This window comes from Cryomorpha ignava, assembly GCF_010686655.1.
In the GTDB taxonomy this organism is placed as follows: Bacteria; Bacteroidota; Bacteroidia; order Flavobacteriales_D; family Cryomorphaceae; genus Cryomorpha; species Cryomorpha ignava.
On sequence record NZ_JAAGVY010000007.1, the window covers coordinates 115,343 to 157,704 of the forward strand.

Sequence of the window (42,362 nt, forward strand, 5' to 3'; positions counted from 1 at the left end):
ATGGAATGAGTTATTTTTATAAATCATCCAAAAGCACAAGACCTGAAGCCCAAGAAAAAACAGGAAAATGTGGTATTTAACCAGGAATTGGATAAAATTCCGCATTGGGCTTTAATGATTAAAAGGTTAGTCGCGCATAAGAAATTGGAAGCGATCAATATTTTTAAGGGCTATTCCCGTACCTCTCGCAACAGCCCTAAGGGGGTCTTCAGCAATATGTACAGGTAATTTAGTTTTCAATGAAATCCTTTTGTCCAAACCGCGCAGCATAGACCCTCCGCCGGCAAGGTATATTCCTGTGCGGTAAATATCTGCCGATAGCTCGGGTGGTGTTTGTTCCAATGCGCTCAAAATTGCTTCTTCTATTTTTGAAATGGACTTGTCAAGAGCGTGCGCTATTTCGGTATATGAAACATGGATTTCTTTTGGAATACCAGTCATAAGGTCTCTACCGCGTACGGCAAAATCTTCCGGTGGATCTTCCAAATCGGTTATTGCAGCACCCACCTCGATTTTAATCTGCTCGGCTGTGCGTTCTCCAACCAAAATATTGTGCTGGCGACGCATATATTCTTCAATATCGCTTGTAAACTCATCACCGGCGACGCGTATATTTTTATCGCAAACTATACCGCCAAGGGCAATTACAGCTATCTCGCTAGTACCACCACCTATGTCAATAATCATATTTCCCATAGGCTCTTCCACATCTATGCCAATACCAATTGCGGCAGCCATAGGTTCGTGAATAAGGTACACGTCTTTTGCACCAGCGTGCTCTGCCGAGTCGCGAACGGCTCGTTTTTCTACTTCAGTGATACCAGATGGAATACAAATGACCATCCGCAAAGAAGGGGTGAAGAAAGATTTTCCGGGTTTAATCATTTTGATCATTCCGCGTATCATGGCTTCAGCAGCCTGAAAGTCGGCAATGACACCATCTTTCAATGGCCTCACTGTCTTGATGTTTTCGTGGGTTTTGCCGTGCATTTGTTGCGCCATACGGCCAATGGCAATAATTTTACCAGTGGTTCTGTCTATGGCTACAATAGAAGGTTCGTCAACTACAACCTTGTCGTTGTAAATTATTAAGGTATTCGCCGTTCCAAGGTCAATGGCGATTTCCTGGGTAAAAAAGTTAAAGAGGCCCATGTGTGAATTTCGTTGCTAAAATTAGTGCTTAAAATGTCTTGTACCAGTAAATACCATTGCAATTCCATTTTCGTTACAATAATCAATAGAAAGTTTATCTTTTATTGATCCACCGGGTTGAATTACCGCATTTACTCCTTCTTTACCGGCTATTTCTACACAATCGGGGAAGGGAAAAAACGCATCTGATGCCATAACGGAATCTTTCAGGTCAAAGCCAAAATGTTTTGCTTTGATAATGGCTTGCATAAGCGCGTCTACACGCGATGTTTGACCGGTTCCGCTAGCGAGTAACTGGTTGTTTTTGGCAAGCACAATTGTATTCGATTTAGTGTGTTTGCAGATTTTGGAAGCAAATTCCAAATCAAGCAATTGCGCATCGGTCGGCTTTTTGTTCGTTACAAATTCAAAACCAGCTTTCTGATCTGTCTCACCATCTTTTTCTTGCCAAAGTACGCCGTTCAATGCTGTACGCAAGGTGATGGAAGGAAACTCACTTTCTATTTGAACCAGGATAATTCGATTCTTTTTTGATTTTAGTAGCTCCAGAGCTTCCTCATCATATCCCGGGGCAATGACCACTTCGCAAAAAAGCTTGTTGATTGCTGAGGCTGTTTCGGCATCAATTTTCCTATTGGAAATAAGTACTCCTCCAAAAGCAGATGTAGGATCGCCGGCTAAGGCATCTCTATAAGCATCTGCAAGTTTTTTTCGAGTTGCAACGCCGCAGGCATTGTTGTGCTTCATTACTACAAAAGTGGGGTCACTTTCGTGAAATTCGCCCATAAGCTGCACAGCTGCATCTACATCAAGCAAGTTATTGTAAGACAACTCTTTGCCGTGAAGTTGATCAAAAACTTCTTCCAAGTCACCATAAAAACGGCCTTGTTGATGCGGGTTTTCACCGTATCGAAGCGACGTGAACTCTGACTCACTCACTTTAAGGGAAGCAGATTCTTCACCTTCCATAAAGTAGCCGTAAATCGCTGCATCGTAATGCGAACTAATATCGAAAGCCTCGGCGGCCATCTGCTTTCGGTCTGAAAGGCTCGTGGATCCGTCATTTCCATCCAGCAAATCAAGTAAAATGTCATAATATTCCATTCCGGGAATAATCATTACATCTTTAAAATTTTTGGCGGCAGCCCTGATTAAAGAAATACCACCAATATCAATTTTCTCAATGATTTCCTGTTCGGAAGCTCCCGAAGCAAGGGTTTCTTCAAAAGGATAAAGATCTACAATCACTAAATCTATTTGCGGAATAGCGTACTCTTCTAATTGAGCAATATCGCTATCCTCTTCCCGGCGACCGAGAATGCCACCAAAGATTTTTGGATGGAGGGTTTTAACCCGTCCACCCAATATGCTGGGGTAATCTGTTAAGTCTTCAACGGCATTTACCGGAATATTCAATCCTCTGATAAAGTCTTCGGTTCCGCCGGTGGAGTATAGTACCACACCGAGATCATGTAATTTTTTTATAATGGGTTCAAGGTTGTCCTTGTGGTAAACAGAGATTAATGCAGATTTTATTGGTGTCAAGTTGCTTTTTGTTAAGGGAATATCGCATACAATGTTAACAAGAATAATTGGTTCAAAGGTGCAATTTACTTGGCTATTCCGAAAGTTGTTGATAATTTTAACATACTGTTAATAACGGCGGTTTTTGTATTATTACACGAACGGTAGCTAAGGGTTCGATGAATGGACTTAATTTTGGGATAAGCCTCCGAAGAAGATCAATAAAATGAAGAAATTTTTAATCTATATTAGATTGCTGCGCGAAGGTGCAACCTTTGCCATTAGCGCACTTGTGGTCAATCGCCTGCGCACTTCGCTCTCACTTTTGGGAATTACAATAGGTATTTTTTTAATAATTTCGGTTTTCACCCTAGTTTCGAGTCTTGAAAAAAGTATCCGTAGCTCTTTTGAGACCCTTGGAGATGACTCTATTTTTATTGAAAAAATGCCTTGGGGGCCCGAAAAGGATGGGGAGTACGCCTGGTGGGAATATATGCAGCGGCCTAATGTGACTTTTAGGGAAGCACGCCAGCTCAAGGAGCGCATGAATTCGGCAAAAGCTGTTACTTTTCTAGCTTCTACATCCAGAAATCTGGAGCGGAATAAAAATAGTTCAGAAAACACCGTGATCGTCGCAGCAACTGTGGGTTTCGAAAATTTTATTTCGGTCGAAGTTGAGACCGGGCGTCTGTTTACCCCTATGGAGCTGGAGTCAACGCGGCGGGTTTGCATTTTGGGAAGTGATGTATCGAGCCGCCTTTTTGGCGAAAGCGAAGCACTGGGGCAATCGGTCAAAATTTCCGGTTTTAGCGCAACTGTTATTGGTGTGCTTCAAAAAGCAGGGTCGGGCGTAATAGGCGGAGGTACAGATGAATGGTGTATTGTACCGGTTGAGTTTGGCAGAATGATTATGCAGCTTGATAAGGTAAAAACTCAAATTGCACTCAAGCCAAAAGATTTGGTGAGTTTTGAGGCTCTTGAGAATGAAGTTATGCAAAATATGCGCAGCATCAGAATGTTACGCCCTACAGAAGAGCGAAACTTTGCGATCAATAAATCGAGTATGCTCAGCAATGGCCTCGACGAGCTTTTTGCGATTCTCAATATCGCCGGATTAATCATAGGCGGATTTTCTATCCTGGTAGGTGGATTTAGTATTGCCAACATCATGTTTGTATCGGTTAGAGAGCGAACAAATATTATAGGTATTCAAAAAGCTTTGGGAGCAAAGCAATGTTTTATTCTGTTTCAGTTTTTATTTGAATCTGTTGCGCTTTGTGTCTTGGGAGGCGTAATTGGTATGCTACTAATTTTTCTCGGCTCCATTCTCGCTACGGCCATCACTGGTTTTGAGGTAGTGTTAACTTTAAATAATATCTTAATCGGACTTGCTTTTTCTGTAGGAATAGGGCTTGTATCGGGAGTAGTACCCGCTTATATGGCCGCACGCCTTGAGCCTGTGGAAGCTATGCGGTCGTCGGGGTAGCTATCTATCGTTCTACTTGAGTGGTTTTTGATGCTATTGGGTCGATTTAGTTCCGGTGGCGAATACTTCGTTATTGGCGATTATGAATATGTTTTTTTTACCGATCACGGCGATATATCTGTTCTCAATCATGTACTCACCTATATTCGTGAAAACGAGCACGCCCGAAAACTCAAAATAGTATGGATTATTGAAAACGCTGAAAACTTATCTGCCAAAGCTTTGCGCGATATTGATGATTTAGACCGTGCCTATCCCGACATTAAAATTGAAGTAGTTGAAGAAAAAGGCACATTTGGCCCATCAAAAATTAAAGAACTGTCAAATAGGTGGAAATTCCGATCAATTTTATGTTTATCGGTTCTCCAGGCGATAAGTTTCCGCATCGTGTAGAAGATTTGGGTGGGGTGAGGTTGATTATTTGATGTTGAGTGTGAAGTATTGCGTATAAAGTTGTGAGTACTGAGTATAATGGATAGATGATAAATTATGAGCAATTTTTATAAATATGCGCTAACTTATATCCGAAAATGCTAATTTGCCTATTGCCTATTGCCTATTGCCTATTGCCTATTGAGAAATAATTCTTCCGTCTTCCATTGTGATTATTCGGTCGGTTTTGGCTGCAAAATCATGGTCGTGAGTTACAACGAGCAAAGATAGATTTCTGGAATGGCTCAATTCTTTAAAAATATTAAAAACGTTGTCAGAGTTCTTGCTGTCAAGGTTGCCGGTAGGCTCATCGCCCATAATTATAAGCGGATCGTTAATCAAAGCCCGCGCAATAGCCACTCTTTGCTTTTGTCCGCCTGATATCATTGAAGCTTTTTTGTTCGCTTGATTTTCTATTCCTAAAAGTTCCAGCTTATCCATGGCCAACTTACGAATTTCGGCTGGAGATTTTATCCCCAGTTTTCGGGCTGGCAGCATTACATTGTCAAGCACCGAAAACTCAGTTAATGGGTTAACCAACGAAAAGAGCGCAGTTTTAGGATTACAAAACAATGTATGCATCGGTGTTTGATAAAATATTTTTCTACCAGTGAAATGAAACTTGGATGATGCCTTTTTTTGAAAATGCGAATTGAGGGAAAAAATGAATTCTTCAGCTATTTAAAACACTTATATTCTTAGAAATTTAGAATTCTTTAAAATTTGTTAACTTTGGAATTCACCTAAAAAAACAAAATATGATGAGAAATTTACTTTACACATTCGGCTTTGTTGCATGTTCATTGATATCAAGCGCCCAAACAATCAATATCGGAGATATGACCCCGCAAATAGGTCATGTTTATACCCAGGAAAACAGTGATTATGTTTCTCCTGGAACAAGTGGTGCGAACCAAACTTGGGATCTTTCAGGAATGACTACTAATCAGACGTTTACTACAACAATCTCTAGCCCCGTAGGACTTCCCGGCGCGGAGGATTTTCCAAGTGCCACTTTTGCATCAGTAATACAAGGGCAAGAGTCCATTGGTTATTCAGCTGTTATAAATAACAGAATTGAAATAGTTGGATTGTACACTCCCACTGCCTCTATGACTTATCCCAATCCTCAAACACAGTTACAATTTCCCCTATCATTTCAATCCACCTATTCTGACACTTACGAGCGTAATGTTGATTTTGGCGGTGGTATTGGCAATCAGGAAATAGGCGAGGCTTCTACTATAGTAGATGGGTATGGCACATTGATTACACCTACCGGAACATATACTGATGTACTGCGATTGAAACAAGATGTCGAGGCCGACCTTAACACGACTTCGAATGGTCAAGTTATCTCTACAATTCCATTTACCTCAGTAACATATGTCTTCATTAAGGTTGGATTTATTGTTCCTTTAGCGAGTATTGTTACTAGTGAATTTTCCGGACAAACTACAGAGTTTGCTACCTATTACATTAGCTCAACGGTTGGTCTGGATAAAGTGAGTCCCGTAAATAATATAACTATTTTCCCTGTGCCAATCGTGAATGATTTTACCGTAAACCTCAATCTTGAAGGTGCTGATAACGTTACTTTCGAACTATTTTCTATAGATGGAAGAATGGTTGCCCAGCTCGGTAAAGAATTTCTTCCCAAGGGAGAAAATACCCGATCATTTACTTTACCTCAAAGTACAGCAAGTGGCGTTTATTTATTGCAAATAAAAACTCCAGATTCTGCATTGATGAAGAAAATTCTGGTTCAGTAACCAGCTTTAAACGCTGATGAAAGAGCCGTCATTAAATGATGGCTCTTTTTTTTACAAATCCAGCCCCTGTTTTCGCATTACTCATCTTTGTACATTTGCCGCCTTTATAATTCATTCTTACACAAACCATCTCTATGAAATATTTTTTCCTGCTGTTTTCTTTTTCGATTTTCACTTTCGTGAATGCTCAATCAATTGATGATCTAAATTTCGGTACAGACTCTACTTTTGATGTAGCCACCTGGAATATTGAGCATTTCCCCAAAAACGGGCAGACTACCATTAATTATGTGACAGATATGATTTATGCGCTCGATCTTGATTATATCGCCATGCAGGAAGTAGATAATCCGGCGCAGTTTGAGAGTTTTATAGCACAACTTGAAGGGTACGAAGGTTTTTATCAGGAAAACGAATACGCGCGGCTGGGTGTAATCTATAAATCTGACTTAGTAGTCAATGATCTCTACCAGATTTTTACATCAAATCAATACGATATTGCGTTTTCGAGACCGCCAATCGTCATGGAAGTGGAATTTATGGGAGCCGATTTTGTTTTAATCAACAACCATTTTAAATGTTGTGGTGACGGATATTTAGATACCAGTGATCCTTATGATGAAGAAAACAGACGTCGTGCAGCAAGCATTTATCTGAAAGATTATATCGATACTAATTTTCCCGCTGATAATGTGATGGTTTTTGGTGACTTGAATGATATTCTCACCGACAATGTGGCTAATAATGTTTTTCAAAATTTTCTTGATGACTCTGAAAATTTTGTTTTTGCCGATATGGATATTGCTACTTCTGCTTCCGCGAATTGGTCATACCCTAGTTGGCCCTCACACCTAGATCATATTTTGGTAACCAACGAACTCTTCGATGAGCTCGAAAATGCGGATACCGAAGTGGCGTGCTTAAAAATTGAGCAGGCTTTACCGGGTGGATGGAGTAGCTATGATTCAAATATTTCAGATCACCGGCCTGTTGCAATGCGGTTTACACCCAATGTTTTTGTCGGGGTGGAAAATGCTGTTTCACGTTCAAATTATTTTAGGAATTATCCAAATCCAATGGTGAATTCTACAAATTTCCAATTTGATGCTTTAGATACCAAAGGTCAAATTAGGATTTTCAATGCTTTAGGGCAGGAAGTTGCATTGATTTCTGTAAATGCCGGACAGAAGAGTTTAAACTGGCGGACGCGTATTTTGTCTTCGGGAATTTATATCGCGCAATTGATTGATGAGCGTGGTGTTCGAGCTATTTCTAAATTGGTTGTGGAATAATTTGAAGTCTGACCTCAAAGGTCTGTGATGACTTGGCGCCTTTTGAGTTGAAAATCTGCGCTTTCCGCTCAATACTATTTTGACAACAGTTAACTTGAGCCTTATATAAGAGAGTCTTCTGATTACTTCGTGATCCAGTAAATCGTTGCCCTTGTACCCAAGCAAAAACCCACATCCCTTGCTACGCCGGGATGTAGTTTTTTTATGCCCAAAATTTTTGGATTACTTCGTGATCCAGTAAATCATTGCCTTTGTACCCAAGCAAAAAGCCACATCCCTTGCTACGCCCTAATCTCTATACACATCTTTTTTCTGCCTTTGAATCCTTTGACTTATAAATCAATTTAATTGTCTGTGAATCAATGCCTGCACACACCCCAGCCCCTAAAGGGGAGCTGCCTCCGCACGGTCTATGGTTCCATTTGAAACCTTGAATTTCATGACACGAGGACTTCGTAGATAGGTTGATTTAAATGATAAAAATGGTCTCGTGGGTGAAATGAGCGTTGGCGCCCTTCCTGCATCCGACGAGGCTTTTTGCCGAGAGGAATGCAAGGGCGCGGTAAAGCTTTGATGAACAGCGATTTATAAGGTCTGAACACCTAAAGACAATTTCGAGTACGATGTGTATAGAGATTAGTTGCTACGCCGGGATGTAGTTTTTTTATGCCCAAAATTTTGCTCAAGCAAGCTTGGCAAAAAATGCGGGCATAAAAAAACCTCATGCGAAAGCATGAGGTTTTTGCTTGTGGGCGATACTGGATTCGAACCAGTGACCCCCTGCTTGTAAGGCAGGTGCTCTGAACCAACTGAGCTAATCGCCCAAATTCCTTGTTTTGGGACTGCAAATATAGCCGAAATTTCAAAGTTGCAAACCCTATCAGGAAAATTTTTGAAAATTTTTTGGCTCAAGAGGATTTTTAGGTTGATTTATAGAATCATAGCTTTAGAGTTTTCCGTTCAATTCCCGTCAGCTACCGCTAGTAAGGCTTATTTGCCGAATTAGGAAAAGGGTGCAAATATGTGAGAATAAGAACTTATTTTCGCCACATGTCTATTGCCAAACGATACATAGCATACCGTCGCCGAGCCATTAACCGCCACGGTGTGCACTCGCCGTTTGTGTATGACCTTATTGAAAACGTATTCCGAAAGAAACATTGGGAAAACAAAGTGGCGATTAAATGCTTGCGCAAAGAACTTCGAAAAGATTATACAGGAATTGAGGTTGATGATTTGGGCGCTGGTTCACGCGTTAACAATAATCGCCAAATAAAGGTGAGCAAGATTCTCAAAGTGAGCACCACACCACTGCACAAATCGGCAATGCTGCAACGTCTGGTTGATTTCATGAACTATAAATCAATTCTTGAACTGGGCACAAATCTGGGCGTTACCACTTCTGTGCTCGCTTCCGCGAAAGCGAAACCAAAACTTGTCTCAATTGAAGGAGCACCCGAACTAGCGGATCTTGCTGTTAAAAATCTGGAAAAACTCAACCTCAAAGCCGAAATTATGGTTGGATCTTTTGAAGATACCTTAGATTTAGCTCTCGGCCAGTTTGAGAAATTAGATATGGCGTATATTGATGGAAATCACCGTAGAGATGCTACTCTGGCTTATTTTGATGCTATAAAAGAAAAAATGCATAACGATTCAGTTCTAATCATCGGTGATATTCACTGGAGCGACGGTATGGAAGAAGCCTGGGAATTGGTGAAAGCAAAGCCTGAAGTGCGCGTTACCATTGATCTTTTTGATATGGGGCTGGTTTTTTTCAGAAAGGAAATGACCCCTGAACATTATACAATTTACTACTCATGAGCGATTCATTAATTAAAGTACGCGATTTAGCCAAGATTTATCAAATTGGAAACCAGGAAGTTCAAGCCTTGCGGAGCATAGATCTGGATATTCAAAAAAACGAATACGTGGCGCTAATGGGGCCTTCGGGAAGCGGAAAGTCAACCCTGATGAATATCCTGGGCTGCCTGGACACACCAACCCGCGGAACCTACTTTTTGAATGGTCAGGATGTAAGCAAAAAAGAAGACGATGAGCTCGCCGAAGTGCGAAACCGTGAAATTGGATTCGTATTTCAAACGTTTAACCTTTTGCCGCGCTATTCAGCTCTCGAGAATGTGGCTCTTCCACTCATCTACAAAGGCGTTGGAAAAACAGAACGACTGGAGCGTGCTCGCGAGGTACTGACGCAGGTAGGGCTGGGAGATAGAATGGATCACAAACCAAATGAACTTTCAGGAGGGCAGCGTCAGCGTGTGGCCGTTGCTCGTGCATTGGTAAACAAGCCCTCTATCATACTGGCCGATGAGCCCACCGGAAACCTGGATTCCAAAACTTCTTATGAAATTATGGCGCTTCTTGACGATATTCACCACCTGGGAAATACGATTATTCTGGTAACGCACGAAGAGGATATTGCGCTAAGGGCGAAGCGGATAGTGAGGTTGAGAGATGGGGTGGTAGAAAGCGATAATCCGGTAGAATCGGTGGCAACGACCGACTCGTAAATCTATCCTTATTGCATTTCTTACCGAACCAAATCAACGAAGCCTTTCAGGATCGTGGGTTCTCCATAAATATAATTTTTAACCACTACGATATAAGCATAAGAATCAGGACTTTGTAGTTCGCCTTTGTAAGTACCGTCCCAACCCTCATCTATACTATTGGTTTGAAATATCTGCTCTCCCCACCTGTTGTAAATGCTAAACGACTGTAAGGACTCTATTCCCCATCCTTTTACAAAAACTTTGTCGTTAATGCCATCGCCATTAGGTGTAAACGCATCTGGCAAACCAGCCGTCGCCACTTCCAATATTTCGAAATAGAAATAGGAATCGGTAGAGAAACACCCCAATGTATCAGTAATTGTAAGGGTATAGATTCTATCTTCGAGCGGGGTGAAAATAGTGCCGGGGCAGGTACTGCATTCCAATTCGATATTTGGAGTCCATTCATAGGTGTAGCCCGCGCCCAGATTAAATCCGGCAAATGCGGAGTCGCCAATGCGCAAAATGGTGTCTTTCTCTATACTCGGTGCCGGTTGATACACCACAACATCTGATTGTGCCGCTGAAGTACAATCATTGGTATCAGTTACAAGAACAGTGTACAATGTAGAAGTTTCGGGACTTGCAAACACCACAGCTGAAGTAGGGTCATCAATAGTTCCTGCCGGTTGCCAATTGTAGATTATTCCTCCTGTAGCGGTAAGCAATATATCCTCGCCGCGACATATCTCGCCACTATTCACGTCGGCTATAGGAAGTGGGTAAATGAGCATATATTTCTCAACTGTGTCGCGGCATCCCAGCAGGCTCTCCACTTGAAGATTAATGGTGTATTCTCCGGGTGGTAAATTTTGATTTGGCGGTTCTGCCGAAGTATAGGTCTGACCGTTGCTGTATGTCCACAAAAACGAAGTGGCGTTGGGCGTAGATGTATTTGTAAATAAATCTGGAATACCAAAACAGTGAATAGAATCGGTGACTGAAGTTTCATTATTCCGGTCAAAACCGGCAATTACTTCTTCAATAATCAATTGGGTAGTACGTGCAGAAGAGCATACACTATCTGGGCTATACATAACAAGAGTAATAAGCGTTTGGCCTGTGGTGGGAATAAAACTTACCTCATACTCATGAAAAGCCGGCCATTCATTTGTTGCTTCATTACCGTCACCAAAATCAAATTGCCAAGTTGCCAAATCGGCCGTGTCGGTGAGATTTAATTCAATGCTTCCTCCGGGACAAATTGCCATAGGGTTTAAGACGATTTCGGCAACCGGCCCTTGCACTTGTACCACAAGAGTGGTATCGCTGATACAGCCGTAAGTGGTTTCTACTTCCAGATCGATATTGTAAAATCCGGGAGCTTGAAAAGTGGTTTGAACGGTTTGCGCGCTAAGCGTACCACCGCCCATATTGAGATTCCATGAACGCGAGTCAAAAACATCTGCAATGGATGCGTCTGTAAAAGAGGCGATTACCGGGTAGCATAGCACCTCATCATCCTCATAGCTCGGATCGATTATAGCCACGGGATAGGCCTGTACATCAACAAGCGATTGGGTAAGGGTTCGTGCACAACCAAACAGGTCGGTTACAGTTAGCGTAATGTCGTAGCTGCCGGCATCGGTAAAAATACTGCTACCACCAGCACCTATTGATGTTGAGTCATTGCCGTATTCCCAATCATAAGTATGTGAATTTATATCAGATGCGGTTGGCTGAAAATTCACCACATCGCCTACGCAGATGTTGGATTGTCCAATAACTTGAAAATCCGGATTGGGACCCAAAGGTGTAATTACCAGATTTTGGATATTTGAGGTGCATCCCAAAGCATCTGTTACCACAAGACTTACTGTGAAAGGTAGCGGATTGTTGTTGATATCGTAATCAATATCTTCAAAAATATTTGTCGGGTTTTGATCTGAGCTGGTATTGCCATCGTCAAAATTCCAATTCCACGACACAATGGTCGTATCTGCTTGGGTCAAATCAGAAAAATTCACTTCTAAGGGCGGACAACCAAAGAGCATGTCGGCCTCGTAAGCGGCAGTAATATCAAATACCCTAATTAATGCCGAAGTGGAATCGACACAACCATTTACATCTTCAACAAAAAGTTGTGTCGTAAAGTCGCCTCCCTGAGGGAATACGTGGTTTGTGGTTGGTAATGAGGTTTTAATAGGACGCGAACCATCGTTAAAGTACCATAAGTAACTGCGATTGCATTCAGTATTGCTCACATCTACTGAGTTAGTAGCACTCATAGGTACAGATTCACCCGTGCACGCCAAACTCTGAAAATTTATGTTAGCAGAGACTTGTCTCACTTTTACTATTGTGGAATCAATGTAGGGTTCACATCCGGTTGCATCTGAGTAACTTGTGAGTTTTACAATGTAATCGCTACTTTGAAGATAAGTGTGATTCGCAAAGTCATCTGTCGAATTTTCTATTACAGTACCATCGCCAAAATCCCAGGTCCAATAATCGGCTTCGGAAGTGGTAGCAGTAAAAGTGTAATCTAATGGTGTATCGCAATTACATTCGTAATTTAATTTGCCAATAGGGCCAAGCACTGTAATATTTTGAGTGTAACTATCAATACAGCCGTTGTACTCAACGTGTTGGGTTACAGTTTGGACGCCTGTTACGTCGTCAAAAATAAGTTCGGGTTCAGCCTCATCGGTACAGTTATCAAGGGTAAAGCCGTCACCGGAATATGAGTATGCATCTATTAAATCGGAATTTACGGAAGTATTGGTAACCTGCACCGGCTCACCTTGGCAAACGGTGGTAGGCTCAATTGTAAAAGTAGGAGAAACGGGTTCGCCCACTTCAATAATATGTGTGAAAGATGTGTCAATACAACCTTCGGTGGTGGTAATAATCAGATATGCTTCATACTCTCCGGAGTTATTGTACGAATGCCCGGGATTGGTCGTTTCTGTTTCGTTTAAAATTTGTCCGTCTCCAAAATGCCATTCCCATTCTGCGATGTTTCCCGGTATATAATAAGAGCTTTCATCGTTAAATACGGTTTGAAGAGGCGCGCAGCCCTGTGTTTTTGTTGGATAGAAGAGGGCATTCGGCAAGGCAATTGAATCAATAATTTGTGCAGTGCCTGTGCAACCATTTATTGTAGTGAAGGTGACTAAAGTTCCAAAAATCTCCAACCCATTCCTATCATATTCACCCGGGCCGATGTAATCAAGCGGATGTGTAGGATTAGCCTCTGTTGAGGTTTCCCCACCATAAAAATTCCATGAGTATTCGTCAATAATGTAATCTGAAGAAACGGAATAGGTGAAGTCGGCCGGTTTAAAACAGGCGTACCCCGGATTTGAAACAATCTGGGCGGTAGGAATTTCAGTTTCCACTGTGGTGGATGCCTGAGCAGAACAACCTGATACATTAATTGAATATGTAACGGTAAAAATTCCTTCAGAATTATACGTGTGGAAAAGCGAATAGCCTGAAGTGCCATCACCATAATTAAACAACCCACCTTGTGTACCGTCTATTTCAAATTGCACATCGCCGCATGAAACCCCATTTGTAAGGCCCAAAACATTAATCTCGGCAGTGGGTTGCTGCACCGATACCGGAATTGATAAGGTGGCCGTACATCCCACATTATCTGTCGCCGTATATACAATGGTATAAGTACCTTCGGATGTATAGGTTATTGAGCCGGGTATTTGCTGGTCAGATGTTTCGCCGTTGCCAAAATCCCAACTATGGGTCAGTGCAGATCCGGTGGGGCTATTTGAAGTTGTAGCATTGGTAAAAGAAACATTTAGCGGAGCCTCACAAGCCACTACCGGATTTGGATTGGTTGTAATATTAATTGTCGGCGGTTGAGAAACGGCTACTGCATTACTTTCGTTAACAGAGGCCGTGCATCCATTTCCATCTGTTACAATAAGTGTTACCGTATAAGTTCCGGGATTGGCGTAAGTATGATTTACGCTTGGACCCGTGCCGCCAGATCCATCACCGTAATCCCACTGCACATTTGTGATGGCCGATCCACTTCCTCCTGTTGAGGCATCTGTGAATTGAATCGATTCACCAAGGCAAATACCATCAGCCGGCAATAAGTTAAAATCTACCACCGGATTAGCATAAACTGTAATTGTGAGGTTAGCACTCACCGAGGAGCCTCCGCTGGTAGCCGTGTAGGTAACGTTATAAACTCCGGGATTGGCAAAACTGTGGGTCGGACTCGGTAAGTTTGAAGTAGCTCCGTCATCAAAATTCCATAATATATTGGTGGGATTTACAAAACTGCTGTTAAAAATTACACTTGCCAAAGGCGCGCAGCCTTCGGTTTCACTTGCGTTAATCTGGGCATTTAAAGCTATAGTGCTTAATGTTAGGACGGTAGTCGCAATCAGGAAAAAAATATATTTCATCGCTCTTGTTAAGAGTTGCTAAACTAAAAAAAAATCTCGTCCTTTAGGCGATTAAAATGAAATTAGTGAGACAAGTTTTATTGATTGCCACATTTTTGAGCATCCTTTTTTTGTGTTCTACGCATACATTTGCTCAAACCGATTTTCGCTGTGGTACCGTTATTCCTCATGATTATCTCGAATCCCAAAAGAGAGCTATGCCAGGTTATTTTGGCTGTGAGCAAATTAATCGTGTTAACAGAAAAATATCTGTTCTTTTTCAAGTGATAAGAGACAGTGTTGGCGGTACTGGTGTTACCGATGCAAATCTAGAACAATCGATAAACCGATTGAATGAAATCTGGGCACCAACCGGTATTTCTTTCGAATTTTGTGAAAGACGAAATTTGGATAACCATCAGTTTAACGAGTTTGTACAATTAACAGACGGCGAAGACATGGAGGCAATGTATTATGAGCCGAACGTTATAAACGTTTTTATTTCAGCAACTGTTAATACCATCTCTCAGGGCGATGTTGCGGGATACGCATACCCACCGGGTGGCAAGGATATTGTTCACGTTAAGAAGAGCAGTATGCAAGATCCCGAGTTTCCCGTTTTAATTCACGAAATGGGTCATTTTCTTGGGTTATTACATACCTTTGAAACTTCTACGGGGGCTGAACTTGCAGATGGTTCAAATTGCACTTCTGCCGGAGATCTAATTTGCGATACCGAAGCAAGCCCAACGAATAATCCCGCCGATTTTAGCGGAACTAATTGTAACTATATCGGAATGCCGGCTGCTGATGCAATGGGAAATTTTTATGTGCCACCATCAAAAAATTTCATGTCGTATTCAGGTTGTGGATGTGAATTTACAAAACAGCAGTACAACCGTATGGTGGAGCAGTATTTACAAATACGAAACTACTTGTGGTAATGCGTTATATTTTTAGTTTTGCATTTGTACTGTGTGCCTTTTTGGCAAAAAGTCAAGACCTCCATTTTTCGCTAGCAGATTATTCTCCGCTTACGCTAAATGCCGGAGAAACAGGTCTGTTTGACGGCGATTGGCGTGTTACAGGTAACTACCGCCAGCAGTGGAAAAGTATTGGACAGCCCTTTCAAACTATCGCAGCAGCTTATGATCAGCAGATATATGCGCTGCCAGGCCAATTCAGTGCAGGTTTGGTAGTCGTAAACGATCAAAGTGGTGCTATCGACCTCATAAACAATCGGGTATATCTAAGTATGGCTTATGCCCACAATACTCCGCTTTGGACTTTCAGCGCAGGGATTCAACCCGGGTTTGTCATCAAGAGCTACAATCTGAATGGTACCAGCTTTCCAGAACAATACAACGATAATATTGGGATCTATGATCCTTCGCTTCCTTTATCGGAATCAAATTTAAGTAATCAAACAAATTATTTTGATCTGAATGCCGGGCTTGCCGCCGAAAGAAAATTAAAATCGGGATCGATCAAAGCAGGTTTTTCCGTTCAGCATCTCAATGCGCCAAATGTATCGTTTTTTGATAATAAAGACCAATTGGCACAGCGCTTTAATAGCTATGTAAAGTGGAATCACGATTTTAAATCAGATGTTTTCATAAGGACTATGGTGCTGGTTTCTACTCTCCAAAAGGCACAGGAATTAGTTTTTGGCGGCGATGTGGGTCTCTATGTTTCGGATTCTCCAAACGGCGTGAAAGAAATTTCTCTCGGCATGGATCTGCGAAATGGGTTCAACAGAAATGCAGACGCTTATATTTTAAGTCTCGGCGTGGTAATTAGCGATTTTAGGGCTGCTCTAGCCTACGATGTTAATTATTCAAATCTAAATCAGGCTACAAACAACCGCGGAGCTATTGAATTCTCGCTAATTTACATTAGTCCCAGTACAGCAATTAAACACATTACTATTCCTTGTGATCGGTATTAAAAACATTTTCTTTTGTCTATTTATCTGTTTGCTATCTCTTCAGAGCTTTGGCCAATTAAGAGATACTGCAGGCTTGAGTGCCGGAAAGCTCAAGAAAATTTCTATAAATGCCGAGCGCTATGGCGATTATTATACTGCCTTAAATTATTATTCGGCTTATGCTGCCAAAAAGCAAAATACTGCTGAGGTGCAGTACAAACTTGGCTCGCTTTACGAGAAAAACCGCGATTATAAAAATGCTGCTGAAACCTATATGAAGGCTTATGGGCTTGATGAAAAAAATCCACAAGCCCTCTACGACCATATTCGAATGGTAAAAATGACCGGCGATATTGAAAAAGCACGGGTAGAATACAAATCCTTTGAGGACAATATTCGCAAAATGGGTTACCACAATAATTGGAAGCGAATTTTGCGCACCGAAATTGCCAGCTGCGATACGGCTCTTGCGCTTATTGCTGACAGCCTTCCGGTGAAAATAACCAATTTGGGACCGGAGATTAATGGCCCGCATCAAGATTTTGCTCCTATTCCAATAAGCGATTCAGAGTTCGTTTTTGGATCGTTGCGCGAGAATGAAATTAAGTATTTCTCGGTTGATAGTACTACAACTCGCCGCCATCTCTATATATCTAACCGCGATGAACAGGGTTGGAGCCCTGCGCAACATTGGGATGTGCCGTTTAATAATACAGACTATCAAGTAGTAAACGGCAGCTTCAATAGAGATGGAGATTTATTCATTTGCACCCGTTGCCAGGAAAATTGGAAGCGCGAGATGACGTGCAAACTATGGTCTGTCAAAAAAGAAAATGGCGACTGGCAATCTGCCCAACTATTGCCTGAAGAGATTAACGGAGAAGGACTTATCGTAACTCAGCCAGCTATGGCGTACGATCAAAGAAAAGAGCGTGATGTGCTTTATTTTTCCAGCAATAGCCCAGATGGAAAAGGTGGGATGGATATTTTCTATACCTACTTCGATACGCGTAAAAACGCATGGAGCAGACCTAGAAATCTGGGAAGACGCATAAATGGCGAGGGAGACGAAATAACCCCGTTTTTTAACCAAAAAGAGAAAAAACTCTATTTCAGTTCATCTAGTTATTCAGGCATGGGAGGTATTGATATCTACTCATCGCGCGGTGAGCTAAGCAGGTTTGGAAAACCTATAAATATGGGCTATCCCATCAATTCTACTGTTGATGATTTTTATTTTGTACTCAACGACGATCGCGAAAGTGGTTTTTTGGTTTCCAACCGCGCCGGGGGTTATCAAATGATGAACGAGACCTGCTGCGATGACATATACGAATTCAAAATAGACGACGTAGTTCATATTGATATGGAAGGATTCGTAATGCGGGTAGACGAAGAAGACTATGCAAAAGGCGAAGGCGACAAACTTTCATCAAAAGCATTTAATACAAATTTTCTCGACGATGTACAGGTTGATCTTTACCTAATTGAAGAGGATCAGGAAGTACTCATGGAGCGTTTTAAAACCAGTGGTGATGGTACTTTTAAAGTCAACTTTGAGTCTGAAAAGCAATACAAGGTGGTGCTTTCAAAAGAAGGTTTCTTTTCGAATAATATCGATGTAGATACACGGGGAATCTCCGAGTCTGAAACAATACATCAAAATATTGGCTTGAGTGAAATTAGCGGACGCAGCATTGTAATGGGCAATATAAATTATGAATTTGATTCAGCCGAACTCACTTCTGAATCGCGTTATGAAATTGACAAAGGAATTCTCAATATCTTGCGTGAAAACCCCGGAATAGTTGTCGAAATAAGTTCGCATACAGATAACCGCGGTGAACTCAAATACAATACTGATTTATCTCAGCGCCGAGCCGAAAATGTTATAAAATATCTAACCGAACGGGGTATCGCATCAGACAGACTTCAGGCCAAAGGCTATGGTGAGTCAAATCCAATTGCGCCCAACACCAACTCCGATGGTTCTGACAATCCCGAAGGACGCGCGGAAAACCGCCGCACAGAGTTTAAAATTCTCGAAAACCGGAAAACACTCAGCGATGAAGACGATGAAAACGAAGAGTAAAGTCGGTATCAGAGGCTGATATATCCTGAGCTATCGCCATTTTCCGGAAGGCAAAATAAGTGTTGTTTTTTTCAAAACAAGTTCGTACTTTATTGGTTAAGCCTTTAGAATTAAATTAAATCATGAAAATTTACACGAAAACAGGCGACAAGGGAAAGACAAGCTTGCTTGGTGGTTCAAGAGTTGCAAAATACAATCTGCGTATTGAAGCGTATGGAACGGTAGATGAACTTAACGCTCATATTGGCGTTCTTCGCTCTGGCGAAATAGATGCCGATACCCAGGAAGTTCTTATTTCTATCCAGTCTATGCTTTTTACTTCTGGTTCTCAACTGGCTTCAGAGCCCGGTAAACACAAGATTAAAATTCCTACTCTCAAAGATGAGTCGGTTACTTTTCTTGAGACTCAAATTGATAAAATGGAAGAAGATCTTCCGCCGATGCGAAACTTTGTACTTCCGGGCGGACATCCTTCTGTAGCTGCGGCGCACGTGGCAAGAACAGTTTGTAGAAGAGCAGAACGAATTGTACTTCATTTAAAGGATGAAAGCGATGTTCCTGATCCGGTTCCCGTTTTTTTAAACAGGCTGTCTGACTTTTTATTCGTGCTAAGCCGAAAATTAAGCAAAGACCTCGGTGCAAAAGAGATGCCGTGGATTTCTGAAAAGGATTAAAAAACATTAAATCAATTACTTAGCTCACTTTAAAATAAAGTTGGCTGTTACAACAAAAATTTTACTTTTGCGTATTCTTAAAATACCCAATAAAAACGCCTACAAATTATGTATTGGACACTTGAATTAGCTTCATATCTTGAAGACGCCCCATGGCCTGCAACGAAGGACGAACTTATCGACTATGCAATGCGTGCAGGAGCTCCGCTAGAAGTAGTAGAGAATCTACAGGAAATTGAAGAGGTGGGCGAGGTCTATGAAACTATAGAAGATATTTGGCCCGATTATCCCACAAAAGAAGATTTCTTCTTTAATGAAGATGAATATTAGCTTCTTTTTCAAATAAGATTATTCGAGCCGCTGCAATTTTGTAGCGGCTTTTTATTTAGATAAATAGATTCGAATTTGGCTTTTTAGCCAATGAGTAAAAACTGGAGCAAGAAATCTCGTACTTTCAAATTACGATTACGGAGATAATGGACGCGATGAAAAATGTATGCTTTACAATAATAGATACCATTGGGGAATCACATCTTGTTGAAGTAAAACCGTACGCCTACAATTCTCTTATGGAATTTATCGTCGATGAACTTTACGAAGAGATTGGCGACTGCATGGGGCGCGCATGGTGTGGCACGTGCATTTTGAGGCAAATAAACGGTAGGCAAATTACTCAGCTTGAACCAGATGAGAAAATCATGCTTGAAAAATATCCCAATCCAGATAAGGATTGGATAAGGCTGTCATGTCAAATAGAAATTACCCCTGATCTTGAAAATACCTGCTGGGAAATTGTAGACAGTAGGTTGATTATGTGATTTTTTATCAATTCCAAAAACCAAAAACCAAAAACCAAAAACTAAAAGCTAAAAGCCAATCCCAGCGAAAAGGTAAGTTGATCTGTTCTTGACTGTTGGTTTTCATAGTTGTAAGCACCTTCACGAGAAATATTGATAGATTCAGGATTGATGTATTGCGCACGATCGCCTTTTAATTTCTCAAATCGAGCTTCCAAAAATACGCCACTTATTAATCGGTATTGTAAGCCGACTGCCCAGCCGGTTACCCATACAAAATCGCGGTCTGTAACTTCGGTAAGCGGATCTGTATCAGTGCCATGAGGAGTAACCATCAGCAATTTTGATTTCACGCTATAGGTGCGCATTCCGGCAATAACTTCGCCATAAGGTCTGAAATCTCCATTGAAAGGTCTAAGCCTTCCGTGAACGTAATAGGTATAGGCGTTGCCGTTGAGTTTTAATTCTGCTTCCTGCTCGTTTCCCATTTCATCGGCAATATAAACATCGCGCCCTTCTCCGCCGATTTTATTCCAAGCAAATCCACCTCCGGTTTCAATAGGCAATTTAAAGATTGGCATAGAAAGAGCAGCGTTTAAGCCAAACGGCGTGCCTTTGTAAAGCTCTGCGTACTCACCGCGCGGAACAGCTAATTGTGCACCACCCGATATGGTTGCCCCACGTCCTGGCAATTGGGCGAAAGCCGATACTGACATGAAGCCTAAAAGAATAGAGAAGAGTAAAACCTTTTTCATAACCGATGAATTTGGCTATGGATTCCAAAGATTGCGCCAAAAATTTAAATAATTGATTACCATTTAATTAGAGTTATTTTCGTTGGTTGATTTTCCGTTTCCGTAATTGGATAATCTATTGGCACTATTAACCGCAAAGACGCAAAGGTTGCGCAAAGGCGCGGATGACGCTCGTGTAGCCTACGCACTCCGCCAAGGCTCGCGTCTCGCGAGGCTTTTTTTATCTGGCGTCCCGCCAGGTTCGCTTTGAATAAAATGAATACTATTAGATATTAACTGATCACAACATAAATGTTATTGGAAATATTAGTCGATTTTCCTTCGAGAAACCCGGCGAGACGCCGGACAAAGCGTTGCCAAGCAAAGAGCTTAGCGACAGCGCGCTTTCAGGCTTGTTGCTAACCGTACGTCTCTGCGCAAATAGCGAATAGAGAGTTTTAAATACCAATTAATCCATCAAGTTTCAGTGAATTTTTGGATCTGATAAATGTTATTTGTTACTTGAAAAGCCTTGCCTATTGCCTATTGCCTATTGCCTATTGAACCCCCGCAACAGTACTCATTTCCAGCAATGGCCGCAAAGAATCAAGCGCACTACCAATATCAGTAACATCGGTTTTAGACAACCGCAAACTATCACCCTTCTCGTACATCTTATAGCCTGAAGGATTGGTCTTGATAAAATCTAAAACACGAGAAAAGGCCTTACTCTGATAATAGGGCGATTGCTGATTAGAGATAAAATTCCCGATCATTTTTCCGCCTTTCAGCAAAAGCTTTTCAAAGCCAATCTCTTTGGCAAGCCAACGCAATCGAATCGCATTGAGAAGGGCTTCGGTTTGCTCCGGAATTTTACCAAAACGGTCATTTAACTGAATTCGATAATTCTCCAATTCGGTATCGCTGCTTATTGTATCGAGCTCGCGATATATGCTTAGCCTTTCGGTAATGTCAGAAACGTAATATCCCGGAATTAAAATCTCAAAATCAGTCTCAAGAATACAGTCAGAAACATATTCACCAAGCTTTTCATTCTCTTCGTGATAGAGATCCTTAAATTCATTTTCTTTAAGCTCGCGAATGGCTTCATTGAGAATTTTCTGATAGGTCTCAAATCCGATATCGGTAATAAAACCACTCTGCTCGCCACCCAGCAAATTTCCGGCTCCGCGAATGTCAAGGTCTCGCATTGCAATATTGAGTCCACTGCCCAGGTCGCTAAATTGAGTTATTGCCTGCATCCGCTTACGCGCCTCGCTCGAAATAACCGAAAGGGGAGGTGAAATTAAATAGCAAAATGCTTTTTTATTGCTTCTACCCACGCGGCCGCGCAGCTGGTGTAAGTCACTTAGCCCAAAGTCATTGGCGTTATTAATAATGATGGTGTTGGCATTCGGAATGTCAATACCTGATTCAATAATTGTGGTTGCCACGAGCACATCGTAAGAGCCGTCAATAAAGTCGGTCATTACCTTTTCCAGTTTTTTTCCATCCATCTGGCCGTGACCGATTGCCACTTTTGTGCCCGGACAAAGCCGCTGAATCATACCGGCAATTTCCTGAATATTTTGAATTTTATTGTTTACGAAAAACACCTGTCCGCCACGGCTTACCTCATAGCTTATGGCATCACGAATAATCTCTTCATTAAATGTAAACATCTCTGTTTGAACGGGATATCTATTCGGTGGAGCCGTATTGATTATGCTCAAATCGCGGGCACCCATCATAGAAAATTGAAGCGTTCGCGGAATTGGAGTAGCCGTTAGCGTAAGCGTATCTACATTTGCTTTTATGGTTTTGAGCTTGTCTTTTACACCTACACCAAATTTTTGCTCCTCATCAATAATCAGCAAACCAAGATCTTTGAATTTCACTTGCTTGCCTACAAGCTTATGTGTTCCAACAATAATGTCAATCTCACCTTTTTCAAGCGCCTTGAGTGTTTCTGTTTGCTGCTTGGCGCTCACAAAACGGTTTAGCAATCCCACCCGGCAGGGAAAATCTTTAAGCCTTTCGGCAAAATTCTTTTTGTGCTGCAAAGAGAGTATGGTTGTTGGAACCAATACTGCTACTTGTTTGCTGTCGCATACCGCTTTAAACGCAGCACGAATGGCAATTTCGGTTTTTCCAAACCCCACATCACCGCATACGAGTCTGTCCATTGGCGATGGTGACTCCATGTCTTCTTTTACCGCCTGAATCGCTTTTTCCTGGTCGGGAGTATCTTCATAAATAAAAGATGCTTCAAGCTCTGTCTGTAAATAATTATCCTCTGAAAAGGCAAATCCTGTTTCAGCTTTGCGCTGTGCGTAAAGTTTAATAAGATCGTATGCAATCTGCTTAACCTTGCTCTTGGTTTTTGCTTTAGCTTTTTGCCAAGCCGCACTTCCCAATTTATTTATAGACGGCTGCGTTCCATCCTTTCCAGAGTATTTGCTAATGCGGTGCAGCGAGTGAATGCTCACATAAAGTATATCGTTGTCGCGATAAATCAATCTGATGGCTTCCTGCTCTTTTCCGTTTACATCAATTTTTTCAAGACCCGAAAATCTTCCAATTCCATGATCAATATGCGTTACAAAATCGCCCGGTTCAAGGCCGCTCAATTCCTTGATGGTCATGGCTTCCTTGTTTTTCTTAAAGCCTTCTTTTAAGTAAAACCGGTGGTAACGTTCAAAAATCTGATGATCGGTATAGCAGCAAAATTTTAATTCTTTGTCGATAAATCCATCAGCGAGCTCATCAACAATGGGCGTAAACTTCACACGCGCATCCATATCGTGAAAAATTCGCTCAAGCCGTTCAATCTGCTTCTCGTTAGCCGAAAAAATAAAATTGGCGAATCCTTCTGCAGTGTTTTTCTTCAAATCCTCGATTAGTAGGTCGAAATTTTTGTGAAAGATGGGCTGGGGTTTCTGGTGGTATTCAAATTTTATTTCCGCTTCCGCGAATGTATGCCCAACATTGATCAGGCTAAAACGAGCTAAAATTTTTGCAAAGTTGTCTCCGTCAATAAAGCCTTCCGATGGTTTTATGTGATTTAACGGCGATTTAATATTTTTGAATTGTTTTTCGGCAACTTTAAAATGATGATCTAGTCTATCAGAGATAAACTGCTCATCTTTAAGCCAAACTGCGGTATCTCTATCTACAAAATCAAGAAATGATTCCTTAGATTCGAGCATTGTTTTTTGCTGAATGTTCGGAATAATGGTAAAAGTCGTTGCGTCATTGATCGATAGTTGGGTTACCGGATTAAATCTTCGCAGAGACTCTACATCGTCGCCAAAAAACTCAATTCTATAAGGGTGGTCTTCGCCGAAAGAAAACACATCAACTATTCCGCCGCGAATAGAAAACTGGCCGGGCTCGTATACAAAGTCAACCCGGTGAAATTCATATTCAGTAAGGAGTTCATTTAAAAAACTGATTGAATAGTTGCCACCAAGCTTCAGCTCAAAGCTGTTTGTTTTGAGTTGTTTTCGTGTTACCACGCTTTCCGAAAGCGCCTCAGGATAGGTTACGATGGCGCGAGGTATATTGCCTTTTTGTGAAAGCGATTTTAGTACTTCTGCGCGAAGCACGACATTGGCATTGTCGGTATTTTCGGTTTGATAAGGTACGCGGTACGTCTCCGGAAAGAAGAAAGTTTGAAGTCCGTTTTCTTCAAATCTTTGCAAGTCATTTTGAAAATAGGCCGCTTCCTCTTTATCGTTAAAAATAAAGATGTGATCTCGCTTGTCTTTGCGGATAATTGCCTGCGCAACAAAAGCCATTCCCGAACCCGATAATCCGCGCAGAGAAACTCTTGCCTTTTTGGCATTCAATGCATTGCTAACAAGCAACGCTTTATTGTCATTAAAATAATGCTGTGCTAAATCGGTAATATTCATGTTTACTTTCGAACAGCCACCTCGCTATGTTCTGCCATATAGGCCTCGGCTTGCTCTACCATATTTTTAGATCCTATAAACAAAGGTGTTCTTTGGTGAAGCTCTTCGGGTGTAATTTCCAAAATTCGGTTTTTACCATCCGACGCGACTCCACCGGCTTGTTCAACAATAAAAGCCAGCGGAATGTTTTCGTACATCAGGCGCAATTTTCCATTTGGATTAATGCCCGTTGCTGGATATATATAAATTCCACCTTTAATCATATTTCGATGCACATCAGCTACAAGAGAACCTATATAACGGCTCGTATATGGTCGTTGTGTTGCCTCATCTTCTTCCTGGCAGTATTTAATATATCGCTTTACTCCTTCGGGAAATTGCTTGTAATTTCCCTCGTTTATAGAGTAAATTTTCCCGTCTTCCGGAATGCGCATATTGGGATGCGAGAGACAAAATACGCCGATCGATGTGTCGAGTGTAAATCCATTTACCCCATGTCCGGTGCTGAAAACCAGCATAGTACTACTTCCGTAAATGATGTATCCGGCAGCTACAAGGTCGAGTCCCGGCTGTAAAAAATCTTCTAACTGGGCAACTGTTCCGGGTTTGGTTTTTCGGCGATAGATTGAGAAAATCGTTCCTATAGAAACATTCACATCAATATTTGACGATCCATCGAGCGGATCCATCATAACAATATATTTCCCCCACATCGACTCTCCTTTGTCAAAGGCAATAAAATCGTCGTTTTCTTCCGAACCGATTCCGCAAACTTCATGCTGTGCTCTAAGGGCATTAATCATTTGCACATTTGCATAAACGTCAAGCTTTTGTTGGGTCTCCCCCTGAATATTTTCCTGTCCGGCCGACCCGAGAATATCATCAACAAGTCCGGCTTTATTTACCTCTCTGTTTACCACTTTTGCTGCAAGCCTAATAGCACTTAACAGCCTGGAAAGCTCGCCTTTAGCGAATGGGAAATCAGATTGACGTTCAACTATAAATTCGCCGAGGGTGGTAAGTTTATCCATGGTTCTTTTAGTAAATTGCGCAAATATGGTGATTTTAGACGACTTAAATTCTTTATTGGCTTACCTATATTTGTTTCCTTTGTTTCGTGAAAACTAAAATTATACTCAGAGATGCAATCCGTGAAGATTGCAAAATAGTGCACGATTTGATTCGTGAACTTGCCATTTTTGAAAAGGCCGCCAATGAAGTGGAGGTCACTGTAAATCAACTCGAAGAAGATGCTTTTGGCGACAATGCTATTGTAGAAATACGCGTAGCAGAAATGGATGGAGAGATTGTGGGAGCCTCGCTTATATACGAAAAGTACAGCACCTGGAAAGGGCGCTCGGTGCATCTCGAAGATTTGATTGTGCGCGAATCGCACCGTGGAATGGGAATAGGATCTATGCTTTTTGATCAGATTGTAAACCTTGCCAAAGAGCGCGGCTATGGCCGAATGGAGTGGCAAGTGCTCGATTGGAATGAACCGGCAATAGCATTTTACAAAAAATACGGAACCACCTATTTATACGATTGGCTGGATTGTAGATTAACCGCCGACGATATTAAAAAACTTTGACAGAATGAAGATTTACAAGTTTGGAGGTGCCTCGGTGCGCGACGCTGCTGCAGTAATAAATGCGGCAAAAATTATTAATTTAAATCCGAGGCAAGATCTGGTTGTAGTGGTTTCAGCAATGGGAAAAATGACCAATGCACTCGAAAGTATTGTGCTTGCTTACCGCCAAAATGATGAGTCTCTCTCTGTGCTTTGCGATAAATTTTTTGAATACCACGCTGCAATCGTCAAAGATTTAAAAATGGGTAATGGTAAGCTCATGGCTAAACTGGAAGAAATTCAAACCCAATTTAACGCGCAATTGGAAAAACCGGCCACTGATAATTTTGATTACGATTATGATCAAATAGTGAGTTTTGGAGAAATTTTTTCGAGCACTATTTTGTCTGGATATCTTGACCATATCGGCCTTAAAAATACTTGGGCTGATGCGCGAAATCTGATCAGAACCGACAATACCTACCGCGAAGGAAAAGTAATATGGGATAAAACCACAGAATTGATCAAGGAAGCTTGGGCTAAGGCAAAATCAGCCACAGGCAGCGACCGAACCATACTGCTAAGCCAGGGTTTTATTAGCCATACGGCAGAAAGAAACACTACAACTCTGGGCCGTGAGGGGTCTGATTTTTCAGCAGCTATATTTGCGTATGCACTTAATGCCGAATCGGTAACGATCTGGAAAGACGTGCCAGGAATGCTGAATGCCGATCCTAAATACTTTAGCGATGCCGTAAAACTGAAGCGCATTAGCTACAAAGAAGCTATCGAACTCGCGTATTATGGCGCTTCGGTAATTCATCCAAAAACCATCAAGCCGCTTCAAAATAAAGAGATTTCTCTTATTGTAAAATCGTTTTTACATCCCGAAGAGGAAGGAACGCTTATAGAATCAAGCACTTTTAGCGATTCGCTTATTCCATCCTTTATTTTTAAAATTAATCAGGTTTTGATCTCTTTCATTCAACGCGATTTTTCATTTATTGCTGAAGAAAATTTGAGCCAATTATTTCGAATATTTTCAGATAATCGGGTTAAAATCAATATGATGCAAAACTCGGCTATCAATTTTTCAATTTGTATTGATTACGAACCCGAAAAGCTTGATGCCATTCGTGCTTCTTGCAAGGATGATTATGATGTGCTTTACAATAAACCTTGTGAGCTGGTTACAATTCGGCATTATAATAATGAAACAATTGGCCGATTGGCGATTGGGAAAAAGGTTTTGTTGGAACAGAGGAGTAGAAGTACGGTGCGGATGATTTTGGTGGAGGAGTAAGGGTTTTGATTCTTTTTTTTGTCGGTTTCCCAATTGTCGTGCCGCGGCACGACAATTCAGTTTTGAGTTCTATTCTATCTTTCTCTTCTGGTTGAGAACAATATTATTCGCTTCTTTTGCGAGGTTATGCCACATAGTTCTAATAATAGAATTTGAGGAGATTGCCGTAATTTATCACTGTTTTCCCAAGTTTAAGATTGTCGTGACGCGTCACGACAATTCAATTCATCCCTTTTCTTATCTTTAGCTCCCTTTGCTAATGTTTTTCCAAATTTTGAGATTGTCGTGCCAGTGGCACGACAATTGAATTGGTCGCATTTCACCATTCTTATTCCTATAAAAGATGATGAAAAACGGAAGTATTATCTTTAAAAGCAGCGGAAGAAACTTGGAGTAGACGTGAATTAAGACGCCAAATAGATCGCAAATCATTTGAGCGCAAAGAAATTGCCCAATTACAATTGGTAGAAACAGAATTAGAAATTCAGGCCAGTTTTAAAGATCCATATTTTTTCGACTTTCTGGGATTGAAAGATGGCTATCTTGAAAATGATTTGGAAGCTGCTATTCTGAAAGAATTAGAACATTTTATACTGGAAATGGGCAAAGGTTTTGCCTTCGTTGCAAGACAAAAAAGAATAATTCTGGACGGAAAAGATTTCAAGATTGATTTACTATTCTTTCACCGTAAATTAAAGCGACTGGTAGCAATTGATCTTAAACTTGGAAAATTTGAAGCCTCGCATAAAGGTCAAATGGAACTTTATTTAAAATGGCTCAATAAGCACGAAAGACAAGGAGATGAAGAAGCTCCAATTGGTTTAATCCTCTGCGCCGAAAAAAGCAATGAACAGATTGAACTACTCGAAATGGGAAAGGACGGCATAATGGTGGCTGAATACTGGACTGAACTTCCGTCTAAAAATCTTTTAGAGCAAAAGCTTCAGCAATTATTAATTGAGGCGAAGGCAAGAATTGAGCATAAAAACTTAATGAAATAAATTGCTCTAAACGGTTTCGTGATATTTAAAAATTAGAGGCCTTGAAATAGCCATGCTCAGCCACGAGACTTAAATTGTGGTGAACCGAAATGTTTTGTAACCTGAATACATTGAGTTAAGACTTCAATATAACTACAATCATTGCTAATTTTTGCCACTTTTCATTTATTTGCGTTACCCTACGAATCTGATAATTTATAGAATAATCCTAAATTGATTGAATCTCAACTTACTTTTCAATAAACTTGAATGTTAGGCAGGCACTTAATAATAAATTTATCATGGATAATACTATTGTCAACCGTTATATGAAGCTTATTGAACCGTTGGCCATTAATTTGAAGTTAGAATTGTTGTCAAGATTATCTGACAGTCTTAAAAACAATTTCGTAAAACAGCCGGAAGACAAGGAAGAATTGCTTGAAGAATTCGCTGGCTCATGGAGTGACGTAGAAGACGACTTGCTGAAAGATATTTATAATAGTAGATCGAGTAGTTGCTAATGCTCGGTTTTTAACACGATACGATAATAATCTCTATGTGAAGGAATTAAATGGATAAACTGAAATTAAAAACGAATCATAGTGCAGTTAATAAAGTATTTTTTACATTTATACAAAATATTTTAATAACCTCAACCTGAAACTATGAAAACTCTCTACCAATCATTATTCCTTTGTACAATACTGTTATTACTTACAGCAAATCTTAAATCATACGGTCAAGAAATTCCCATTGATATAATTGATAGAGTAAACGCAGTTGACTATATTTTTGAAGGTGAAGTCATAAAATCAACACCTTACAAAACAGCGAACGGAAGATACATATACACTTCAAATACTATTGAAATATCCAAAATACTGAAAGGAAACCTGAAGTGTGGGACAATAGAACTTATAACAGATGGTGGCATTGTTGACGACCATTGGGTTGACAAATCTCATAGTTTAAATTTGACTGAGAAATGTAAAGGTATTTTTCTTGCCACCAATACTGGAAAAGAACTTTCATCGGTCGATTTTTATGATGAGAATAACCTTCAAAAAATTGAAGCCACTTTTCAAAATCAATCCTTTATTAAATACTGGCATGATGGGGTTGAATGGCGGATATCTGATCTCTGGGCAAATTATGACAGCCTTATACAGGTTTATAATCTTGCTGAATTAATTACAGGGCTTAACTTCAAAGATTGCGAAAGATCTTCTCTTTTTGAAAATGATAATGAAGAACATGAAGTTGAAATTGCGGAAAAGGCTATTGTAATGCCGATCTACGACCCTGCCGAGTTTGAAAAGCTAAAAAATTATGTTGCGCATAAGAAAAGAGAATACACGAAACAAAACAATAGTAGAGATAACGATAAAGTTTTCTACGAACTCGAAAATTTTATTATCTCTGGCTCCACTACCAAGTTTTTAGAATTTGACGTAACTATTAGAGACAATTTGGGAACCGGATATTTGGATCTTTCTGCTATAAGGATAGTATATGATACTGATGTGTTTGGGTCTAACATTGTATCAAATTCCAATATTGAGACAACTCGGGGCACAATCAACTCTAATTCGAACTGCTATGCAGATCCTTTCCCATCCGATCTTGCACCCAACGCTTTTTATGTATGGGCATTAGAAACGACTTATTCCCAGTGTAAAGAACCAATTCTCACTACTCCGCAGAAACTGATGCACTTGAAAATGCGCATTCAAGACTGCGCTGTTCCATCAAACATTCAGTTGCTCGATACGGCCACTTTCTTCGACCCCAGTCTCATTCTTGGTCTTTCAGCTTATTCCGCATTTCCTGCTGATACTTTTAGTACTTTTTACACAGAACTACAACATTTGCAGACTACGCCTGTACCTGCTTGTGTTCCAACCATTACGAGTTTCACTCCCAGCACCGTTGCGGGAGGTATTTTGGACGAGCTTGAAATTCGGGGATTCCAATTTGGCGCTGTGCGTGGAAACGGTACTGTGTTTTTTAAGAATGCCAACGATGGTGGAACGACTGAAGTAGCCTGTGATGCAGGAGACTTTCTGTCTCCGTTCTCATGGACAGATACCCTTATACAGCTTTATGTACCATCAGTTGATACAGCCATAATTCAGGGTGTAGCTGTTCCACATTCACCCGCAGGTTCGGGATATTTTCGTGTTGTAACAAATGATGCGCTTTCTGCAACTAGCCCAGAACCCATTAACATTTCTTATTCCGTAGTTGCCAACGCATCCACTACACCTAAAAGTTCTGCTTTTCTGGCAACTACACCAAACCAGAATGGGCAATACATTTTTCACATTGACACCTTGGTTGCTGCCTACCAAAATGGAGCAATGATTCCGGTTATAAAAAAGGCACTTCACGAGTGGACATGTCTAACTGGTATTGATTGGGTTTTGGCATCAGAAACGAACTTTACTACCCAACCAGGCCCACAATTAGATTCAATCTGTACAATCACATTCGCAAATCTTGGTACAAATATAGGCGGTGCCACTCAACTTGCTTTAAACACTTCTCAAAGAAAACCTTGCCCACCCTTCTTTTATACCATTGATTCAGATATTCAAATTAATAATGATCCTGACATTATTTGGTTTATTGACACAATTCCAACAAGCCCAATACCCGCTGGCCAGAATGACCTCTATTTTGCCTTATTACACGAATTAGGACATGCTCACAATATGCAGCATCTTATTAGTCCCAATGACATCATGCATTTTGCTGATAACACTGCAGGCTCGTTTAGAAAAATAGAATTGTACTTAGACCAACCCGCGTATGATGGCGGGAACTGGGTTATGGATAAGAGTTTTCAATATCCTGTATCTGGGACGAGTTGTATTATGTCCGACATTTCTTCAATTTCTAGTCCAATATGTAGTAATGTCACAGCGGTTGTTGATTCTAAAAGTGAAAACTCCATTTCGCTTCACCCGAATCCATTTTCTGATCATCTAACAATAGTTGCTAAGGGGCAATATATTAGGTCAGTATCTATAATCGATATATCGGGAAAAGCTGTTGCTGTAAAGACAAATATCAAATACAATACCTCAACTCTTGATTTGAGCAAATTGGACAATGGCATATATATTATCAAGACATTTCTTCAAGATGGATCAACAGGAATAGCTAAAGCAATTAAATCTGAATAAATAAGTAATGAAGTCAAAGTTCGCATATTTATCAATCGCAGTTGTAACCATAATCTTTGTTATTGGCTGTGTTACTGCAAAAAAAACATCAGCACCTGTTTCTGCTCAGGTAAATTCAATATCTGAAAAAATTGAAACGCCTTTTACCGTTTATCGCTTTAGAGGTAATGTTTATGATAGAAAAAAGAGCCCAAGGTTTGCTTTCGTTGCGGCTATTGGTGATTCTGGTTATATCCAAGGAGCACCAGGCAATATGGATTCAGGATATTATAACTTTTCACTTTCAGCAGAGAGAGCCAGTAAAGTTAAGGCATTAAGAGTTACCTTATCTCAATATGACACAATTATCCAAAAGTTTGACTTTGGGCGATTGAGAGATTCTATTGTAATTAATGATTTTACTTTAAATTTTATACCTGTCGAATATTATATTGTGAATGGTTATCAAGATCATATAGGTGGCGGAGCTATCTCGGCAGATACTATCTGGCTTGACAAGTATGGAAAACCAATAAAAAAAGAAAAGAAATGGAAGAAAGAGTAGGAGCATTTAAAAATTAGCAAACGGAGTGTTGCAAAATCATAAAATAAAGAAATGAAGGCAAGCTCAAAGTTTGTATATTTAACAATCAAGATTGTAATCATAATCTTTGTTATTGGCTGTGTTTCTTCAAAGAATACGACAGAATCCGCTTCAAATCAGACAAATTCAATATCTAAAAAAGTTAAAACTCCCTTTACCGCTTATCGATTTTGGGGCAACGTAAGTGAAAGATTAGGAAATCCAAGTGTAGCCTTTGTTGCAGCTATTGGCGATTCTGGTTATATTCAAGGTGCCCCAGGCAAGTTTGGAACTGGTGATTATGAATTCTCACTTTCTGCGGAGAGAGCCAGTAAGGTTAAAGCTTTAAGGGTATCATTATCTCAATATGATACAATTATTCAAACGTTTGCCCCTGGCCGCTTGAGAGACTCAATAATCATTAATGATTTTACTTTAAATATAATTCCTGTTGAGTATTTTATTATTTATGGATATCAAAGTCATAAAGGTGGCAGACCTATTACGGCTGATACAACTTGGCTTGACAAGTATGGCAAACCGATAAAGAAAACCGAGACAGAATAATTGGGTCAAAAACCGTTATGCACAACATCGTGTTAAGGTTTATAAATAACTCACCAAAAAAAATTTGCAAGGTATTATCAATCTTGATCATCCCCACAAACATTATTTCCTTCCAGAGAATTCATCCCACCCTATTCCCCAATCTTTAGTACTTTTGCACCACGAAACAAAAAAAGTCAGAATGGATCAATATGATGTTGTAGTAATAGGCTCGGGACCGGGCGGATATGTATGTGCAATTCGCGCTGCTCAACTCGGTTTTAAAACTGCGTTAATCGAAAAATACGCTGCACTGGGTGGAACTTGCTTGAATGTGGGTTGTATTCCATCAAAAGCTCTGCTCGATTCTTCTGAACTTTATTTTAATGCTGCTCATAATTTTGAGGAGCATGGAATTGGCCTCAAAGATCTGAAGGTCAATCTGGAACAAATGATCAAGCGTAAATCGGAAGTTGTTGAGCAAACGGTAAGCGGTATTGACTTTTTGATGAAAAAGAATAAAGTTGATGTCATTCATGGACTTGGCTCATTCGTAGATAAAAACACAATCAAAATTGCGGGCGACGACGGTGATAAAGAAATAAAAGGAAAATATATTGTTATTGCCACAGGTTCTAAACCCAATTATTTTCCAGGAATGGAACCCGACAAAAAACGAATCATTACCAGTACCGAAGCGCTTGAATTAAAAGAGGTGCCAAAGAAAATGATTATTGTAGGTGGAGGTGTTATTGGCCTTGAGCTCGGCTCTGTGTACGGTCGCTTGGGTACTGAAATTACCGTTTTGGAGTTTATGGACACCATCATTCCAACGATGGATCGCACCATGGGCAAGGAATTGCAAAAAGTGTTGAAGAAAGAAGGATTTAAATTCAACTTTAACCACAAGGTTCAAAAAGTTGAAAATACCGGAAAAGGAGTGAAAGTAACTGCACTTGACAAGAAAGATAAAGAAGTAACATTCGAAGCAGATTATTGCTTGGTATCTGTTGGCCGAAAGCCATACACAGAAGGTCTTGGTCTGGATAAAATTGGTATAAAAACCGATAAGCAAGGAAGGGTAGAAACAGATGACCAGCTTCGCACCAATGTTGATAATGTTTTCGCAATTGGCGATGTAGTAAAAGGCGCAATGCTCGCGCACAAAGCCAGTGAAGAAGGAACCATGGTGGCTGAAATTTTAGCCGGTCAGAAGCCACATATCAATTACCGTCTTATTCCATCGGTAGTTTATACCTGGCCCGAAGTTGCCGGAGTAGGTTATACGCAAGAAGAGTTGGAGAAAGCCGGTCGTGAATTTAAAACAGGTTCATTTCCAATGCGCGCTTTAGGTCGGGCAAGAGCTAGTGGCGACCTTTACGGACAAGTAAAAATTCTTGCTGATAAAGAAACGGATGAGATACTGGGTGTTCACATGATTGGCGCACGCACTGCCGATCTGATTGCAGAAGCGGTAGTGGCAATGGAATACAGGGCGAGCGCAGAAGATTTGGCGCGTATGAGTCACGCACACCCAACGTATGCCGAGGCGGTTAAGGAAGCGGCTTTAGACGCCACCGGAAACCGAAGCATTCACAGCTAATTTAGTATTGTTTTTAAACATTTCGATCTGCGGATGTTTTGTATCGTATGAAAAAGAAAGTAGGAGTTTTACTGATAAATCTGGGTACGCCAGATAGTCCAAAGGTTAGCGACGTACGCCGTTATTTGACCGAGTTTTTGAATGACCCGAGGGTTATTGATATATCCTGGCTTGGAAGAAAGCTGCTTGTAAATCTTATCATCGTTCCATTTCGAGCACCAAAATCTGCAAAGATTTACAAGGCGCTTTTTGATAGTAACAATGGTGTGTCTCCTTTGCTGGAATACGGTGAAATTTTGAAAGCGAAACTCGGTGACAAATTTCAAAATGAAGATGTAACTATTGAGTTGGCAATGCGATACGGCAATCCCAGCTTAAATGAAGTCTGTGCCAGAATGGAGAAAGCCGGGTATGACGAAGTAATTGTTTTTCCGCTTTTCCCGCAATATGCCTCTTCCAGCACCGGTTCTGCATTAGAAAAAGCATTGCGCCTGATCAGAAACTGGTACGTAATTCCCGAACTAAAAGTAATTAGTCAATATTGGGATAATCCCGGTTATATCAATACGATTGTAGAGCGTGCTAAGAAGTACAATATCAGCGAGTACGACCATATTTTGTTTTCTTACCACGGACTTCCAGTCAGGCAAGTCGATAAAGTTTACGAAGACCGTAACTGCGATAACCACGATTGTGATAAGGAAATAAACGAAGAAAATCGATGGTGCTACAAGGCTACCAGCTACGCCACTACGCGCCTTATTGCCGAAAGGCTGGGCATTGCCGAAAAGGATTATACCGTTTGTTTCCAGTCGCGCTTAGATAACGAATGGCTTGAGCCATTTTCTGACAAAGTGGTAGAAGCATGGGGCAAGAAAGGAGCAAAGAAACTTCTGGCTTTCTCACCGGCCTTTGTTGCAGATTGTCTGGAGACTACCATTGAAATCGGCGATGAGTATCAGGAGATTTTTGAAAAGCACGGTGGCGAAAGGGTAGACCTGGTAGAGAGCCTCAACGATCATCCACTTTGGATAGATACCTGCGAAAAAATGATCCGCGAGCGACTTTAACATTGCTCTGACGGCAGCCTTTTTCACGCTCAAATGTATTCTTTTAGGTGTTTCTTCGATTGAAAACTTCACCTTTTTTGGGATCAATTCAGAGTGGAAAATTGATTCCTGTCTTGTAGAAGTAGCTATTAGCAAAACCTTTTGAGAATATTGCGGTTTATAAGGCATTCTGTTTTGGCGCAAAAAGGTTACTATTGTTTTAGAAATGATTTTGAAATCAAGAATTTTCAAAAATTGCCGAAGATTTTATCACATATTTTAAAGATTAACGAACCTTTGGAAAGGCTTCTTCATTTTGAAAATCAGAATGAATACTGCGCCTTTTTTATTACTTCTTCAGTCGAATTTTCTGCGGCAATCGGTGCTGTAAATACCATCGAAATTAAGGTTTCCAAAAATGCTTTCTCCAAGCTTGAAGAATTCCAGAGACAGAGTAAAGTTCGTATTGCGGGCTATTTGGGTTATGATTTAAAAAATGACCTTGAAAATCTGACTTCAGAAAATAGCGATGTATTGCAAATGCCGGAATCGGTTTTTTTCGAACCAAGAGTTTGGTTGCATTTCGCTCAAGGCGAATTGCGAATCGAGTCTGAAAATCAAGAAGATATAGATAGGATTGTGGAATGGCTTGAAGAACCTGACGCGCTTGTTGAGTCTCGTCAGCAAAATGTAAATTTAAAACCTCACACTTCCAGATCAGAATATGTTTCAAAAGCCGAATCAATAAAGGCTCATTTGAAGCGCGGCGATATTTACGAAGCCAATTACTGCATGCAGTTTAGCGGAAGCGTAGAAAATTTTGAACCCGTAGGTCAATTCATAAAACTCCAGGAGCTTACAAATGCTCCATTTTCGGTTTTTGCCAAGCTTGGCGACAAGTATATTTTATCGGCATCGCCCGAGCGATATCTCAAAAATACCGGTGGTGAACTTATTTCGCAACCAATTAAAGGCACAATGAAGCGCTCGCAAAATGCGGAAGAGGATAAGCAGCTTATTGAGGCACTGCGAAACGACCCCAAAGAACAGAGCGAGAATGTAATGATTGTTGATTTGGTAAGAAACGACCTTTCGCGAGTGGCAAAACGGAATTCAGTTCAGGTAAAGGAACTTTTTGGAGTAAAAACTTTTAAAACGGTTCATCATTTAATAAGCACAGTTGCGGCACAGCTCAATAAGGAAAAGTACACGCATTGGGATGCCATAAAAGCGACGTTTCCGATGGGTTCAATGACGGGTGCGCCAAAAATTAGTGCGATGAAAATTATTGACGCCCACGAAAATTTTAAACGTGGCGTATATTCCGGTGCTTTTGGTTGGATTAATCCTTCGGGCGATTTTGATTTTAATGTCTTAATTCGTACAATTATTTTCAATCAAAAAACAGGAAAGCTCGGCTTCTCCGTGGGTAGTGCCATTACCATCAATGCTATTCCCGAAAAGGAATACGAAGAGTGCATGCTCAAAGCTGAAGCCCTAATAAACACGTTAAAAACAAAAACAGGTGAACTTGCTTAAGCCATTTCGAAAAAAGATGCGTGAGCTGGGAATCCAGTCTGATACACCCCTTCTCATAGCCGTAAGTGGTGGAATGGACTCCATTGTTTTGCTTCACCTTGCGGTAAATGCTGGCCATAATGTCGCTGTGGCTCATGTTAATTTTAAGCTCCGTGGCGCTGAAAGTGATGCCGATCAGGATTTTGTAAAAGGGGTATGCAAGGATTTTAATATTCCGTTTTATACCGAAGTTTTAAAAGTCAACAAAGGCAAGGATAATGTGCAAATTGTTGCGAGAAACCTTCGTTATAATTGGTTTGAAATGCTTTGCGAAAAGAATGGTTTTGAATTTGTTTTAACTGCTCACCATCAAGACGATAAAATAGAAACCTTCTTTATCAATCTCCTTCGCGGTAGCGGAATTACAGGCTTGAGATCCATTCCCGAAAAGAATGAAAATATTTTAAGACCTATTTTGCAGTTTTCTAAAAGTGAGCTGCTGGCTTACGCCGAAAGGAGTGAAATTTCGTGGCGTGAGGATGCGTCGAATAAGAAGACCGATTATCTGCGCAATAAAATTAGACACGGAATTGCCAAAGATTTTTCAGAACTGTCTGATTCAGCTAATGCGAATTTGGCAAAGTCAATTGATTTTCTCACAGAAGCAAATCAGTATTTCGAAAATACGGCAGCCGTTTTTATTCATTCGTTAATCGTTGAAGAGGGAATCTATTCTATTTCGGAAGAAAAGTGGGATTTCCTCTTCGGTGCAAAGCCGCTCCATAAATACGTATTGGAGTTTTTCGGTTTTCGGTCAGATCAATTTGAAGCCTTGCGTACATTCGGCGAAAGCCAAAGCGGCAGGCGGATGGAAGGGGAGAGGTACATGATTTACCGTGATAGAAATCAATTCGTGTTGGAGCCAAAACAGGACGTTTCAGATCTTGAGATTCCAATTAATTCACCGGATGGAGAGATCAAATCACCGATTCAACTTAAATGGGAAACGAGCCAAAATCAAGAATACACACCCAACTCCGATCCCAATTTGGCCTTCCTCAATTTCGATGAGCTAAAGTTTCCCTTATTACTGCGTAAATGGCGTGACGGCGACAAATTTATTCCATTGGGAATGCCTGGTTCAAAAAAAGTGAGCGATTTTCTAACCGACCAAAAACTTTCAATTCCGCAAAAAAACAAAACTTACATTCTTGAATCTGCAGGAGAAATTTGTTGGGTGGTGGGGATGAGAATAGATGATAGATTTAAAAGCGTTGAAAATCAAAAATCTACATTTATGGTTAAATTAATCAAAGTCTAAATGACAACCATCCATCTACGCAAAAAACGCGATGCGCTGGCGCTTTACTTACTTCTTGCCGGTCTATTTATTACAGCTCTGGTGGCCTGTAATCTCATTGCCAATAAGTTTGTTACCGTAGATCTGGGGTTTAAAACTTTCATTGTTTCGGCCGGAGTTTTGCCTTATCCCATAACTTTTTTAATTACAGATATTCTCTCTGAAATATACGGACGCAAAAAAACAAACCTCGTAGTTTACGTCGGTTTCTTCGCTTCGATGTTCGTATTGCTAATCTTGTACCTCGGCAGTTCATTTCCATCCATTCCCACATCGTTGGTTACCGATGCCGATTACAATACCGTTTTTCAAAGTTCATGGCGGGTCATTCTGGCGAGTATGGTGGCTTATCTTTTTGCCCAGCTCATCGATGTGCGGCTTTTCCATTTCTGGAAACGGCTTACAAAAGGAAAGATGCTTTGGCTTAGAAATAATGCTTCGACTATTTTGTCTCAACTCGTTGACACAACGCTGGTTGTTTTGGTTCTCTTTGCCGGCCGACTGTCTTTCGATACAATGGGCGATTATATTCTCGACGGTTGGTTCTTTAAAGTTATTTGCGCTCTCGCCGATACAGTTTTCATTTACTTTTTTGTGTGGCTTATCAAGAGAAAATTCAAACTAAAAGTGCATCAAGAACTCGAATTTTTAGATTAATTTTTCAAAAGATTTCTTAATCTTCTGAACTTAGCTTTCCAAAATTAAACGGCAATTAATCCGCCTAATAGATCAAATTCAGTAGCTTTGCAGTTCATTCAGAGACCAGGAATTTACATGTTGAAATTCAAAGCATTTTTTGCTATTACATTTGCCTTTATATTTGTGCAAACCTCCGTTCTTGCGCAAGTTTACGATCCTGTAAAATGGAAATTTGATGTAAAAGAAATTTCTGATACCGAAGCTGAAATAATTTTTTCAGCAACAATAGAAGATGGCTGGCATATATATGCCAATGAGTTGGAGAGTGATATGGGGCCGCTTCCCACAGAGTTTTTGTTTAATGAGTCTGCTGATTATAAAACCGTTGGGAAAATAAAGCAGGGCAAATTCAAAACTGAATACGACAAGAATTTCCAGATGGATCTGGATTATTTTGAGGGCAGGCCTGTATTCAAACAACGCATAAAACGGATTTCAAATATAGACTTTAAAGTAACAGGCGAATTGTCGTACATGGTTTGCGATGACGAAAAATGCCTTCCACCAGAGTACATTCCTTTCGATCTTGCAGTAAAAGGAGCCGTTGGGAATCAAAGCCCAAATAAGCCTTTAGAAAATTTAGGGGGTAGTTCATTAAGCTCTTCGCTAAATCAAGCGCCACAATTAGAAGGCGAAAGTCAGATTTATGACCCCATAAAGTGGGAATTTTCTGTGGAAGATGAAACGGATTCTACGGCGGTATTGGTCGCTGAAGCCACACTTGAAGAGAATTGGCATCTGTACTCAATGTTTGTAGATGAAAATGCCGGGCCGGTACCAACATCACTAAACTTCGAAGAATCAAATAGTTTTGAAGTAATTGGTAAACCTTCTGAAGGCAAGCCTGAGATTATCTATGATCCAAATTTCCAAATTGACTTGGGATTATTCAGCGGTACGGCAAAATTCAAGCAGAAAATCAGAAAGCTTACTACTAAGCCAGCAAAAATTACGGGTCAGATAACTTTTATGGTCTGCGACGACATGAAATGTCTGCCGCCAGATGATTTAGATTTCGCTTTTGCAATAGAAGCCGGATCGGCGAATATCGAGTCAGCTAAAGCCGATGTTGAAACCATAGGTGAAAAGAAGGAAAGCAAACGAAGCAATTGGGGTATTTTTATAATCGCCTTTTTAAGTGGTTTTGCAGCCTTGCTCACGCCTTGTGTGTTTCCGATGATACCTATGACTGTGAGCTTTTTTACCAAGCAAAGTAAAACGCGTGCCGCAGGTATTAAGAATGCCATAATTTATGGATTGTCTATTGTAGTAATCTATGTTCTTCTTGGAGCCGTGGTTACCTGGGCATTTGGCGCTTCGGTACTGTCAGAGATGGCTACCAACCCATGGTTCAATCTCGCTTTCTTCGTTCTATTAATCGTATTTGCCATTTCCTTCCTTGGTGCTTTTGAGATTACCTTGCCAAGCTCATGGATCAATAAGGCCGATTCAAAAGCAGATAAAGGCGGATTGATCGGTATCTTCTTTATGGCATTTGTCCTCGCGTTGGTTTCGTTTTCTTGTACGGGCCCCATCGTGGGTAGCTTACTGGTTGAAGCCGCTTCGAGGGGTGGAACTGCACCCGTTATCGGAATGCTTGGTTTTAGCCTCGCCATTGCCCTTCCATTCGCGCTTTTTGCAGCGTTTCCGGGTTGGCTTAATTCGCTCCCGCAGTCTGGTGGCTGGCTCAATTCCGTAAAAGTCGTACTTGGGTTTCTTGAACTTGCTCTTGCCTTTAAATTTCTTTCGAATGCCGATTTGGTTATGGACTTCCATTTTCTGGAAAGAGAAGTATTCCTTGCAATTTGGATTGTGATATTTGGAATGTTAACCCTCTATTTGCTGGGCAAGCTCAAGCTTCCGCACGATAGCGACTTGAAATACATCTCTGTTCCACGAGTCTTGATGGCACTCGTTACCGGGATGTTTACCGTTTACATGATTCCCGGTTTATGGGGTGCACCGCTAAAACTTATCAGCGCTTTTCCACCGCCTATGCAGTACAGTGAAAGCCCGATGGGTGTTGGTTTTACAGGAGGAACTTCTGCCATAAATGCTCCCGAAAATGAAGATCAGCATCTTGGGCCACAAAATATTTACGTATTTCACGATTACAATAAGGGTCTGGCTTTCGCCAAAGAAAAAAACCTTCCTCTTATGCTCGACTTTACCGGAAAGGCCTGTGTAAACTGTCGTAAGATGGAAGAGCAAGTTTGGTCTGATCCGGAAATTAAGAGAAAGCTCGATCAGGAATTGGTGCTGGTTTCGCTTTATGTAGATCTTCGTGAAGAACTTCCAAAATCGGAGCAAATCACGGTTGATCTTGGGAATGGACGCGAGAAAAAGCTACGTTATGTTGGCGATAAGTGGGCAGCAATGCAGGAAATCAAATACAAGATTAATGCCCAGCCTTACTATGTATTGCTCGATCACAATGAGGAAATGCTCATTGAGCCGGCCAATTATCAGGATTATGGCGAGGTTGATCTCTTCAGCGACTGGCTTGACCGCGGAATCAAAAAATTCAAAAAGAAATAACCTGCAAGGTTAGGGGGCATATGTCCCCTTTTTTTATGGATTTTTGGAGGATGATTTAGTGGTTTTAATTCTTAAACTCTATCGATGCGAAGGGTATCCACCCTTCGGCCAATGTGCATGTTATACATTCAATTACTTTAGTATGGCTTATTGGCTTCGGTCAATTATGCCGTATTACAGCCAGCGAAATACCCATTTCTCAAATTAGAACTTATTTCTTAAACTTGAATTTGTTATAATTGTGAGGAGATTGCTTTTGAATACGCAAGCGAAGGATTGGGGTTCGGCTATAAAGACAATAAGAGGCACTGTTTCACTTATTTGAATGCTCACATTAATAAAGGAAATTGAAAAGACTACAAACGATATTATTTCTGTTATTCATCTCGAATTTCTCGCATGGTCAAAAGCTATGGAATGAAATGCACGAATTATACCCAAGAGGAGTAATCCTGAAAAATGAAATTAAAAAGGTGATATTTAAATTTGAAGATGGAGAATCTCAATCTTTATTATTCGATCAAAGAGGTTTTTTAATTGAAGAGGTTGAATCAAAAAATCGGCATTCAAATGATACAGCGCAGGTTGTCCCGACCCCCTATAAATTAGACTACAGTTAAAGTTTGAGATTTGTTGAATAATTGTCTTTAGGTTTTTTTTAGGCATTGGCAAGTCAAGTAATCCTACCTGACTTGCTTACCCATTTTACTTTC

General features: G+C 40.7%; 33 protein-coding genes, 1 tRNA gene and 2 pseudogenes (1 of these 36 cut by a window edge). 27 read left to right on the top strand and 9 right to left on the bottom strand.

Annotation, left to right across the window (positions count from 1 at the left end; translation table 11 throughout):
• The 3 genes in view from mreC to purH are tightly spaced (at most 21 nt apart) and all read right to left on the bottom strand, a layout consistent with a single transcriptional unit that may run on beyond the window.
• Positions 1-105 carry the 5' portion of a rod shape-determining protein MreC gene (gene mreC, locus G3O08_RS05975; protein ID WP_163283863.1) on the bottom strand. Its footprint begins 732 nt before the window's first position, so 105 of the gene's 837 nt are visible here — the first part of the coding sequence; the start codon lies at positions 103-105; its stop codon lies beyond the left edge, outside the window.
• A 21-nt stretch (positions 106-126) separates the two neighbouring features.
• Positions 127-1,152, bottom strand: coding sequence for a rod shape-determining protein (locus G3O08_RS05980; RefSeq protein WP_163283865.1), 1,026 nt, complete (start codon positions 1,150-1,152; stop codon positions 127-129).
• Positions 1,153-1,173: 21 nt separating this feature from the next.
• Positions 1,174-2,697, bottom strand: coding sequence for a bifunctional phosphoribosylaminoimidazolecarboxamide formyltransferase/IMP cyclohydrolase (purH, locus tag G3O08_RS05985; RefSeq protein ID WP_163283867.1), 1,524 nt, complete (start codon positions 2,695-2,697; stop codon positions 1,174-1,176).
• Between the two features lie 205 nt (positions 2,698-2,902).
• On the opposite strand from purH, the gene G3O08_RS05990 reads away from it, so the two are divergent.
• Entirely contained in the window at positions 2,903-4,162 is a 1,260-nt protein-coding gene (locus tag G3O08_RS05990) for an ABC transporter permease (protein WP_163283869.1), read from the top strand.
• A 30-nt stretch (positions 4,163-4,192) separates the two neighbouring features.
• Positions 4,193-4,555 (top strand): hypothetical protein, encoded by a 363-nt coding sequence (locus tag G3O08_RS05995; protein WP_204336791.1) that lies wholly within the window; start codon positions 4,193-4,195, stop codon positions 4,553-4,555.
• 177 nt (positions 4,556-4,732) lie between these two features.
• Here G3O08_RS05995 and G3O08_RS06000 read toward each other — a convergent pair.
• Positions 4,733-5,122 (bottom strand): annotated as a pseudogene (locus tag G3O08_RS06000) (ABC transporter ATP-binding protein); the annotation flags it as partial.
• 230 nt (positions 5,123-5,352) lie between these two features.
• Here G3O08_RS06000 and G3O08_RS06005 point away from each other — a divergent pair.
• Complete coding sequence (locus G3O08_RS06005; protein ID WP_163283874.1) at positions 5,353-6,366, top strand: T9SS type A sorting domain-containing protein; 1,014 nt, start codon at positions 5,353-5,355, stop codon at positions 6,364-6,366.
• 134 nt (positions 6,367-6,500) lie between these two features.
• The gene (locus G3O08_RS06010) at positions 6,501-7,658 is read left to right on the top strand and encodes an endonuclease/exonuclease/phosphatase family protein (protein ID WP_163283876.1); all 1,158 of its coding nucleotides are present in this window, start codon (positions 6,501-6,503) and stop codon (positions 7,656-7,658) included.
• 749 nt (positions 7,659-8,407) lie between these two features.
• Here G3O08_RS06010 and G3O08_RS06015 read toward each other — a convergent pair.
• Positions 8,408-8,482 (bottom strand) — tRNA-Val (locus tag G3O08_RS06015).
• 199 nt (positions 8,483-8,681) lie between these two features.
• Here G3O08_RS06015 and G3O08_RS21455 point away from each other — a divergent pair.
• Positions 8,682-9,482 (top strand): O-methyltransferase, encoded by an 801-nt coding sequence (locus G3O08_RS21455; protein ID WP_163283878.1) that lies wholly within the window; start codon positions 8,682-8,684, stop codon positions 9,480-9,482.
• Positions 9,479-10,189, top strand: a complete 711-nt coding sequence (locus G3O08_RS06025; RefSeq protein WP_163283880.1) for an ABC transporter ATP-binding protein — start codon at positions 9,479-9,481, stop codon at positions 10,187-10,189. Before G3O08_RS21455 ends, G3O08_RS06025 begins: the two co-directional genes overlap by 4 nt.
• A 20-nt stretch (positions 10,190-10,209) precedes the next feature.
• Here the strand turns inward: G3O08_RS06025 and G3O08_RS06030 are convergent, their stop codons facing one another.
• A complete protein-coding gene (locus G3O08_RS06030) occupies positions 10,210-14,610 on the bottom strand; it encodes a PKD domain-containing protein (protein WP_163283882.1) in 4,401 nt (1,466 codons plus the stop codon).
• Between the two features lie 65 nt (positions 14,611-14,675).
• On the opposite strand from G3O08_RS06030, the gene G3O08_RS21670 reads away from it, so the two are divergent.
• The 6 genes from G3O08_RS21670 (at position 14,676) to G3O08_RS06060 (ending at position 20,100) form a co-directional block, all read left to right on the top strand.
• On the top strand, positions 14,676-15,533 hold the full coding sequence (locus tag G3O08_RS21670; RefSeq protein ID WP_163283884.1) for a M43 family zinc metalloprotease: 858 nt from the start codon (positions 14,676-14,678) through the stop codon (positions 15,531-15,533).
• Positions 15,533-16,537, top strand: coding sequence for a PorP/SprF family type IX secretion system membrane protein (locus tag G3O08_RS06040; RefSeq protein WP_163283886.1), 1,005 nt, complete (start codon positions 15,533-15,535; stop codon positions 16,535-16,537). The genes G3O08_RS21670 and G3O08_RS06040 overlap by 1 nt, the downstream gene beginning before the upstream one ends.
• A 28-nt stretch (positions 16,538-16,565) precedes the next feature.
• Positions 16,566-18,608, top strand: a complete 2,043-nt coding sequence (locus G3O08_RS06045; protein ID WP_163283887.1) for an OmpA family protein — start codon at positions 16,566-16,568, stop codon at positions 18,606-18,608.
• 122 nt (positions 18,609-18,730) lie between these two features.
• On the top strand, positions 18,731-19,282 hold the full coding sequence (locus G3O08_RS06050; protein WP_163283889.1) for a cob(I)yrinic acid a,c-diamide adenosyltransferase: 552 nt from the start codon (positions 18,731-18,733) through the stop codon (positions 19,280-19,282).
• A gap of 108 nt (positions 19,283-19,390) precedes the next feature.
• Positions 19,391-19,612 (top strand): DUF2795 domain-containing protein, encoded by a 222-nt coding sequence (locus tag G3O08_RS06055; RefSeq protein ID WP_163283891.1) that lies wholly within the window; start codon positions 19,391-19,393, stop codon positions 19,610-19,612.
• A 155-nt stretch (positions 19,613-19,767) separates the two neighbouring features.
• A complete protein-coding gene (locus G3O08_RS06060; protein WP_163283892.1) occupies positions 19,768-20,100 on the top strand; it encodes a 2Fe-2S iron-sulfur cluster-binding family protein in 333 nt (110 codons plus the stop codon).
• A 41-nt stretch (positions 20,101-20,141) separates the two neighbouring features.
• Here G3O08_RS06060 and G3O08_RS06065 read toward each other — a convergent pair whose 3' ends face one another.
• The 3 genes from G3O08_RS06065 to fbp all read right to left on the bottom strand — a co-directional run bounded on the left by G3O08_RS06065 (position 20,142) and on the right by fbp (position 25,761).
• Positions 20,142-20,834, bottom strand: coding sequence for an outer membrane beta-barrel protein (locus G3O08_RS06065; protein ID WP_163283894.1), 693 nt, complete (start codon positions 20,832-20,834; stop codon positions 20,142-20,144).
• A gap of 536 nt (positions 20,835-21,370) precedes the next feature.
• Positions 21,371-24,730: a transcription-repair coupling factor gene (mfd, locus tag G3O08_RS06070; protein ID WP_163283895.1), complete on the bottom strand. Its 3,360-nt coding sequence runs from the start codon at positions 24,728-24,730 to the stop codon at positions 21,371-21,373.
• A gap of 2 nt (positions 24,731-24,732) precedes the next feature.
• On the bottom strand, positions 24,733-25,761 hold the full coding sequence (fbp, locus tag G3O08_RS06075; protein ID WP_163283897.1) for a class 1 fructose-bisphosphatase: 1,029 nt from the start codon (positions 25,759-25,761) through the stop codon (positions 24,733-24,735).
• A 137-nt stretch (positions 25,762-25,898) separates the two neighbouring features.
• Here fbp and G3O08_RS06080 point away from each other — a divergent pair, with 137 nt between their 5' ends.
• From G3O08_RS06080 to G3O08_RS06140, 15 genes and pseudogenes are all read left to right on the top strand, one after another.
• Positions 25,899-26,321, top strand: a complete 423-nt coding sequence (locus G3O08_RS06080) for a GNAT family N-acetyltransferase (RefSeq protein WP_317164042.1) — start codon at positions 25,899-25,901, stop codon at positions 26,319-26,321.
• Positions 26,322-26,325: 4 nt separating this feature from the next.
• On the top strand, positions 26,326-27,603 hold the full coding sequence (locus G3O08_RS06085; RefSeq protein WP_163283899.1) for an aspartate kinase: 1,278 nt from the start codon (positions 26,326-26,328) through the stop codon (positions 27,601-27,603).
• A 279-nt stretch (positions 27,604-27,882) separates the two neighbouring features.
• A complete protein-coding gene (locus tag G3O08_RS21120; protein WP_317164043.1) occupies positions 27,883-27,975 on the top strand; it encodes a DUF1016 N-terminal domain-containing protein in 93 nt (30 codons plus the stop codon).
• Between the two features lie 89 nt (positions 27,976-28,064).
• A complete protein-coding gene (locus tag G3O08_RS06090; protein ID WP_239541007.1) occupies positions 28,065-28,604 on the top strand; it encodes a PDDEXK nuclease domain-containing protein in 540 nt (179 codons plus the stop codon).
• Positions 28,605-28,885: 281 nt separating this feature from the next.
• Positions 28,886-29,107, top strand: a complete 222-nt coding sequence (locus G3O08_RS06095; RefSeq protein ID WP_163283901.1) for a hypothetical protein — start codon at positions 28,886-28,888, stop codon at positions 29,105-29,107.
• A gap of 144 nt (positions 29,108-29,251) precedes the next feature.
• Positions 29,252-31,774 (top strand): T9SS type A sorting domain-containing protein, encoded by a 2,523-nt coding sequence (locus tag G3O08_RS06100; RefSeq protein ID WP_163283903.1) that lies wholly within the window; start codon positions 29,252-29,254, stop codon positions 31,772-31,774.
• A gap of 7 nt (positions 31,775-31,781) precedes the next feature.
• Positions 31,782-32,318 carry a hypothetical protein gene (locus G3O08_RS06105; RefSeq protein ID WP_163283904.1) on the top strand — a complete coding sequence of 179 codons (537 nt, stop codon included), beginning with the start codon at positions 31,782-31,784 and terminating at the stop codon, positions 32,316-32,318.
• A 51-nt stretch (positions 32,319-32,369) separates the two neighbouring features.
• Positions 32,370-32,903: a hypothetical protein gene (locus tag G3O08_RS06110; RefSeq protein ID WP_163283906.1), complete on the top strand. Its 534-nt coding sequence runs from the start codon at positions 32,370-32,372 to the stop codon at positions 32,901-32,903.
• A 181-nt stretch (positions 32,904-33,084) separates the two neighbouring features.
• On the top strand, positions 33,085-34,485 hold the full coding sequence (gene lpdA / locus G3O08_RS06115) for a dihydrolipoyl dehydrogenase (protein WP_163283908.1): 1,401 nt from the start codon (positions 33,085-33,087) through the stop codon (positions 34,483-34,485).
• A gap of 47 nt (positions 34,486-34,532) precedes the next feature.
• Positions 34,533-35,555, top strand: coding sequence for a ferrochelatase (hemH, locus tag G3O08_RS06120; RefSeq protein ID WP_163283910.1), 1,023 nt, complete (start codon positions 34,533-34,535; stop codon positions 35,553-35,555).
• 234 nt (positions 35,556-35,789) lie between these two features.
• On the top strand, positions 35,790-37,073 hold the full coding sequence (locus G3O08_RS06125) for an anthranilate synthase component I family protein (RefSeq protein WP_163283911.1): 1,284 nt from the start codon (positions 35,790-35,792) through the stop codon (positions 37,071-37,073).
• Positions 37,060-38,373, top strand: coding sequence for a tRNA lysidine(34) synthetase TilS (gene tilS, locus G3O08_RS06130; RefSeq protein ID WP_163283913.1), 1,314 nt, complete (start codon positions 37,060-37,062; stop codon positions 38,371-38,373). The genes G3O08_RS06125 and tilS overlap by 14 nt, the downstream gene beginning before the upstream one ends.
• Positions 38,374-39,069, top strand: coding sequence for a queuosine precursor transporter (locus G3O08_RS06135; RefSeq protein WP_163283915.1), 696 nt, complete (start codon positions 38,374-38,376; stop codon positions 39,067-39,069).
• Positions 39,070-39,186: 117 nt separating this feature from the next.
• Positions 39,187-39,612: pseudogene (locus G3O08_RS21975) on the top strand (protein-disulfide reductase DsbD domain-containing protein); the annotation flags it as partial.
• Between the two features lie 141 nt (positions 39,613-39,753).
• Positions 39,754-41,649 carry a cytochrome c biogenesis protein CcdA gene (locus tag G3O08_RS06140; RefSeq protein ID WP_449397381.1) on the top strand — a complete coding sequence of 632 codons (1,896 nt, stop codon included), beginning with the start codon at positions 39,754-39,756 and terminating at the stop codon, positions 41,647-41,649.
• The last annotated feature ends 713 nt before the right edge of the window (positions 41,650-42,362 follow it).

What these genes read in the sequence shown, in the direction of transcription:
- G3O08_RS05980 (WP_163283865.1), bottom strand. Translation starts at nt 1,152, where the DNA reads ATGGGCCTCTTTAACTTTTTTACCCAGGAAATCGCCATTGACCTTGGA.
- G3O08_RS05990 (WP_163283869.1), top strand. Translation starts at nt 2,903, where the DNA reads ATGAAGAAATTTTTAATCTATATTAGATTGCTGCGCGAAGGTGCAACC.
- G3O08_RS05995 (WP_204336791.1), top strand. Translation starts at nt 4,193, where the DNA reads ATGCTATTGGGTCGATTTAGTTCCGGTGGCGAATACTTCGTTATTGGC.
- G3O08_RS06005 (WP_163283874.1), top strand. Translation starts at nt 5,353, where the DNA reads ATGATGAGAAATTTACTTTACACATTCGGCTTTGTTGCATGTTCATTG.
- G3O08_RS06010 (WP_163283876.1), top strand. Translation starts at nt 6,501, where the DNA reads ATGAAATATTTTTTCCTGCTGTTTTCTTTTTCGATTTTCACTTTCGTG.
- G3O08_RS06025 (WP_163283880.1), top strand. Translation starts at nt 9,479, where the DNA reads ATGAGCGATTCATTAATTAAAGTACGCGATTTAGCCAAGATTTATCAA.
- G3O08_RS06030 (WP_163283882.1), bottom strand. Translation starts at nt 14,610, where the DNA reads ATGAAATATATTTTTTTCCTGATTGCGACTACCGTCCTAACATTAAGC.
- G3O08_RS06040 (WP_163283886.1), top strand. Translation starts at nt 15,533, where the DNA reads ATGCGTTATATTTTTAGTTTTGCATTTGTACTGTGTGCCTTTTTGGCA.
- G3O08_RS06050 (WP_163283889.1), top strand. Translation starts at nt 18,731, where the DNA reads ATGAAAATTTACACGAAAACAGGCGACAAGGGAAAGACAAGCTTGCTT.
- G3O08_RS06055 (WP_163283891.1), top strand. Translation starts at nt 19,391, where the DNA reads ATGTATTGGACACTTGAATTAGCTTCATATCTTGAAGACGCCCCATGG.
- G3O08_RS06060 (WP_163283892.1), top strand. Translation starts at nt 19,768, where the DNA reads ATGAAAAATGTATGCTTTACAATAATAGATACCATTGGGGAATCACAT.
- G3O08_RS06065 (WP_163283894.1), bottom strand. Translation starts at nt 20,834, where the DNA reads ATGAAAAAGGTTTTACTCTTCTCTATTCTTTTAGGCTTCATGTCAGTA.
- mfd (WP_163283895.1), bottom strand. Translation starts at nt 24,730, where the DNA reads ATGAATATTACCGATTTAGCACAGCATTATTTTAATGACAATAAAGCG.
- fbp (WP_163283897.1), bottom strand. Translation starts at nt 25,761, where the DNA reads ATGGATAAACTTACCACCCTCGGCGAATTTATAGTTGAACGTCAATCT.
- G3O08_RS06085 (WP_163283899.1), top strand. Translation starts at nt 26,326, where the DNA reads ATGAAGATTTACAAGTTTGGAGGTGCCTCGGTGCGCGACGCTGCTGCA.
- G3O08_RS06095 (WP_163283901.1), top strand. Translation starts at nt 28,886, where the DNA reads ATGGATAATACTATTGTCAACCGTTATATGAAGCTTATTGAACCGTTG.
- G3O08_RS06100 (WP_163283903.1), top strand. Translation starts at nt 29,252, where the DNA reads ATGAAAACTCTCTACCAATCATTATTCCTTTGTACAATACTGTTATTA.
- G3O08_RS06105 (WP_163283904.1), top strand. Translation starts at nt 31,782, where the DNA reads ATGAAGTCAAAGTTCGCATATTTATCAATCGCAGTTGTAACCATAATC.
- G3O08_RS06110 (WP_163283906.1), top strand. Translation starts at nt 32,370, where the DNA reads ATGAAGGCAAGCTCAAAGTTTGTATATTTAACAATCAAGATTGTAATC.
- lpdA (WP_163283908.1), top strand. Translation starts at nt 33,085, where the DNA reads ATGGATCAATATGATGTTGTAGTAATAGGCTCGGGACCGGGCGGATAT.
- hemH (WP_163283910.1), top strand. Translation starts at nt 34,533, where the DNA reads ATGAAAAAGAAAGTAGGAGTTTTACTGATAAATCTGGGTACGCCAGAT.
- G3O08_RS06135 (WP_163283915.1), top strand. Translation starts at nt 38,374, where the DNA reads ATGACAACCATCCATCTACGCAAAAAACGCGATGCGCTGGCGCTTTAC.